Here is a 50,291-nt window from a genome sequence, read left to right on the forward strand (position 1 = left end):
TTCATTACCCGCGCCGCTTCGCTGGGATCTCCCGGCGTCGACGAAGTGCGGTGGTTGTCGCCCTTGAGGCCTGGCGACGACCTCATGCTCGATGTCGACGTCGTGGAGGCCCGCATCTCGAAGAGCCGCCCGGAGCTCGGCATCGTCAAGTTCAAATGCACCGTGCGTAACGCCAGGGGTGATGCGCTGTGCGAGATGACGTCGCCGATCCTGATCAAGCGGCGCGAGGGGGCGGTCTGATGCCGTTTTTCGAGGAGATCGAGATTGGGCATCGCCGCGAGATCGGCGCCTATACGTTCACGGCGGAGTCGATCAAGGCATTCGCCGCAAAGTTCGATCCGCAGCGTTTTCACCTCGACGAGGAGGAGGGCAAGAACTCGCTGTTTGGCGGGCTCGCGGCCTCGGGCTGGCATGTCGGCTCGGCCTGCATGAGCCTGCTTGTCGCCGACGGCCAGCGTCTGGCGCGGGAAGCCGCTTCGCGCGGCGAGGAGGTCGCGGTGTGGGGCCCGTCGCCGGGCTTTCGCGACCTGCGCTGGATCAGGCCGGTGCTCGCCGGCGACATCGTCACCTACGTCAACGTCGTCATCGACAAACGCAGCTCCGCCTCGCGACCCGGCTGGGGCATCCTGACCGCGCGCACCACCGGCACCAACCAGCGAGGCGAGGACGTCTACGCCATCACCGCAACGGCCTTCGTGCCGATGCGTGCGAACGGCGGTTAGATTCGTTCCAGGATGAACGGCGAAAACAGCGTGCGAGTGTTGCTTCCGCGCTATGGACGCGATTCCGGGGGGCTGCCATAAGCCTGCGCAACATGGTTTTCCCGCGAAGCAGTGTGCGGAACCATCGAGTTGCTAACCAATTATGAACCTGTCGCTGTCTATTTGAACGAACTGGGCAGAGTACAGGGGACGAGGACCATGGCAGACCGCGGCGCACTCAAGCTGGTCGGATTCATCTTTGCTACCGCCACGCTGGCCGTGATGCTGGTCGCCGGCATGGTGGTGAAGGGCTATGCCGATGGTGCCTACACCCTGGAAGCTTCGACCGTGGAAGCCGCCCGGTAAGACTTCGTTAACTCTGCGGGGCCGCAACGCGGCCTCCGCCCTCAGCGGCTATAGACGAACGCCAATATCGCGATCGCAATCGCCAGCAATCCGACAAAACGCAGCATGATCGTGCCGAACTGGTTCGGCGCGGGCCGCAGCGGTATCGGGTCGGTGGTGTCGGGCCGAATGCTTTCCATGACATGTCCCCGGGCCCGCCGCGATGGCAGGAGCGCTTGGCGTTAGTCGTCGGGTGGCGGTGGGGCGTTCAAAACCCTCCGCTGTCATGCCCCGCGAAAGCGGGGGCATCCAGTACGCCGCGGCGTCTCGGTAGCACATCACCGCCTCTGGAATACTGGATCATCCGCCTTCGCGGATGATGACGTTACATTGAGGGTGCCCCCCAGAATCAAAACCGCCGCGCCCCTTTCGGAACGCGGCGGCCGGTGATGCGTGATGTCAGCGATCAGCTGTTGCGCAGGCCGTCGGCGGCGCGCTTCCACTGCGAGACGTTGTCGGCGATCATGCGGGTCGACTTCATCGCGGCCTGGCTGAGCTGGGCGTAGCCGGAGATCTCGCGCTGGACGCGCTGGCCTTCGGCGTGGAGCAGGTCGCGCAGGCTCTCAAGCTCGGAGATCAGATTCTCGATCTCGGCGAGCGAGGTGCCGGCGACGCGCTGGATCAGCGAGTTGACGTTGGTGACGGTGGCCTCCGCGCTCGGATCGAGCGGCGGCGCGTCCGTGGCGGTCGCTGCCGGACGGCGCAGATAGGCGATGTCGTTGCGGACGAAGTCACGGATGCCGGCTTCGACTTCCGTCACGGCGGCGAGGTTGGTGTCGATGGTCTCGGTCTCGGTGGTTTCGGTCTTTTCCGGACGCATGGCGTTCATCGTTATTCCCCTGTTCGCGTTGAGCGCAGCGCGAGTGTCCCCCGCACGACGACGTCAGCCTGGGACTAGGGCGTCGGATTTTGGCCGCAACTTGGCCGAGGTGCGGCAAGGGCGGTCCATTCGGGGGCTTTGCCGTGGCGTATGGTTACGGAAGTCTGAACGCGGCCGCACCGGCGAACTTTGTAGCTCCTCATGGTGAGGAGCGCGAAGCGCGTCTCGAACCATGCAGGCCCAACTGTAGCAGCGGGGGCCTCGATCCTTCGAGACGCGCGCAAGAGCGCGCTCCTCAGGATGAGGAGAAAGATTAGCGCCCAACTACCAGCTCTTCTTGAACCCCGCCGTCAGGCTCTTGTTGATCGCCCCTTGCGAGGTTTCGCCGACCGAGCCGGAGACGGTGACGTTGTCGAACAGCTTTTGCTCGGCGCCGACCTTGCGCAGCCATTTGTCGTCGGTGGTCGACAGCGACTGGCCCGCGGTGATGCTGGTGCCGGTGTCGGTGAGAGTGACCTTGGCCGACTGCTCGGTCTCGTAATTCCGCGTGATGTGACCGCCGACTCCGGGGAGCGCCGTGGTGCCCTGCTGGTTGACGCTGTAGCCGTTCTGGAGCGTCAGCGACGTGTCGCCCGATAGCGGCACCGATTTGATCAGCGCCGCCCCGAGTTTGCTCTGTTCGGCGCCGGGATCGACGCGGGCCTCCACCGCGGTCTTGTCCCAGATCGCGCCCGCGCCCGGCGCGGTTGCGGCCGCCCAGGCGCTGCCGGACGATTGAGGCACGCTACCGCCATTGGTGGCTTTCTGCGCCAGGAGCTCGGACATCGTCCGCGGCTCGCTCGTCACCGTCATGTCGGCGCCGATGCGGGCGTCCCAGAATGAGGATACCGACTGCTTCACGGTCACCGCCGAGGTGCCGTTGGCGTTGGCGTTCGACGCCCAGTTCAGCCCGTCCTTGGCGGCGGCCTGCGCGCGTTTCTTGGCGGCGATGATGTCGTTGAGCGTCCCGGCGTCGATCGCGAGCTGGCCCCAGTCGAGCTTGTCGACGTCGATGCCGCGGAGCACGTCGGGATCGTTGACATCAGGGGCCTCCGCCGTCTCGGCCTCGTCGTCGGGCGCTGCGGCCGGGCCGGGGGAGAAGGGCGGAATGATCTGCGCCGACACCGTCAGCACCGATCCCAAGATGAAAGCGGCCGCCAGCATCGGCAGCCTGGTCAAGCCAAACCCTGTCGAGAATTCCATCGTCCTGCCCGTCAGCCCAGTTCTCGCCGAGGATGCGGAACCATCGTCGCGAAATTGTGGCGGCTCCATCAAGCGCGAACCAACGGGCCGCGCGAAAGGCGCGCGCCCGATGACGAGCTTCTCCACGATTGCATCCGGCGGGGCTGGAGGCCAGGACGCGTCGCGGGGAGCATCAGCCATCGGTCCCGAAGTGCGGGGCCCGTTGGTGTTCCGTTCAGCCGACGCCGGTCATCTTCGGCAGATGAATGGCGCGGCCGAGTGCCTGCTCGACCAGATCGAATGTATCGATCAGCACGCGCATGCTGGTGAGTTTGCCCGCCTTGAACTGGGCGAACTGCGCCACCCGCAAGCTGATCGGCTTGTTGGAATCCAGCGCGGTCAGCGAATAGCGCAGCATCGAGGCGGCGGAATCGACGCCGAGCATGATGCTCTCGCGGTCGAAGCGGCGGACCTGGAAATTGTCGGCGAGTTGGTGGATGACATCGAGCACGGCGTCCTTGCCCTGGCGCGCGCCGAGGAACGGAAACATGTCGATCGGGCCGTACAGCGCCCACTCGACGTCCTCGTCGATCAGGGCCTCGATGTCCTCGAAATGCCGGTCGTTGATCGCGCGGTGCAATGCGCGCGAGAAACGCCAGAGGCTGTGCTCTGTCATTTTGGGCAGTCCTGAAGCTGGCTTGCAAAAACAAAAATCAACCCCAGCGCACAGAAATGGTGCCGCGGGGTCGCTCAACTCATTTGTATACGAACAAAATACGCCAATTCGGCCAAAACGCAATTCACGTTTTCGCAATGCACAATTGATCCCGGCGTGTGAGATTTACAATAGGAGCCCGTATTTTCCCGGTCCGGGCCGGTTTGGAGAGAGCTAGCCCCCGTCCACCCGCTCGCCCACGATCAGCGGGCCGATCTCACGTTCCAGCACCTGCTGCACCAGGTCGTAGGAATCGATGATCTCGCGGATCTGCGCCACCTGGCCGTTGCGGAAAGTGTAGAATATGGCCATGTCGACCTGAATGATGCGGTCGTGGCTGCGCTTCCTGAAGAACACGCGCAGATAGGCCGCGACCGTGTCGCCTTCGGCGACGATCTGCGGCACCTCGTAGCGGATTTCGGCGTATCGCTCCTGCACGGTGCGCCAGAATTCGCCGAGCTCCTTCTTGCCGTGGCAGGGGCCCATGTGCGGCAGCACGTCGATCGGCGCGTGGGTGAGAAAATCGACGTCGTCGGTGCAGCACGACAGCGCGGCCTCGAGATCGCTGCGCCCGATGGCGTCGAGCAGGTGCAGCACGCGCTGGCGATTGAGCTTCTCGACCGTCATTCCGCCCGTCCTCATTGGCCGTGTGGAGTTTGCGCAAAGCTAACGCGCGGCTTCGGACACCGGCAATCCGCAAAACCACAGGGGATGTTGCAGACGATTTGACGCGCAAACGCAATGCCAGGTTCATGACTGCAACTGCCGGTTGAGTTACCGCGCGCCTGCACGAATTCGCGTGGCTTTCGGCTGCATGGGCTCGCGCTGCCCAACGCGCGGCAGCGAACACGGGAACCGGGACGGGTCCGTGCCCGTTGAGATTGCGACACCGCATTCGGAGACATCGATCCATGAAATCCCTTGCCGCCATCGCCGCCGCACTTCTCATGCTTGGCGCGACCTCCGCCGCCAACGCCAAGGGCTGCATCAAGGGCGCCGTCGTCGGCGGCGTCGCCGGCCACTACGCCGGCCATCACGGCGTCCTCGGCGCCGCCGCCGGCTGCCTCTACGGCCGCCACCATGCCAAGGAGCAGCAAGAGCAGGAGAGGCAGCGACAACAGCAGAGCCAGGTCAACGGCCAGGGCAAGCTGTAACGGCACGGAAAACTGTGCTCCCGCCGTCTTCTATCCGGCATGCTTCGATGGTAAATTCCATTCGCGAACGCTGGGATTGAACCAGGCGAGGGAACGATGGACGTCGGGAAGTCCTTGTGGGGTTTAGTCCTCGCAATCCTGTTCCTGTATTTCGTCGTCGCTTTCGTGGGGAAGGCTTCCCGTTCTGCGGGCGTCAAGTACAATTGGGTCGGCGTTCTGCTGTCATTCTCGACGATCGGCCTCGCCATCTATCTCGTTTTCTTTCGCCAGCTTTGAGCCGGTCCCGGCTGCCTCACGTCCCGGGCTCTCGGACGGGCGTGAGCCAGCTCACATCGCGCGCCTTCCCCTGTGGCTATCGTCCTCCCCATGTCATCAGGGAGACGCGCCATGGCCGCCATCGCCACAGTCAGAAAGTCCAGCCTGCACAACGCGCTTGAAGGCCTCGCGCTGACTGCGACGCTGCAGAGCTTCCCGACCTTCGCCGCCGCGGCTTTCCTGCTCAAGCTGGTCGGCAATCACGACCTGGTCGGCGATCCCGGCGTCGCCATCTTCGTCGCCATCGCCTCACTCGCCCACGCGCTGCTTGCGGTGACCTTGGGGCCGAACTTCCCGCATTTGTTCAAGACCGTCTACGAGCCGAAGTTCTTCGAGGCCCATCTGTCGCTCACTGAGAAGATCACGGCATGGCGCACCCAGCCGGTCGCCTCGCTCCAGCTCATGACCATCGTGCTGCTGCTGTCGGTGATGGCGGTGGTGACGGCCAGCGTGGGGTGATCGCATCATGCCCTTCATCACCGCGTCGAAATCCGGTCCGCTCAACTGGCTCGAAGGCTTTGCCCTCACCACGATCCTTCAGGGCTTCCCGATCTTCGCCGCGGCGTCGCTGATGGTGAAGCTCCTGGGACATGACCGCGGTGGCAGTCACGTCCTCACCATCGCGATGGCGTCGATCTTCTACAGCTGTCTCGCCATCTGGGCGGGATCGACATTCCCGGGATTTGCAAAGAACGCCTACGAACCGCTGTTCTTCGACGCCAGCCTGTCCTTCTCCGAGAAGATCGCCCGCTGGCGCGCCAAGCCGGCGACGTCGATGCAGCTGGTGGCCTCAGTGCTGCTGCTGTCGCTGCTCGCGGCGAGCGTGGGGTGAGTGCGCGTTCTCATCATTCTCGGATGCCGCCATCAATAACCATGGGCGGCGCCGGCGCTCCGCGCCCCCTATCTCTTCTTCCAACCACCTCTATGCCCCGGCGCCCCTCCGCTCGACCGCGGCGATGGCCCAAACTCCGGGCCTGACTGCCGCGAATCCGTCGGCTGGATGATGCGGCTTTCGCCGCCGAACGGTTTTGAGGGCAGCGCGCGGTCGCCCCGATACGGCAACGACTCCGGGCCGTGCATCTCGTCGAGATGCGGCTTGTGGATTCGCGAGCCCTTGCTGCCGCTCGCCTTGAGTGCCGTGGCAGCGCTCTTGTTCTTCAGCGCGCTGACCGGCAGGTTAGCGGCGTCGCCGTATTTCTTCGCGCCCGCATAGGCGCCGGCTTTACCCTGCACCGTGCGCTGCTTGACGGTGGGATCGTCGACCACCGCGAGTTCGGTGGCGCGCAGGCGCTTGACCTCGTCGCGCAGCCGGGCGGCTTCCTCGAAGTTCAGATCGGCGGCGGCCTCGCGCATCCTTGTTTCGAGATCGCCGAGCACGGCCTCGAAATTGTGGCCGATCGAGATGACGTCGTCGGTCATGTCATGGCCGCCGATCTCGACCAGCACATGATCGCGCTCGTAGACGCTGTTCATGATGTCGCCGATCGACTTCTTGATGCTCTCCGGCGTGATGCCATGCGCCGTGTTGTACTCGACCTGCTTCTCGCGGCGGCGGTCGGTTTCGGCGATGGCGCGCTCCATCGAGCCCGTCATCTGGTCGGCATAGAGGATCACCTTGCCGTCGACGTTGCGCGCGGCGCGGCCGATGGTCTGGATCAGCGAGGTCTCGCTGCGCAAAAAACCTTCCTTGTCGGCGTCGAGGATCGCAACCAGCGCGCATTCGGGAATGTCGAGGCCTTCGCGCAGCAAATTGATGCCGACCAGCGCGTCGAACGCGCCGAGGCGCAGATCGCGGATGATCTCGATGCGCTCGATGGTGTCGATATCGCTGTGCATGTAGCGGACGCGAATGCCCTGCTCATGCAGATATTCGGTGAGGTCCTCCGCCATGCGCTTGGTCAGCACCGTGATCAGCGAGCGATAGCCGGCCTGCGCGGTGGCGCGGACCTCGCCGACGAGGTCGTCGACCTGGGTGCGGGCCGGGCGGATGTTGACGGGAGGATCAATCAGACCGGTGGGGCGGATCACCTGCTCGACGAACACGCCGCCGCTCTCGTTGATCTCCCAGGCGCTGGGCGTGGCCGAGACCGCGATCGTCTGCGGCCGCATCATGTCCCATTCCTCGAAGCGCAGCGGGCGGTTGTCCATGCAGGAGGGCAGCCGGAAACCATATTCGGCGAGCGTCGCCTTGCGGCGGAAGTCGCCGCGGAACATGCCGCCGATCTGGGGCACGGTGACGTGGCTCTCGTCGGCGAACACCAGCGCGTTGTCGGGCACGTATTCGAACAGCGTCGGAGGCGGCTCGCCGGGCAGGCGCCCGGTGAGATAGCGCGAATAGTTCTCGATGCCGGCGCAGCTTCCGGTCGCCTCCATCATCTCGAGGTCGAACGTGGTGCGCTGCTCCAGCCGCTGCGCTTCCAGCAGGCGACCCTGGTCGTGGAGCTGGTCGAGCCGCATCTTCAATTCGGATTTGATCGACTTGATCGCCTGCACCAGCGTCGGGCGCGGCGTCACATAGTGCGAGTTGGCGTAGATCTTGATGAATTCGAGCTCGTCCTGCTTATGCCCGGTGAGCGGGTCGAACTCCTCGATGGTCTCGACGGTGTCGCCGAACAGGTTCACCCGCCAGGCGCGGTCTTCATAGTGCGCCGGGAAGATGTCGATGACGTCGCCGCGCACGCGAAATGTGCCGCGGGTAAAATCGGCCTGGGTGCGCTTGTATTGCAGGGCGACGAGGTCGGCGATCAGCTGGCGCTGGTCGATCCGCTCGCCCTTCTTCAGGGCAAAGGTCATCGCGGTGTAGGTTTCGACTGAGCCGATACCGTAGATGCACGACACCGAGGCAACGATGATGACGTCGTCGCGTTCGAGCAGCGCGCGCGTCGCCGAGTGGCGCATGCGGTCGATCTGCTCGTTGATCGAGGAATCCTTTTCGATGTACGTGTCCGTGCGAGGGACATACGCTTCCGGTTGGTAATAGTCGTAATAGCTGACGAAATACTCGACCGCGTTGTCGGGGAAGAAGCTCTTGAACTCGCCATAGAGCTGGGCGGCGAGCGTCTTGTTCGGCGCCAGGATGATGGCGGGGCGCTGTGTCGCCTCGATCACCTTGGCCATGGTGTAGGTCTTGCCGGAGCCGGTGACGCCGAGCAGCACCTGCGAGCGGTCGTTGCGATTGATGCCCTCGACCAGCTCGGCGATCGCGGTCGGCTGGTCGCCGCGCGGCTCGTAATGCGACTTGATCTCGAAGCGCACGCCGCCTTCGGACTTTTCCGGGCGCGGCGGCCGATGCGGGGTCCACACCCTGGTGGAGCCGTCGTCCTTACGGAACTCCGGCCGGCCCTCGCGGATCAGCGATTCCAGCGCGTCGGCGGTCGCCTTGACGCCGAGCGCCTCCATCTTGCTGCGCGGCGGGCGCGCCAGGGCTTCGGCATCGTCCTCTTCGGTGGGAAGGCCGAGTTGACGCGCCAGTTCAGGATCGAGCGTCGGGATCGTGGCCGCGGTTCCGTAATTGGCCTGCGGCGCCTCGCCAAGACCTTCGGCCTCTCTGCTCCCTCCCCCCTTGTGGGGGAGGGTCGGGGAGAGGGGTAAGCCGCGAGTCGCGCTGCCCGTTGCGGTGTCCTGCGGAAACTCCTTCGGCGTCGAAGCGCGCGCGCGATGCGCGGCAGCCTCGCCCCCGGAGCGGCGGTCGCGCGAATTGTCCGGCGGCGGCTGCAGGCCGGTGCCCGATCCGAGCCCGGCATCGCCGCGATTGATCGCGGGATTGAGCAACTCGGCCAGCGCCGGCCCGATCGGCTGCACGTCCGGGCGTGACGCCTTGGAGTTTGGCGCCTTGGCGTTCGGAGCCTTGGTCTTGGGGGATTTGCCGGATTTTTCGGAGGATGCAGGTTTCTTCGCCATGCTCCGAATATGGGGCGAGTCCGCCTCGCAATAAAGAGCGAATGCCTTTCCCGGATCAGACTGCTGACAGCAGGTTGGCAGCAGGCCTTGGGATCACGGCAGGCCTTGAGATCCCGGATCTCGCGATCAGGCCGCCGGCGACGGTCCCTCATCGTCCCCGGCTGCCTGATGCGGCTCGAGGATGTCGAGATGGATGCCGCCGCAATCCGTGCAGCGCATGGCCCAATACTCGCTTCCGGCACGGCCGCCGATCACGCGGAGCACGGCGAGATCGCCGTCGCATTCCGGGCAGCTGGACAACACATTGCGGGTGTAAATCCTCGGCCGCGGCGTGTCTTCGAATTCGATGACTGACATGATCGATTGCCCCCTTTTGACCCTGCGCCGTTCCTTGGTCGCCTGCAGTCCCGCTCGCTTATTCGTCGTCGCTGTCGTCGGCCCGCCGGCGGAAGCGATCGATGTGATGCTTGGCATGGGCAATCGCGGCATCGGGATCGGGCCAGGCGAAGCCGACTTCCATGGCCGGAAACAGCACGCCGTCGATGGCAACCGGGCTGAAATCGGCACGCCTGATACGGGCGTGCCACAGCCCCTGGCCAGCTTCGAAGGATTCGATGTCAAAGCCGTCGTAGAGGGTCGTCATTGCAGTCCCCAAAATGTTTTGTTCGAGCGCCTTGTTGGAGGGTCAGGGGACCACGTTTGCGGATTTCAGAATGTGAAGCCGTTCACAAGCGGCGGGCTTTTTTGTCTGCGGACCAATGAATTCGGTTCCGCAAACCCGGTGCGCTCCCTCTCCCGCTTGCGGGCGAGGGTTGGGCCGGGGGTGTTTCCACAGAGAGATTCCCCAACGTGGAGGGAACCCTCATCCGGCGTTTCGCGCCGACCTCCCCCGCAAGCAAGCGGAGAGGTGCACCGCATTCCGGGCGCGCGGCTTCAGCAAACCTGTTCGTGTGGATGATCAGTTCCGCGGGCTGGTGCGGCCGGTCCGCCGGATGGGACGGGCGGCCGGTTCCGACGCCGCGCGCATGATCCAGCGGCGGAACGCGGCAAAGTCGCGCTGCTCGGTCTGGAAGCTGCGATAGAGCAAATACCAGCGCATGCCCTTGGGCACCGAGAGATCGAATGGCGCGACCAGCCGGCCGGCGGCGAGATCGTCGTCGATATAGGGCCGAATGCCCATGGCGATGCCGAGCCCGTCGGCGGCAGCCTGAAGCGCCTGACCGTAGAACTGGAACTCCGGTCCCCGCGCGTTGATGCGCGCGAGGTTCGCGGCCTTGAGCCAGATCGGCCAGTCCTCGGGCGAATGCGCGACGCGGATCAGGCTCGGTCCCCTAAGATCGGCCGGGCGCTTCAGCGAGGACGCGAGGCGGGGCACGCAGACCGGTGTGAGGTCGCCGGCGAACAGCGGCTCGGCGACCAGCCCCGGCCAGTCGCCGGTCCCGAGCTGGATGCCGCAGCTCCAGTCCTCGCCGAACGGCACCGACGCGCCGCCGGTGGTGAAGCGCACCTCGATGTCGGGCTCCTCGTTGCGAAACTCCGACAGGCGCGGGATCAGCCAGCGCATCGCAAAGGTGTGGCCGATGCCGATGGTGAGCACGCGGACGCTCGAGGGCGCCGTCACCTGGGCGGTGAGGCTTGCGAGCGCGTCGAAGATCGGCGTCAGCCCGCTCTGGTAGGCGCGGCCCGCCTGCGTGAGAAGCAGCTTGTTGGCCTTGCGCTCGAACAGCGCGACGCCGAGCCGTTCTTCCAGGATGTGCACCATGCGGCTGACCGCCGCCGCCGATACGCTCAGCTCAAGGCCGGCCGCGGCAAAGCTGCCGGCCCGCGCCGCGGCTTCGAATGCCTTGATGCCGTTGAGAAACAGCAAGCGCCGCAAATGACCAACCCTCAGGAAAGCTGATGCCAGGCCAAGATAACTCAGTTTGCGTAGACGGGGCAAGCGGGGCACGTTTCCCTTCGCTTCGCGCCGCGAGCGGGGAGAAGGCCAATCGGAGATTTTTGCGTGACGCCCATCATGATCGCTGCCCTTGGATTGCTGATGGTCGGCACCGCGTTCCTGTCGGGGCTGTTCGGGATGGCGGGAGGGCTGATCCTGATCGGCGTGCTGCTGGCTCTGATGCCGCTGCCGACAGCGATGGTGTTGCATGCGATCACGCAGATGGCCTCGAACGGCTGGCGCGCCTTTCTCTGGCGCGCGCATATCCGCTGGCGGCCGGTCGCGAACTATATGGTCGGCGCGGCCGTCGCGCTTGCGGCGTGGTTGCTCACGCGCTACGTGCCGGACAAGCCGGTCGCGCTGCTGCTGCTCGGAATCACGCCGTTCATGGCGCGGCTGCTGCCGTCGAACATCAAGCCGGATCCGGACCGTCTCTGGCAGGGCACCGTCTACGGCACGATCTGCATGGGCCTCATGCTGATGACCGGCGTGTCGGGGCCGCTGCTCGACACCTTCTTCCTCGGCGGCGATTTCGGCCGGCGCGAGAAGGTGGCGACCAAGGCGATGTGCCAGCTCGTCAGCCATTTCACCAAGCTGATTTATTTCGGCAGCATCATCGACCAGGCGGCGACGCTCGACCCCGTGCTCGCCGGGGTCGCGATCGCGGCATCCATGCTCGGCACCACGCTGGCGCGGCGCATCCTCGAAGCCATGACCGACCAGCAATTCGTGGCCTGGTCGATGAAGCTGATCACCACCATCGCCTGCTACTACATCGCCTATGGCGGTTGGCTGCTGGTCCGCACGCCCGTGCTGGCCGCCTTCGACAAGGGAGGTTTGCAATGAGCGAGACTGCCGACCCGCTGGTGCTGGACTTCGTCGAATGGGTTGCGCGCGAGCCGCGCGCCTATGCCGAGGTGATCGCGACCTGGAAGACCTCGTGTCCGCGCCTCACCATCTGGGAAGACGCCGCCGACCGCGGCTATGTCGCGCGCGAGACGCTGCCCGGAATGGGGCTGGTCATCGCGGTGACGGAGGACGGCGAGAGACTGCTGCGCACGAACGGGCGCTAGCTCCCGCCACATCCGTCATTGCGAGCGCAAGCGAAGCAATCCAGAATGTTTCCGCGGCGGCAGTCCTGGATTGCTTCGCTTCGCTCGCAATGACGGAATACCGGGAGACCCCTTTCATGTCGTTCAAACTGTTCGAACTTGTCGGCACCGATCCCTCGCGACCGTTCAGCCCGTTCTGCTGGCGCACGCGGATGGCGCTGGCGCACAAGGGCCTTTCGGCGGAAACGCTGCCCTGGCGCTTCACCGAGAAGAGCGCGATCGCGCCGCACGGCTCGGAGAAGGTTCCGGTGCTGCTGCATCACGACCAGCCGGTGGTCGATTCCTGGACGATCGCGAATTATCTTGAGGATCATTTTCCGGACCGTCCGTCGCTGTTCGGCGGCGAGGGCGGCCGCGCCATGGCGCGCATGCTCAATGCCTGGGGCGACATCGCCATCGTCGGCGGCATCTTTCCATTGATCATCGCCGACATTCCGAAGAATCTGGACGCGGTGGACGCCGCCTATTTCCGCCAGTCGCGCGAGGCGCGTTTCGGCAAGAGTCTGGAAGAGGTGATGTCGGGCCGCGATGCCGGCGTGGTCGCCTTCCGCAAATCGCTCGAGCCGATGCGGCAGGCCCTGAAGAAGCAGCCCTTCATCGGCGGCGCCGCACCGAACTATGCCGACTACATCGTGTTCGGTGGTTTTCAGTGGGCGCGCGTGACCAGCCCGTTCAAGCTGCTGGAAGCGGACGACCCGGTCTACGCCTGGCGCGAAAAGCTGCTGGATGGGTTTGATGGAATGGCTCGGAGATCGCCGGGGCACGCGGTGTAGTTGTCGCGAGCTGTCTCTCCTCAGCGTCGTCCTGGCGAAAGCCACGACCCATACCGCGGAATCTGTCGACGGCGTTCGGTAGACGTCCCGAACGACGAATCTTCGCCAAACAACTCCGTGGTGTAATGGGTCCTGGCTTTCGCCAGGACGACGCGGAGGATTACGTTGCCTCCGCCGCCTCGCGCAAGCACGCCCGGCACAAACAATCCTCGCCCTTGACCGGCATCGGCAGCCGCGCCGTTTCTTCCGCGCACCAACAGGTGCCCGACAGGTCGCAGCCGAATTCGGCGCCGCAGCGGGAGCAGGCGAGGCGGCGCGGTTCCTGCACTGGAATGTCTTGCGGATTTGTCATGATTTGCGCAAAAGCCGTGCTGTCATTTTCATGTCGGGTTCATCTCCCCCTGCGGTATATTACGCCTCGCGCACGTATCAGGAAAGCGGTTGGCAACGCGCGAAGGACACATCGATGGCCCGCGATTCCCAAGCCGCGCTCGTCGCGCTCAACCGTTTCGGCTTCGGCGCTCGCGGTGGCGCATCCGGCGATCTCATCAACGCCGCCTCCGATCCTCGCGGTTTTGTGAAGGCGGAACTGGCTCGTCCTATCGCTGTGCTGCTGGAGGCGCCGGGCCTGCAATCCACGCCGCAGCTCGGGCAGGCGGTGTTTGCCTATCAGGATCAGGTCAAGCAGGCGCGCGAGGCCGCCGCCAAAGCCGGCGCGCCGACCGAAGCGCCGCCGCAAGCGCCGGCAGATCAGAAACCCGGACTGCGCCGCAACCTCTCGCTGAACGCTGCGGCAACCGAGATCGCCGGCCAGATGGCCGAGGCCAAGCCTACTGACAACAAACCGACCGACAATAAGCCGGCGGACAATATGGCGAAGCCGGACACCATGCAGCCCAACGCGGCCGCGCCGGCTGCCGCAAAACCCGCCCCGCAGCCGCTCAACGTCATCCAAAAGACCTTTCGCGCCGAGGCGTTGGCGCGGTTGCAGCGCGCGACCCTGGTCGAGTGCGGCTTCACGGAACGTCTGGTCGTGTTCTGGTCCAACCATTTCTGCATCTCCGCCAGCAAGGGCGAGCTGGCGCGAATATGGGCCGGCGCGTTCGAGCGCGAGGCGATCAGGCCGCATGTGCTCGGGCGTTTCGCCGACATGCTGAAAGCGGTGGAGCAGCATCCGGCGATGCTGTTCTTCCTCGACAACCAGCAATCGCTCGGACCGGACTCGCGCGCGGGCCAGAACCGCAAGCGCGGGCTCAACGAAAATCTCGCGCGCGAGATCATGGAGCTGCATACGCTCGGCGTCGGCGGCGGCTACACGCAGGACGACGTCACCTCGCTCGCGCGCATCATCACCGGCTGGACCTTCGCCGGCCGGCAGGGACAGCTGGGAGCGCCCGGTTCGTTCGTGTTCAACGTCAATGCGCACCAGCCCGGGTCGCAAATGCTGCTCGGCAAGAGCTACGAGCCAACCGGCCTTGCGCAAGGCGAAGCCGCACTCGCGGACATCGCACGCCATCCCTCGACCGCGAACTTCATCGCCACCAAAATCGTCCGCCACTTCGTCGCTGACGATCCGCCGCCGGCGCTGGTGGCGCGATTGCGTGATGTCTTCATCAAGACCGACGGGGATCTCAAGGCGCTCGCAACGGCACTGGTTGATTCCGACGAGGCGTGGAAGGCTCCGCTGACGAAGATGCGCAGCCCCTATGATTTCCTGATCGCGAGCGGCCGGTTGCTCGCGCGCGTGCCGGAGGATCCCGGCGCCTACCTCAACAACCTCAATCTGCTGGGCCAGCCGCTGTGGTCGCCGGCCGGCCCGAATGGTTTCGCCGACACCAGCGCCGCGTGGGCTGCGCCGGAAGGCATCAAGCTCCGCCTCGACATCGCCGCGCAAATGGGCGCGCGGCTCGGGCCCAACATCGATCCGCTCGATTTGTTGGAATTTGCCGCCGCAGATGCGGCCTCGATCGAAACGCGGCGCACCATCGAACGGGCGGAGTCGCGGCAGCAGGCGCTGGCGCTGCTGTTGATGTCGCCGGAAATGCAGAGGAGATGATGATGATCGACTGCGTCGAGAACCGGCTCCTCACCTCGCGCCGCGGCCTCCTGCTCGGCGGCGCCTCGTTCGCGGCCTGGGCGTACTTGCCGAAATTCGCACGCGCGGCTGACGGCCGCGATCCCAGGCTGATCGTGGTGATCCTGCGCGGCGCGCTCGATGGTCTCTCGACCGTCGCGCCGGTCGGCGATCCCGATTATGCCGGCCTGCACGGGGCGATCGCGCTCACGGCGGACGGCGCCCATCCCGCCATCATGCTCGATGCTTTCTTCGCGCTGCATCCGTCGATGCCTGAGTTCGCACGCATGTATCGCGACAAGCATGCCGCGGTGATCCACGCGGTGGCGACGCCCTATCGCGACCGTTCGCATTTCGACGGCCAGGACGTGCTCGAAAGCGGCTATGCCGGCCCGGGTCGCGTGCAATCCGGCTGGCTCAACCGCGCGCTGGAGGCGCTGCCGCGCGGCGAGCGGGTGTCGAGTGCTCTTGCCGTCGGCCCGACCACGCCGCTGGTGCTGCGCGGCAATGCGCCGACCGTCGGCTGGGCGCCGGTGGCGCTGCCGCAAGCAGACGACGACACCGCGATGCGTCTGGTCGAGCTCTATCGTCACCGCGATCCCGCGCTGGCGGCCGTGCTGTCGCAGGGCCTTCAGCTGGAAAAGGCCGCGAGCGGCGACGACATGAAGCCGAAGCCGGGCAATGCGGTCGCGCAGATGCGCCAGGTCGCGCGTGGCGCCGCAAAACTGATGGCGTCGGACGACGGCCCGCGCATCGCGGCGCTCGCGTTCGATGGCTGGGATACGCACGCCAATGAAGGCGGGCCGATCGGTCGCCTTGCGTTCCTGCTCGGCGGGCTCGACGGCGCGCTCGCCGAATTCGAAAGCGGCTTAGGGGAACGCTGGCGCGACACCGTCGTGGTGGTCGCGACCGAGTTCGGCCGCACCGCGCGCATCAACGGCACCGACGGCACCGATCACGGCACGGGAACGATCGCGCTGCTCGCCGGCGGCGCGGTGAAGGGCGGTCGTGTCGTCGCCGACTGGCCAGGTCTCAAGCCCGCCAATCTCTTCGAGGCCCGCGATCTCAAGCCCACCACCGACCTGCGCTCCGTGATCAAAGGCGTGCTGCAGGGCCAGTTTGGCCTGTCCGATCGCGTGCTGGCCGAGACGGTGTTTCCGGACAGTGCGGGAGCACGGCCGATGAAGGGGCTGGTTGCTTAAACTGCGATTCCGGGCCCGCGCCTTGCGGCGCGTCCCGGAATGACGACATGATGAGCGAACATCAGGAGACCATCATCCATGTACATCGCCATGAACCGCTTCCGCGTCGCCAAGGGCTCCGAGGCCGCTTTCGAGCAGGTCTGGCTTTCGCGCGATACCCATTTGGACAAGGTGCCGGGTTTCGTCGAGTTTCATCTGCTGCGTGGCCCCGAGCTCGAGGACCACACGCTGTACGCCTCGCACACGGTGTGGGCGAACCATGCGGCGTTCGAGGCCTGGACCAAATCGGATGCTTTTCGTGCCGCGCATGCGCGGGCCGGCGATACCAAGCCGACCTATCTCGGCCATCCCCAGTTCGAGGGCTTCGAGGTGATGCAGACGGTGGGGCGCGGCGCCAAGTAGCGCGCCACGCCGTAACGATCAGCCCAGCGTGATCTTGTCGATCTCCGCCATCTCCTCCGGACTGAGCTTCCAGGCAATCGCCTTCACGTTCTCCTCGACCTGCTCGACGCGGGTGGCGCCGGCAATCACGCTCGACACTTGCGGGCGCGCGGCGAGCCAGGAGAAGGCGAGCTCGAGCATGCTGTGCCCGCGCGCTTTCGCGAATGCCGTGAGCTTCTCGACGATGTCCTCATTGCGCGGCGTGACATAGCGGTCGCGTAACGCCGGGACCTTGCCGAATCGCGTATCGGTCGGGGCGGCCGCGCCGCGCTGGTACTTGCCGGTGAGGAGGCCGCTTGCGAGCGGGAAGAACGGCAGGAGACCGAGCTTGTACTCTTGTGCGGCCGGCAGCAGGTCCTTCTCGATGTCGCGCACCAGCAAGCTGTATTCGTCCTGGCAGGAGACGAAGCGGCTGACATTCATCGCGCGCGCGGTGAATTCGGCCTCCGCCATGCGCCAGGCCGGAAAGTTGGAATTGCCGATGTAGCGCACCTTGCCCTGACGGACGAGATCGTCGAGCGCGCGCAGCGTCTCCTCCATCGGCGTCAGCGGGTCGTAATCGTGCTGCTGATAGAGATCGATGTAGTCGGTCTTGAGCCGCGTCAGGCTCGCCTCGACTGCGTTCATGATGTAGCGGCGCGAAGCGCCCTGCTTGGTTCCGTCGGTCGCCATCGGCTTGGAAAATTTGGTGGCGAGCACGATCTCCTTGCGGCGGTCGCCAAGCACGGTGCCGAGCACCGTTTCCGAACCGCCCATGCCGGCATAGATGTCGGCGGTGTCGAACAGCGTGATGCCGAGATCGAGCGCGCGATGGATCACCTTGCGCGAGGTCTCCAAATCCGTGCGCTGGCCGAAATTGTTGCAGCCGAGCCCGACCGCAGACACGCGCAGGCCGGAGGCGCCGAGATTACGAATTTCCATGGGAGATCCCTGTCGGAGATGGGCAGGGGCTTATTGTGACTGCGGTACGCCGCCGCAGCAAGCCGCGCGCCGCGTTGCTGCCATGCTGACAAGGAACTGCGGACAACGACTGCCGACAAAAAAATGCGGCCCCTGTCAGACGCGGCGACTGACGGGGACCGCTTTGGGGCGCTTGATCGGTGACGGGGGGCTGACCAGACGCAGCTGCAGCCTAGTCCCGCTATGTTACGCGCGGGTGACAGGCAGAGTTATCCACAGGCGTCGCGATCGCGAGGATCAGAAGATCTTGCGATAGACGATGAACCCGGAACGCTCGGCGACCTTGTCGTACAGGCGCTGCGCCGTGACGTTGGTCTCGTGCGTTTGCCAGTACACGCGCGGCGATCCCACGAGCTTTGCGCGCTCGTAGACGCCATGGATCAGCGCCGAGCCGACACCCTTGCCGCGTGCGGCCTCGGTCGTGAACAGGTCCTGCAAATAGCAGGACGGCTCGATCGCGGTGGTGCTGCGGTGAAACAGGTAATTCGTCATCCCGAGCAGGCGGCCGTCGCTCTCGGCGACCAATCCGTGCACCGGCTCATAGGCATCGAAAAAGCGCTGCCATGTCGCGCGCGTGATGTCGGGCGAGAGCGCGGTCGGACCGGAGCGGCCGTAGAAGGCGTTGTAGCCGTCCCACAACGGCAGCCATTGTTCGTAGTCCTGCCTCGTGACGGAGCGAATGGTGAGCGACATATGGATTCCCGCGATCGATGAGGTGTCCTTCATACGTGATGAGGGACGTGCTGATCAATCGCGCATCACTCCGCGACGCGCAGATACCGGATCAGCTTGCGGCCTGTGGGATCGCGCAGTGAGCGGTAGTAGTCGGCGCGAGACGGCGCATCGGTGTGGCGCACGAGGTCGGTCACGGGCGTGTAGCTCAGCATGCGCCCGCCATCGGGCAGCGCAGCACAGACGAAGCGCAACACCGCGCCATTGCGCAAGGCGATGTCGATCGGCGTGGCATCGCCGATCCGCACCATCTCCATGCGCTGTGCGATGAAAGTGCCGAGCTCGTCCTCGGGCAATTCGAACGCGCCGGTGTCGCGGCCATGATACATCAGCGCGATGAACGGCGGCTTATCGTCGGCGATGTCGTCCGGCACCGCAAAATAATCGCGGAACGCGCGGTTGATGAATTCGGCGCGCGTCTCGGCATCGAGCAGCACGATGCCGATATCGACCTGGTCGAGCGCGGCCGACAGCCGCGCGGCGGTGGCGTGGCTCCGACGTTCGGCGGCAAACGTGCCGAGCAGCCGCTGGCGCATCAGGCCGGTGATGGCTGCGGTGCCCGCGGCCGTCGCGGCCAGGACGCCGAGCCGGATCATATCCGCGGTGGTAAGACCTGCAACGCCGTGTCGGCTGAGGAGCAGCAGTGCCGCGCCGATGACGGCGATGGCTGCGCTGGCGACGGCGGAAGCGGGACCCGAGAGCGCGCCGGCGAGCGCCACGATGCAGACGAGCAGCGGCGCGGGCGAGGGAGTGCGGACGAAGCGATCGAAAAACATCGCCAGCAGCAAAGTCGCTGCCGTCAGCGCCGGACCGGAGATCGCACGCCATCCCAACCGCATGGGCCTGTCTCGCTCCTCCCTGAACGCGGTAAGGCGGCAACACTGACTGATTATCGCGCCAGTGCGATGCGGTTTCGCGCGGTGTGCTTAAGGTGCGCTTTGATTCATGCGCAAAGCTTTCGGATGATTTTAGACCAAGTGCGCGTGCTTGAGACGTTGTTGCAGCGCGGGCGCATTCAGCGTCGACGTCCCCTGGCCCTTGCGCGTGCCGACGAAGATCAACAGCGACGCCGCGACCAGGATGGCCGCGGTCAGGGTGATTGCAACGATGACCACAGGTGATTTCATCGAAATCCTGTCGCGATGCCGGTCGGCGCGGGCGACGCTTCGCCTTGAAGGCGTGTCCAGGATGAAGCGGGAATCAGACCGGCAGGCCCATCGCCATGGTCGCCTTGGTCGACAGCACCGTCAGGGTGACGATCAGGCACAGCGAGAGCGCGGCGACGGCGAGCGAGGCCGCGACCGCGTTGGTCAGCCGGGAAGACGAAACGGTTGCGGGTTGGCCTTGAAAGCCCGCCGTGCCGGACGCCCGAATCATGGTCTAAATCCTTCAACGCGCGATCGAATCACCCGCGACATCGAACAATTTCACTGTTGCAATCGGCAATATTGCGGCGGCCAATCGGGTGAAAATGGCGAGATTGCGGCAATGGTGACCCTTATGCCCGCTATTCGCCAGAGCGCGATCGCCCCTCAGGCGCCGGCGGCGATGCTGGCGGGGTCCTCGATGTCGGCCGGCCGCCAGTCCATTGCGACGAAGCCGGGGGCCGCTTCCACGCGCTTCAGCCAGTCCCGGATCGCCGGGAAGGTCGAGAGGTCGAAGTCGCAGCGGTCGGCGAGGTGGGTATAGCCGTACAGCGCGATGTCGGCGACCGTGAGCTGGCGGGCGGCGAAATAGGCGTTGGTCTTGAGGTGATTCTCCATCACCTGGAGCGCGCCATAGCCGCGCTCCATCCAGTCCTCCAGCGAATGAGTCTGGAGGTCGCGGCCGCCCCTCACCAGCGACAGCCAGAAATAGGCCGCGCCGATGTTCGGCTCCAGCGCGTGCTGCTCGAAGAACATCCATTGCAGCGCGTCGGCGCGATCGATGCGGTTCTCCGGCGCGAGCGGCGTGCCGACGGCGACATACCAGAGAATGGCGTTGGACTCGGCGAGATAGCGATCGTCGCCGACCTCGAGCAGCGGCACCTGACCGGATGGGTTCTTGGCCAGGAAGTCCGGGGTGCGGCTCTCGCCGCGCAGAATGTCCACCTCGACCGCTTCGTAAGGCAAGTTCAGCAGCGCCAGCGCAAGGCGGACCTTGTAGCTGTTGCCCGAGCGCTGCATCGAATAGAGCTTGTACATTCTAGGGATGATTCCGGAAGACGGGAGGGCGCGGCGCTTGTTGCCCCGCAACGCGGCTAAACAATGATGCCGATGCGAATCCGCCGCAAGACCCGGCCAATAGAAAAACTCGAAAACCCTACCGCATTGCAATGCGGCGGAAGATCATTTCCGTGCGACCATCCAACTCAGTTCACGCTTGCGTCAATGCGGCCGCATTGGTCGGCGCATTTGTGTGAGAGGGTTGAAGGTCGTGATCGCCTCGGCCGCTGGTCTCTCAAGCGCCGGACTGCCGTCAGCTTCATGGGCGTCTTGAAAGCGCGCAAAATTGCTCCGAGGACACGCCTTGTCGGATATGTGGGATTTGCCCGGCAAAGTTGCGGAAAATTGCGGAAAGTCACGCCTTGATGCGCGCCAGACACGTAAACTTTTGCGGGATCGGACCGAAGTTTCTTGCGGCGCAACGGCACTCGTTTTAGGGTGGCTCATTCCCACAATCGGAGTCGTGAAGCCAAAGGGTTCACGACGCTTGTCAGGAGATGACGATGTCCTTCCTTGCCGCTGCGCTCGACCGTGTGAAGCCGTCCGCGACCATCGCGGTCACGGATAAAGCACGTGCGCTGAAAGCGGCGGGCCGCAACGTCATCGGCTTAGGTGCCGGCGAGCCCGACTTCGACACGCCCGCGAACATCAAGCTGGCCGCGATCCACGCCATCGAAGCCGGCAAGACCAAGTACACCGCGGTCGACGGCATTCCCGAGTTGAAGGAAGCCATCATCGCCAAGTTTCAGCGCGAGAACGGCGTCGTCTACAAGGCGAACCAGATCATCGTCGGCACCGGCGGCAAGCAGGTGCTCTACAACGCGCTGATGGCAACCATCAATCCGGGCGACGAGGTGATCATCCCCGCACCGTACTGGGTCAGCTATCCCGAGATGGTGGCGCTCGCCGGCGGCGAGCCGGTGCCGGTGGTCTGCACCGCCGCGACCGGCTTCAAGCTCCAGGCCGAGGCGCTCGAGCGCGCGATCACGCCGAAGACCAAATGGGTGATCCTGTGCTCGCCGTCGAATCCGACGGGAGCTGCCTACACCAGGACCGAGCTGAAGGCGCTCACCGACGTGCTGGTGAAGCATCCTCACGTCTGGGTCATGACCGACGACATGTACGAGCATCTCGTCTATGACGATTTCCAGTTTACCACGGTCGCGCAGGTCGAGCCGAAACTCTACGATCGCACGCTCACCGTGAACGGCGTGTCGAAGGCCTATTGCATGACCGGCTGGCGCATCGGCTATGCCGGCGGTCCGGCGCAGCTGATCAAGGCGATGTCGACGATCCAGTCGCAGTCGACCTCGAACCCGTCGTCCATTGCGCAATGGGCCGCGGTCGAGGCGCTGAACGGTCCGCAGGACTTCATCCCGGCCAACAACAAGGTGTTCAAGGAGCGTCGCGACCTCGTCGTCTCCATGCTCAACCAGGCCAAGGGCATCGAATGCCCGCGGCCCGAGGGCGCCTTCTACGTCTATCCGTCCTGCGCCGGCACCATCGGCAAGACCGCGCCGTCGGGCAAGGTGATCGACAATGACGAGACGTTCGTGACCGAACTGCTGGAGACCGAAGGTGTCGCCGTGGTGCAGGGCTCGGCGTTCGGCCTCGGCCCCGCGTTCCGTATCTCCTACGCGACCAAGACCTCCGACCTCGAAGACGCCTGCAAGCGCATCCAGCGCTTCTGCGGCAATCTGCGGTAAGGCTGTCGCGACAGTGCAAATTGGAAAGGCCCGCTTCGCGCGGGCCTTTTTTATGGGTGCTTCGATGAGTGAAGTTGGATGGACTATTGCTTGGGCCGATGCTGTGCCCTGCCCCTCACCCGGATCGCTTGGCGCGCACTTGCGCGCCAAAGCGATCCGACCTCCCCCCGCAAAGAGCAGGGAGAGGTTAAGGGCGCTCGCGGCGTCCCGTTGAAGTTCGATGGGCCCATGAAGTGAGGGACACACTGCTCGTGCACTCCCTCGCCCCGTTCTTACGGGGAGAGGGTGGGGTGAGGGGCTCTCTCCGCGAACTCGCTTTTAGACGCGTTCGATCTGGCACACGCAAAACTATTGTGGCATAGACCATCGCGCATCACGGGTGGGGCGCTCTCTCTGCTCGCATCACATTCATCGCCGGAGATATTCATGCGCCGTTCACTCCTCCTCGCCGGGCTTGCCGTTGCGAGCTTCGTTGCCTCCGTTGTGGGCGCCAGCGCGCAGTCCCGGATGGTGCAGGTGGGCGTGCTCGAATGCCGCGGCGGCGCCAGCGTAGGCTTCATCGTGGGATCGGTAACCAATCTCGGCTGCGTGCTGCGCGTCGATGGTTTGCCGGACGACCGTTACGTCGCGACGATCCGCAAGGTGGGCCTCGACCTCGGCATCACCCAGGAAACGGCACTCGCCTGGGGCGTGTTCGCGCCGGTGAACCGGCTCGGCCCGGGCGACCTCGCCGGCACCTACGCCGGTGCGCAGGGCAGCGCATCGGTCGGCGTCGGCCTCGGCGGCAACGTGCTGGTCGGCGGCTCCAATAATTCGATCGCGCTCCAGCCACTCAGCGTGCAGGGCCAGGTCGGCCTCAACGTCGCCGCCGGCCTCGAGAGCCTGGAACTCCACCCGGGCCGTTGACAACTCCCGTGTGCGAATCGCGTCGCTCCGACGCGATTCCGGCAACGACGCACCGCAGCGACGTTTGATGCTTGCCAAATCTCGGGGACGGGCAGAGCATCGGCGTTTGCCGACCCAATCATGGGCCGAGCTCCACACCAAGGAGGCGGCGAATGGGACAAGACGTCAGAAGTCCCCGAGGTCCACGGTGCATCGCGCTGGTGGGCCCTTTCCAAAGCGGTAAAACCACACTTCTCGAAGCCATCCTGGCGCGAACCGGCGCAATCCCGCGCGCCGGCAGCGTCGACGCCGGAACCTCCGTCGGCGACGCCGCGCCAGAGGCCCGTCATCACAAGATGACCGTCGGGCTGACTGCCGTCACCACGAGTTTCATGGGCGACAGCTACACCTTCCTCGATTGTCCCGGTTCCGTCGAATTTGCCCACGACATGCGCGCCGCGCTGCCCGCGGTCGATGCCGCAATCGTGGTCTGCGAAGCCGACGAGAAGAAGCTGCCGCAGCTTCAGATCATTCTGCGCGAGCTGGAAGAACTGAAGATCCCGCGTTTCCTGTTCCTCAACAAGATCGACCGCGCCAACAAGCGCATCCGCGAGACGCTCGAGATACTCCAGCCCGCCTCGCGCGTGCCGCTGGTGCTGCGCCAGATCCCGATCTGGAAGGACGAGCTGATCGAGGGCTTCGTCGATCTCGCGCTGGAGCGTGCGTTCATTTACCGCGAGCACAAGGCCTCCGAAGTCGTCGCGCTCCAAGGCGGCGATCTCGATCGCGAGAAGGAGGCCCGCTTCTCGATGCTGGAGAAGCTCGCCGATCATGACGATGCGCTGATGGAGCAGCTGCTCGAGGACATCCAGCCGCCGCGCGACGCCGTGTTCGACGATCTCGCGCGCGAATTGCGCGACGGGCTGATCTGCCCCGTGCTGCTGGGCGCCGCCGCACGCGAAAACGGCGTGCTGCGTTTGATGAAAGCGCTGCGCCACGAGGCGCCCGGTATCGCGGAGACCGCAAAGCGTCTCGGCGTTCCCGAGACCAGAGACGTCCTCGGCTTCGTCTTCAAGACTCTGCATTCGCAGCACGGCGGCAAGCTCTCGCTGACGCGGATGCTCGCGGGCCATCTCGACGACGGTGCTACGCTGCAATCCTCCTCCGGCGGGGTCAGCCGCATCTCCGGCATCCTCGCCGTCACCGGGGCCTACGACACCAAGCGTGCCGCGGCGGAAGCCGGCGACACGGTGGCGCTCGCTAAGCTCGACCCGATCAAGACCGGCGACACGGTTTCGAACGGCAAGACCCCGCCGGCAGCGCTTGCCGCCAGCGAGCCCACTCCGCCGGTGCTCGCGATCTCGGTTGCGGCCACCGACCGCAAGGACGACGTCAAGCTCGGTCAGGCGCTGATGCGGCTGCACGAGGAGGATCCCTCGCTCGTCTTCGTGATGAACGCCCAGACCCACGACACCGTGCTGTGGGGTCAGGGCGAGATGCACTTGCGCGTCGCGAGCGAGCGGCTGCGCGATCGTTTCGGCGTCAAGGTCGCCTCGCATCCGCCTGCGATCGGCTATCAGGAAACCATCCGCAAGCCGATCGTCCAGCGCGGCCGCCACAAGAAACAGTCCGGCGGGCATGGCCAGTTCGGTGACGTCGTGCTCGACATCAGGCCGCTGCCGCGCGGCGAGGGCTTCAAGTTCGCCGAGAAGGTGGTCGGCGGCGCGGTGCCGCGCAACTACATCGGCGCGGTGGAAGAGGGCGTCGTCGACGGGCTCGCCCGCGGCCCGCTCGGTTTCCCGGTCACCGATTTGCAGGTGACGCTGACCGACGGCTCCTATCACAGCGTCGATTCCTCCGACCTCGCCTTCCGCACGGCGGCGCGGGTCGGGCTCACCGAGGGCCTGCCGCAATGCCAGTCGGTGCTGCTGGAGCCGATCCACGTGGTCGAGATCGTCTGCCCGACCGACGCCACCGCCAAGATCAACGCGATCCTATCGGCACGGCGCGGCCAGATCCTCGGCTTCGACACCCGCGACGGCTGGAGCGGATGGGACTGCGTCCGCGCCATGATGCCGGAAGCCGAGATCGGCGAGTTGATCGTCGAACTGCGCTCGGCCACGGCAGGCGCCGGCAGCTTCACCCGCCAGTTCGACCACATGGCCGAAGTCACGGGGCGCGCCGCCGACCAGATCATCGCCGCGCATCAACACGCGGCGTGAGTCTGTCTCTCGCGCAGTAAGGGGAGCACGCTCTCTCACCCCCTCTCCCCGTTCTTTACGGGGAGAGGGTGGGGTGAGGGGCTGCCTCGCCACCCCGTCATTGCGAGCGCAGCGAAGCAATCCAGAATCCCTCCGCGGGGACAGCCTGGATTGCTTCGCTGCGCTCGCAATGACGGTGGAGACAGACGGGAGCGATAAAGTGCTTGCGCACGGCCTTGAATGATGTATTTTACATCATTGTACATGCTTCAGATATTACTTATAAAGGCTGAAACGTGAGGCCAAGGTGATCACGTCGTTCCAGATGCGGGCAGCGCGCGCGCTGCTCGGCATTGACCAGAGGGCCTTGGCGGAGCTCGCAGGCGTTTCGCTGCCGACCATTCAGCGGATGGAGGCGAGCACCGGCAACGTCCGCGGCGTGGTCGAGACCTTGATGAAGGTGGTCGAAGCCTTTGATCGGGCCGGCGTCGAGCTGATCGGCGAACAGGTGCGCAGCGAAGGCGGCGGACGCGGCGTTCGGCTCAAGGAGCCGGGGCCGCCGCGTCGGGTGGGAGCATGATCCCGCAATGATCATGCTCGGAAGCAGTCTTGACTAACGCACCGTCGCGCCCCGATACGCGGCCGCACGATGCATCGGAGCGTTGTGGGCAGCGGAGCATCTTGCTGAAATGAGCATCACAGGCGAACACGCAGGCAAGCTGCACCAGCTTCGTCGGCCGACCTTTACCGAACTCTATTTGCCAAAGCTCGTCACCGTATGGCGCGAGGGCTACGGCCTAGCGGATTTCCGCGCTGATGTGTTCGCGGGCCTCACGGTCGCGATCGTCGCGCTGCCGCTGTCGATGGCCATCGCGATCGCCTCGGGCGTGACGCCGGACCGCGGACTCTACACCGCGGTGGTTGGCGGCTTCATCGCATCGCTGCTCGGCGGCAGCCGGTTCCAGATCGGCGGTCCAGCCGGAGCCTTCATTGTGCTGGTTGCGGCGACCGCCGATCGTCACGGCGTCGACGGGGTCATCCTCGCCACGCTGATGGCGGGGCTGTTCCTGATCGCCGCCGGCTTCCTGCGCGTCGGGACTTACATCAAGTTCATCCCCTATCCGGTCACGGTCGGCTTCACCGCCGGCATCGCCGTCATCATCTTCGCAAGCCAGCTGCGCGACCTCGCAGGGATCACGCTGGCGGGCAAGGAGCCCAGCGAATTCGTGCCAAAACTCGCAGCGCTGGCCGCAGGCTTGCACAGCGTCAATCCGTCAGCGCTGGCGGTTGCGATCGTCAGCATCGCCATCATCGCCGGCCTGCGACGCTGGCGGCCGTCCTGGCCGGGCATCCTGATCGCGGTCGTGCTCGCGGCGGTCGCATGTGCCGTGCTGTCGCTGCCGGTCGAGACCGTCGGATCGCGCTTCGGCGGCATTCCGCGCGAACTGCCCTCGCCGGCCTTGCCTGCGTTCTCGCTCGCGAAGGCGAGTGCCGTGCTGCCGGATGCGATCTCCTTCGCGCTGCTCGCCGCCATCGAATCGCTGCTGTCGGCGGTGGTGGCCGACGGCATGACCGGACGCCGTCACCGCTCCAATTGCGAGCTGGTGGCGCAAGGTGCCGCCAATGTCGGCTCGGCGCTGTTCGGCGGCATTTGTGTCACGGGGCTGATCGCGCGTACCGCGACCAACATCCGTGCCGGCGCGCGCGGGCCGCTCGCGGGCATGCTGCATTCGGTCTTCCTGCTGCTGTTCATGCTGATCGCAGCGCCGCTCGCGAGCTACATCCCGCTGGCCGCGCTCGCCGCTGTGCTCGTCGTGGTGGCCTGGACCATGGCGGAGAAGCACGAATTCGCGACGCTGCTGCGCTCGTCATGGGGCGATGCCGTCGTGCTGCTCGCAACCTTCCTGCTCACCATCTTCCGCGATCTGACCGAAGGCATTTTGGTCGGCTTCGCGCTTGGCGCGGTCCTGTTCATCCATCGCATGGCGGAAATGACCGGCATCGAGGAACGTTCGCCGCTGGTGGCCGCCGATCGTCCCGACGACGATAATGGCGGGCGCGTGCCCTACGACCCCGCCCTCGCGGTCGATCGCGACGTGCTGGTCTATCGCATCACCGGCGCATTCTTTTTCGGTGCAGCCTCGGCGATCGGCGGCGTGCTCGACGGCATCGCCGACAAGCGCAAGGGATTCGTGGTCGATTTCGCCGCGGTGCCGTTCCTGGATTCGACCGCGGCCAACGTGCTCGGCCGCGTCGCCGCCAAGGCCCACCGCCAGGGCATCCGGCTGTTCATCACGGGGGCATCGCCAACGGTTCGCCGCGCGCTGCTCACCCATGGCGTCACGCCGCCACGCGCCCGCTATCGCGAGACCATCGCGCGTGCGGTCGCCGACATCAAGGGCGGTGCGGCGCATCCCGCGGCCGGTCAGGCGGGCACGACCTGACGTCGAGCCTCTCCCGAGACGCCCGCGCGCTTGACAGGGCCTGCGGGACGCGAAATGGATCGCCTCCGAAACGACCCTAGGGGAGGACGACCGTGACCAAGGCTCCCGCAGCCTGTCTGATCGGATGGCCGGCTGCGCATTCGCGCTCGCCGCTGATCCATCGTTACTGGCTGCGCACGCTCGGGATCGAGGGTGGCTATGTCATCGAGGCGGTTCCACCCGACAATTTGCGCGACTTCGTGCTGCGGCTGTCGCTGCGCGGCTTCGTCGGCGCCAACGTCACCATCCCGCACAAGGAGGGCGTGCTCGAGCTCTCGACGCCCGATGCCCGCGCGCGGGCGGTCGGTGCGGCCAACACGCTGTGGTTTGCGGACGGCGAGCTGCGCTCGACCAACACCGACGTCGAGGGCTTTATCGGCAATCTCGATGCCAGCGCGCCCGGCTGGGACGCAGCCGAAGAGGCGCTGGTGCTGGGCGCCGGCGGCTCCTCGCGCGCCATCGTGTTCGGGTTGCTCGAACGCGGCATCAGCTGCGTGCATCTCGCCAATCGCACCATCGCCCGGGCCGAGATGCTTGCACGCGAGTTCGGGCCGAAGGTGCATCCTGTTGCCTGGGACGGGATCGACGACATCCTGTCGCGTGCAAGACTTCTCGTGAACACGACCTCGCTCGGCATGCACGGCCAGCCTTCACTCGACCTTGACGTGGCGCGCCTGCCGGATGGCGCCGTGGTCGCCGATCTCGTCTATGTCCCGCTGGCGACGCCGCTGCTCGCGGCCGCAAAGGCGCGCGGGCTGAAGACCGCCGACGGGCTCGGCATGCTGCTGCATCAGGCGGTCCGCGGCTTCGAGCTGTGGTTCGGCCAGCGGCCGCAGGTCACGGCCGAGCTGCGTGCGCTGGTCGAGGCCGATCTCACAAAGACTTGAGAGAATAGCGCGTAACCTCCGGAGTTCTATGTCCGTAAGGGGACAATAGGGACAATCGGAGACCATCATGTCTGTTCAACGTGCAACTTTCACACGTCCGCTCATTGCCGTCGCGATGGTGGCCGTCTCGACCCTCTCGGCACTTGCGCAAAGGGCGCCGGTGCCGACGCGCGTCCGCGGCACGATCGAAAGCGTCAATGGCGACACGATGCAGGTCAAGGCGCGCAGCGGCGAGGATGTCAAGCTGCACATCGCCTCCGACGTGAACGTGTCGGGCATTACCAGGATTTCACTTGCCGACATCAAGCCCGGCTCCTTCGTCGGCGCCACCACCGTGCCGGGACCGGACGGTGGCGCGAACGCGGTCGAGGTCCACGTGTTTCCGGAGAGCATGCGCGGCACCGGCGAGGGCTCGCGACCTTATGACCTCAAGCCCAACTCCAGCATGACCAATGCAACCGTGTCGGAGAGCGTCGTCGGCAATGACGGCCATACGCTGCTGGTCAAGTACAAGGACGGCGAGAAGAAGGTGTTCGTCGCCGACAATACGCCGGTGGTGACCTTCGTGCCCGGCGACAAATCCGATCTGAAGGCCGGCGCCAAGGTGATCGCCTTCATGAAGCAGCTGCCGGACGGCTCGTTCGAAACCAACCGCGTCAGCGTCGGCCGCGACGGCCTGACGCCGCCAATGTAAATGGAGACTAACAACATGTCGAAGAGAAGCTGGATATCACGCATTGGCATGGCCGCATTCGCGGCCTGCATCGTCACGTCATCCGCCCTGGCGCAGCAGACGCCGACGGTGCGCATCCGCGGCACCATCGAGAGCGTCGACGGCAACACGCTCGGCATCAAGACCCGCGAAGGCAGCGACGTGAAGGTGCGCATGACCGACAACGTCGCCGTCTTCGCGGTGGTGAAGACGTCGTTGTCGGAGATCAAGGACGGCTCCTATATCGGCGTCACCGGCCTGCCGGAGCCCGACGGCACTCAGAAGGCGATCGCGGTGCACATCTTCCCCGAAAACCAGCGCGGCGCGGCCGAAGGCTTTCGTCCCTGGGACGCGCGCGCCAACTCGACCATGACCAACGCCACCGTGGCGCAGACGGTGAAGGGCACCGACGGCCAGAACATCACGGTCAAGTACAAGGACGGCGAGAAGAAAGTCGTGGTGCCTCCGGACACGCCGATCGTCACCTTCGTCGCCAGCGACAAATCCGAGCTCAAGCCCGGCGCCAAGCTGATCATTTTCGGCGCGGTGAAGAAGGACGATGGTTCGCTGGAAGCCAACCGCGTCAACGTCGGCCGCGATGGGGTGACGCCGCCGATGTGAGGAGCGCGCCAAGCGGAGATTTGTAGGGTGGGTTAGGCGAAGCCGTAACCCACCATGCTTCCGCAAATGCGGACCGAAGTTGGTGGGTTACGCTCAGCGACCGCGCTTCGCGCAGCCGCAGAGCTAACCCACCCTACAGCACTGCCGCTGCGGTTCACATCGCAATGATATGTTCGTCGATCTCGTCAATCCTGTTGACGCCGCACAGGCCCATGGTGGTGAGCAGCTCCTTCTGGATGATGTCGATCGCCTTGGCGACGCCGGCCTGGCCGCCGGCGCCCAGGCCATAGGCGTAAGCGCGGCCGATCATGCAGGACTTTGCGCCGAGCGCGAGCGCGCGCATCACGTCTTGACCGGAGCGGATGCCGCCGTCGAACATGATCTCCATCCTGTCACCGACCGCCTCGGCGATCTCGGGCAGCACCTCGATCGATGACGGCGCGCCGTCGAGCTGACGGCCGCCGTGGTTCGATACGACGAGAGCCTGCGCGCCGGTCTTGGCGGCTTCCTCCGCGTCCTCGACGTCCAGAATGCCCTTGATGATCAGCTTGCCCGGCCAGATGCTGCGGACCCACTCGACGTCCTTCCAGTTCAACGACGTGTCGAACTGCGACGCCGTCCACTCGGCGAGGCGATTGAGATCCCCGGTGTTCTTCACATGTCCGGCGATGTTACCGAAGGTGCGGCGCTTGCCCCGGAGCACGCCCGACACCCAGGTCGGCTTGGTGGCAAAGTCGATCAGCTTCGAGAGCGACCATTCCGGCGGAACCGTCATGCCGTTCTTGATGTCGGCGTGGCGCTGGCCGATGACCTGGAGATCGACTGTCAGCACCAGCGCGGAGCATTTCGCCGCGATCGCGCGCTGGATCAGTTCCTTGATGAAGCCGCGGTCCTTCATCACGTAGAGCTGGAACCAGAACGGCTTCTCGACACTGGCCGCGATGTCTTCGATCGAGCAGATCGACATCGTCGACTGCGTGAACGGGATACCGGCGGCTTGCGCGGCGCGGCAGGCATGGATCTCGCCATCGCCATGCTGCATGCCGAGCAGGCCTACCGGCGCGAGTATCAGCGGCATGGTCGAGGGCTCGCCGAGGATCGTGGTCGCGGTGTCGCGTTTGGAGACGTCGACCAGGATGCGCTGGCGGAACTTGATGGCCTGCATGTCATCGCGGTTGGCGCGCAGCGTTTCCTCGGCGTAGGAGCCGCGGTCGCAATAATCGAAAAACGCCTTCGGCACGCGGCGCTGATGCAGTGTGCGAAGATCGTCGATACAGGTGATGTGCTTCATGAACGTTTCCCCGGCCCGTCTTCTATCAAGAGTCTTGTACTGGAAGACTCTTGCATCGGAAGATCGAGGGGTCATCTAGCATGGTTGGATGCACAGCCAAATCGTTTGAAAATCTTTTGGAGGAGGGCGCCATGACCAGGCCGCACACCGGACCGACGCCGGAGGAGATCAAGGAGAAGCATGATCTCGAGGAGGCGCTGGAAGAAGGTCTGGAAGAGACCTTTCCGGGCTCCGATCCCGTCAATGTCACCCAGCCGGCGCCGAGCCGCGGGGACGGCCATGTGAAGCGCTCGGACTAGGCGCGGTTCCGCCCTGTTCCGGCGTCCTCACCGGAAATATAACGTTAACAAGGCGTTATCGGGGCCGGGGTACGTCCGGTTCCGTAATGATTCATCATATTTTTTGAAGCCAAGTTAGCCGCGATGGCTTTATAAGACCTCAGCAAATCAGGGATGCGGGTCCCGCCAGGGCACCCGCAGGTTGTCTTGGGATCCCTGGTTGTCGCGTGGGGGACGATATGAGCCGCAAATATTTCGGGACGGACGGGATCCGGGGCCGCGCCAACGGGCTGATCACGCCGGAGCTCGCGCTCAAGGTCGGCCAAGCCGCAGGCCTGGCGTTTCAGCGCGGTGACCACCGCCACAGGGTCGTGATCGGCAAGGACACCCGCTTGTCCGGCTACATGATCGAATACGCCATGGTTGCGGGCTTCACCTCGGTCGGCATGGATGTGCTGCTGGTCGGCCCGATGCCGACACCGGCGGTCGCGATGCTGACCAAGTCGATGCGCGCCGATCTCGGCGTGATGATCTCCGCGTCGCACAACCTGTTCGAGGACAACGGCATCAAGCTGTTCGGCCCGCAGGGCTTCAAGCTCTCCGACGACGTCGAGAAGCAGATCGAGCAGCTGCTCGACGAGCCCATCGACAAGCGTCTTGCCCAGAGCGCCAGCCTCGGCCGCGCCCGCCGCATCGATGGCGTGCATGATCGCTACATCGAATTCGCCAAGCGCACGCTGCCGCGCGATCTGTCGCTCGACGGCCTGCGCGTCGTGGTCGATTGCGCCAACGGCGCCGCCTACAAGGTGGTACCGGAAGCGCTGTGGGAGCTGGGCGCCGACGTGATTGCGATCGGAGTCGAGCCCGACGGCTTCAACATCAACAAGGAATGCGGCTCCACCTCGCCGGAAGCGCTGTCGAAGAAGGTGCGCGAGATGCGCGCCGACATCGGCATCGCGCTCGACGGTGACGCCGATCGCGTCATCCTGGTCGACGAGCGCGGCCACATCGTCGATGGCGACCAGCTGCTCGCGGTGATCGCGCAGAGCTGGAAGGAAGACGGCCGGCTGTCGCGATCGGGCATCGTCGCCACCGTGATGTCGAACCTCGGGCTCGAGCGCTTCCTCAATGCGCAGGGGCTCGATCTCGTGCGCACGCCGGTCGGCGATCGCTACGTGCTCGAGCAGATGCTGAACGGCGGCTACAATCTCGGGGGCGAGCAGTCCGGCCACATCATCCTGTCCGACTACGCCACCACCGGCGACGGCTTCGTGGCCGCATTGCAGGTGCTTGCCGTGGTGCAGAAGCTGCGCCGGCCGGTGTCGGAAGTCTGCCACCGCTTCGATCCGCTGCCGCAGATTCTGAAGAACGTCCGTCACAAGGGCGGCAAGCCGCTCGACAATTCCGACGTCAAATCGGCGATCTCCGACGGCGAGCAGCGGCTCAACGGCCACGGCCGCCTGCTGATCCGCTCCTCCGGCACCGAGCCGGTGATCCGCGTCATGGGCGAGGGCGAGGATCGCATCCTGGTCGAGGACGTCGTCGACACCATCGTTTCCGCACTCGGGCAGGCCGCGGCCTGAGGCGCATCGCGAAGCACGATCGTAGCCCGGATGGAGCGCAGCGAAATCCGGGATTCGTGCAACGGGCGAACGGCCCCGGATTGCGCTGCGCTCCATCCGGGCTACGAACTCCCTCAGGCGGGAAGAGCGAAGCGCATCCCAGCCATCGACGATTGGCGGTGGATCGCTCGCCGCGCGCAGCGTAACTAGCTTGTCGCGGCAATCTGCCGCGCCGGCCGGGATGCTCCATTGAACAAGCCAGTCGTCGTCTCAGAGGAAACGCTGACCGAGCCCGTCATCGTCAGCGACGTGGCATCCGCCGCCAAGGCCGCAGGGCCGGCCTATGTCGTGCTTGCCGGCATCAGCTTCTCGCACTTTCTCAACGACACCATGCAGTCGCTGATCGCTTCCGTGTATCCGATCCTGAAGGACACCTACGCACTCGACTTCGCGCAGATCGGCATGATCACGCTGGCCTTCCAGTTCACGGCCTCGCTGCTCCAGCCGGTGGTCGGCCACTACACCGACAAGAAGGCGCAGCCCTATTCGCTGTCGATCGGCATGGCCTCGACCTTCTTCGGTCTGCTGCTGCTCAGTGCCGCCCACCAATATCTGGTCATCCTCGTCGCCGCCGCGCTGGTCGGCCTCGGCTCGGCGGTGTTTCACCCGGAATCGGCGCGCATCGCGCGGCTCGCCTCCGGCGGCCGCTACGGTTTTGCGCAATCGGTGTTCCAGCTCGGCGGCAGTTTTGGCACCTCGATGGGACCGGTGCTCGCCGCGCTCATCGTCGTGCCGTTCGGGCAGGGCAGCATCGCCTGGTTCTCCTCGATCGCCTTCCTCGCGATCCTCATCCTCTGGCGCATCGGCCGCTGGTACGAACCGCAGATCAAGGCGAAGAAGACCGCGGTCGCTCAAGCCCATCCCGACGCGCCGAGCTCGCGTCGCGTCGTCGTTGCGCTCCTCGTGCTGGTCGCGCTGCTGTTCTCGAAACAGCTCTACGTCTCGAGCCTGTCGAGCTACTACATCTTTTATCTGATCGACCGCTTCGGCGTGTCGACGCAAGCCGCGCAGATGTATCTCTTCATTTTCCTCGCCGCGAACGCGGTCGGCGCTTTTCTCGGTGGTCCCCTGGGCGATCGCTTCGGCCGCAAGATCGTGATCTGGATCTCGATCCTGGGGGCGCTGCCGTTCACGCTGGCGCTGCCCTATGCCGGGCTCTATGCGAGCGCGGTGCTATCAGTGATCATCGGCCTGATCATCTCCTCGACGACGTCATCGATCATCGTGTTCGCGCAGGAGCTGGTGCCGCATCGCTTCGGCATGATCTCCGGCGTGTTCTTCGGTGTCGCCTTCGGCATCGGCGGCTTGGGCGCCGCCGTGCTCGGCAAGCTCGCCGACCACACCTCGATCGCGTTCGTCTACCAGGTCTGCGCTTACCTCCCGGCGATCGGCCTGCTTGCGGTGTTCCTGCCCAAGCTGCCGCGGCACGCGCGTTAACATATCCTGTCTTGCTGCAACGCGGCTTCATACATCGTTAGGAAATGCGGCGACGGCGTCGTATTTGCGCTGCATTTTTGCAACGCTCGCGCCGCACGCGCGTGTGCAGTTAGAAAAAATCAACCTTAAAAATTAGGGTTAAGTGGCGCTTAAACATTTGCTGGCATCGTCCGGGCCGTGAGTTTCCAGAACGTGAGGCGCCGTATTTGCCTCACCGGCCAAAAGGACGAAGCCAATGCGTAGCGTTAAGTCTCTCCTTGCCGCGGGTGCGGCAACCCTGATCTCATCGATGGCGTTCGCCGCCGACATGCCGATCGCGGCGCCCCCTCCGATGTACGCGCCCCCGGCTCCGCCCGCCGATTTCGGTGGCTGGTATCTGCGCGGCGACGTCGGCTTCAGCAATCAGAAGACAAGCGATCTCCACTACGGTCGCGAGTCCGCCTATTCGCAGCTCACCTCGTTCAATCAGCAGGCGTCGTTCGACACGGCCGGCATCTTTGGGCTCGGCGCGGGTTACCGGTTCAACAATTGGTTCCGCGCGGACGTGACCGGGCAGTATCGCGGCAATTCGAATTTCAAGGGAACGGATCGTTTCACCGGAACCGCGGGCGGCGTGCCCTACAGCGGGATCGACAATTACAGTGCATCCAAGTCCGAATGGCTGGTGTTGGCGAACGCGTATGTCGACCTGGGCACCTGGTGGTGCATCACGCCGTTCATCGGCGCGGGCGTTGGCGGCGCACGCGTCTCCATCTCGAACTTCACCGACACCGGCATCAACGATCTTGCGTTCTCGACCGCGAGCTTCTCGAGCGCACCGACCGGTTCGAAGTGGAACTTGGCGTGGGCTGCCCACGCGGGTCTCGCATACAAGGTCAATCCCAACCTCGTCCTCGAACTTGCCTATAGCTATGTCGATATGGGTGAGGGGCAAACCGGTGTTTTGTCGACCTACACCGGGGGAACCACGGGCAACGTCTTCAAGTTCAAGGACATCACCTCGCACGACCTGAAGCTCGGCGTGCGCTGGAATCTCGACAGCCCGCCGGCCTACATGCCGCCGCTCGTCACCAAGGGCTGATCGTCAGCCTGATCGGTTAGGACTTCTTAACGGCGCGGGATCATCCCGCGCCGTTTTGCTTTGCGTATTTTTCATGGCGGGCGGCGACGAAAGGCTCCGACGCAACCATTGGTTAAGGTTAACGAGCCATGATCACGAGCGAAAGTTCGAGTTCGATGGAGCGTTCGATGCGTAGGCTTTTGTTGGCGGCGGCGATGTTGGGGACGATCTCTGCGGCGCACGCGGCTGATCTCTCTGACCTGCCGATCCTGCGCGGCGGCTTCACAGACGGCTTGAGCAACTCCAACGTCAACTGGCAAGGAAGCTATATCGGCGCCCAGGGAAGCTACGGGACATCCGATATGAATTTCACCGGTTCTACTAGAACTGTTGCGGCTGCCTTGCTTGCCAATACTTCGATCGAAGCCGGCGGACAGGTATCGAGCTGGCCAGTGGGCGGCGGCAAGGTGTCATCACATGGTCATGGCTATGGCGCCTTCGCCGGTTACAACGGGCAATGGGACGATGTCGTGCTCGGCGTCGAGGTCAATTACATACATGGCAAGTTCGGCGGCTCGGCGACCGGCACCATGGGGCGCTCCTTTGTCGATCCTCTGAGTTTTCTGGACGACATCACGTACAAAAGCACGAGCTCGATAGCGATCTCCGATATGGGAACGCTCCGCATTCGCGGCGGCTACGCCGTCGGCTCTTTCTTGCCTTATCTGTTCGGAGGCATTGCACTTGGGCAAGCCAACATCACCAAGACTGCCGAGATCACCGGGACTCAGTTCAACCAGTCGGCGCCCTTTCAAACAATCAATGTCAATCTGTCCGCCACAGATGGTCTCTATAGTCACCTGATCTATGGCTACTCCACCGGTATTGGTGTCGATGCGATGCTGTGTGCAGGCCTGTTTCTGCGGGCGGAGTGGGAATACGTTCGCTTTACGTCATCAGTCGACACCAGCATCAATACCGTCCGCGCCGGTCTCGGCTACAAGTTCTGACGCGCGTGCGCGCCGCGATTGACAGGCCGCCTCCGTCCTGATGCTCTGTCGCCGAACGCGGGGGCAGCGATGCGGATCTACGGCGATACCAATTCCGGCAATTGTCTGAAGGTGAAGTGGGTCTGCGATAAGCTCGCGCTGCCCTATCAGTGGATCGAGATCGACACTCGCAAGGGCGAAAGCCGCACGCCGCAATTCCTGAGGATGAACGGCGCCGGCCAGGTGCCGACGGTGGCCTTCGACGAAGGTCGCACGCTGGCGCAATCCAATGCCATCATCCGCTATCTCGCGCGCGACAGTGCGCTCATTCCGCGCGATGCCTTCACTGCCGCGAAGATGGACGAATGGCTGTTCTGGGAACAATACAGCCACGAGCCCTATATCGCGGTGTGCCGCTTCCAGCTCGTCTATCTCGGCAGGGACGCCTCCGAGCTCGACCCTGAAAAGGTCAAGCGCGGCTATGCGGCGCTCGATCGCATGGAGCAGCATCTGGCGGCAAGCCGCTTCTTCGCCGGCGATGCAGTTTCGCTCGCCGACGTCTCGCTGCTTGCCTATACGCGCGTCGCGCATGAAGGCGGCTTCGATCTCGGTCGTTATGCCGCCATCCGCCGCTGGATCGGCGAAGCCGAGACCTTTCTCGGGCTTCCCAAGGTGCGTTAGGCGCGCTGAGGCAGGAGTAACTCAATGAACACCGAATCCGTTTCCATTCGTCCCGCGCGCCGTGAGGATGTTGCTGCGATCGTGGCGATGCTCGCCGACGATCATCTCGGGAGCGCACGCGAGCGCGTGGAAGATCCGTTGCCTGCGTCCTATTACGAGGCATTCGCGCGGGTCGAGCGCGATCAAAATATCCAGCTCGTGGTTGCCGAGAGCGAGGGCAGGGTGGTCGGCTGCCTGCAGCTCGCGATCCTGCCGGGTCTCAGCTCGCAAGGCGGCTTGCGCGGTTTGCTCGAAGACGTCCGCGTTGCTTCCGATTGGCGCAGCCGCGGCATCGGCGAGCAATTGGTGCAATGGGCGGTGACGGAAGCGAAAGCGCGCGGCTGCAATTTGGTCGAACTGCTGACGCATCAGACGCGAACAGATGCGCAGCGCTTCTACAAGCGGCTTGGGTTCACGGCGAGTCACGTCGGCATGACTGTCCGCTTTTGACGCAGCACGCCAATGAGCGTTGCGCGATCAGTGAAATCGGATCGCGCATACGTTCATGTTAAGAGCTGATAAACTACCCGTTCGACGTTCACGTGGAACCAGGAACGAACGGTGCTACGCGAGCGTCTGAAACCGGGCTCGGTCGGTTCGGGGATTTCGATGACAAGCTATTCGATGATCAAGGTCGGCAACGACTACGTCGTGCAGGCCAATGACAAATGCATTTTGAAAGTCGGCAGCCGGCGCCGCGCCGCGCAATTGATCAACGATGCCACGGACTTGTTGAACGCGCTGGCCGTGGTCGAATCCCCTAAAATCGCACCGGAGGCGCCATCATTCGCGCGTGAGGTCCCGGAACTTCCTTGACTGGTCTTCCCGATTCCCGTATCAGCCGCGGCGGGACACCTCCCCCCAACGGGAGGCTTACTATCTGGAAGGGTAGACGATGACTGTAGCGAAGCCCGCTTCGCGGCCGAACGTGCCGCATTTTTCCTCCGGCCCCTGCGCCAAGCGCCCCGGATGGAATGCCCAAAACCTCAAGGACGCAGCGCTCGGCCGTTCGCATCGCGCGAAGGTCGGCAAGACCAAGCTCAAGCTCGCGATCGATTTGACGCGCGAGGTGCTCGAAGTGCCCGCCGATTATCGCATCGGCATCGTGCCGGCGTCCGATACCGGCGCGGTCGAGATGGCACTGTGGTCGATGCTGGGTGCGCGGCCCGTCACCACGCTCGCTTGGGAATCCTTCGGCGAGGGCTGGGTCAGCGACATCGTCAAGGAATTGAAGCTCAAGGACGTCACCAAGCTCAACGCGGCTTACGGTGAACTCCCGGATCTCTCCAAGGTCGATCCGAAGTCCGACGTCGTCTTCACCTGGAACGGCACCACCTCGGGCGTGCGCGTGCCGAACGCCGACTGGATCAGCGCGAGCCGCGAAGGCCTGACCATTTGCGACGCCACCTCGGCCGCGTTCGCACAACCCCTCGACTGGGCCAAGCTCGACGTCGTCACCTTCTCCTGGCAGAAGGCGCTCGGCGGCGAAGCCGCGCACGGCATGCTGATCCTGTCGCCCCGCGCGGTGGAGCGGCTCGAAACCTACAAGCCGGCCTGGCCGTTGCCGAAGATTTTCCGCATGACCAAGGGCGGCAAGATCAACGAAGGCATTTTCGTCGGCGAGACCATCAACACGCCGTCGATGCTCTGCGTCGAGGATTATCTCGACGCGCTGACCTGGGCCAAGTCGATCGGCGGCCTGAAGGCGCTGATCGCGCGCGCCGACGCCAACACCAAGGTACTCGCCGACTGGAAGGCGAAGACGCCCTGGATCGACTTCCTCGCCAAGGACGCCGCGATCCGCTCCAACACTTCGGTGTGCCTGAAGTTCACCGATCCCGCGATCACCTCGCTCTCCGAGGACGCGCAGGCCGACTTCTCCAAGAAGCTGGTGGCGCTGGTCGAGAAGGAGGGCGCGGGCTACGACTTCGCCTACTACCGCGATGCGCCCGCCGGCCTGCGGATCTGGTGCGGCGCCACCGTCGAGGCCAGCGATGTCGCGCTGCTGACACAGTGGATCGACTGGGCCTTCGCCGAGACCAAGGCCACGCTCGCCAAGGCGGCGTAAGTTTCTTTCTTCGCCTCTCCCCGTTCTTGCGGGGAGAGGGAGAAAAGTGCTCCGAGACATTCATCCAATCCGGTCTAAGGCCCTTCCCTTGAGGAAGGCAGAGGACACATTCCCATGACCAAACCCAAAGTTCTCATTTCCGACGCGCTCTCTCCCGCCGCCGTACAGATCTTCAAAGACCGCGGTGTCGAGGTCGACTTCCAGCCCAACCTCGGCAAGGACAAGGACAAGCTCGCCGAGATCATCGGCAATTACGACGGCCTCGCGATCCGCTCGGCGACCAAGGCGACCGCGAAGATCCTCGAGAAGGCGACCAACCTCAAGGTGATCGGCCGCGCCGGCATCGGCGTCGACAACGTCGAGATTCCCGCCGCCACGGCCAAGGGCATCATCGTGATGAACACGCCGTTCGGCAATTCGATCACGACCGCCGAGCACGCCATCACCCTGATGCTGGCGCTGGCGCGCGAGATTCCGCAGGCGGACGCTTCGACCCAGGCCGGCAAATGGGAAAAGAACCGCTTCATGGGCGTCGAGATCACCGGCAAGATGCTCGGCGTCGTCGGCTGCGGCAACATCGGCTCGATCGTCGCCGACCGCGCGCTCGGCCTGCGCATGAAGGTGATCGCGTTCGATCCGTTCCTGTCGCCGGAACGCGCCAGGGACATCGGCGTTGAGAAGGTCGAGCTCGACGATCTCTTGAAGCGTGCCGACTTCATCACGCTGCACACCCCGCTGACCGAGAAGACCAAGAACATCATCGACGCATCCGCGATCGCCAAGATGAAGAAGGGCGTGCGCCTGATCAACTGCGCCCGCGGCGGCCTCGTCGACGAGCAGGCCGTGGTCGACGCTTTGAATTCCAAGCACATCGCAGGTGCCGCCTTCGACGTCTTTGTCGAGGAGCCCGCCACCGCGAACGTGCTGTTCGGTCATCCCAACGTGATCTGCACGCCGCATCTCGGCGCGTCCACCACCGAGGCGCAGGAGAACGTCGCACTTCAGGTCGCCGAGCAGATGTCGGATTACCTGCTCACCGGCGCGATCTCGAATGCCGTCAACTTCCCCTCGATCACGGCGGAAGAGGCCCCGAAGCTGAAGCCGTTCATCGCGCTCGCCGAAAAGCTCGGCTCGTTCGCCGGACAGCTGACCGAGAGCGGCATCCTCAAGGTGGAGATCACCTATGAGGGCCACGTCGCCGAGATGAAGATCAAGGCGATCACCTCCGCCGTGCTGTCCGGCCTGCTGCGGCCGATGCTGGGCGAGGTCAACGTCGTCTCCGCGCCCGTCGTCGCCAAGGAGCGCGGCATGGTGGTGGACGAGATCGTCCGCGCCGCCCAGAGCGACTATGAAAGCCTGATCACCGTCACGGTCACCACCGAGCGGCAGGAGCGGTCGGTCTCGGGCACGGTCTATGCCGACGGCAAGCCGCGCCTGGTCGACATCAAGGGCATCCGCGTCGACGCTGAATTTGGCAAGTCGATGATCTACGTGACCAACGAGGACAAGCCGGGCTTCATCGGCAAGTTCGCAAGCCTCTTGGGCGATGCCAAGATCAACATCGCGACCTTCCATCTCGGCCGAGTTGCGCCGGGCTCCGATGCCATCGCACTGATCGAGGTCGACGGTGCCGTGCCGGCGGATCTGCTCGCCAAGGTGCAGGCCCTGCCGCAGGTCAAGCAGGTCAAGGCGCTGACGTTCTGATACGCCGACATATTCCGACCCGCGGAACAACGCCGCCCTCTCGCGAGGGCGGCGTTTTTATTTCTCCCGCGACCGCTGGACATTGTGTACCAATGGCGCCGAGAAGACGTCGACCGACGCTCCGTTCAAAATCGTTCGAAAAGGGAGAAAACAATGCGTGAAGCCGTCATCGTTTCCTATGCACGCACGGGCCTCGCGAAATCCGGCCGCGGCGGGTTCAACATCACCCCGCCGATGTCGCTCGCGGCCCACGCCATCCACCACGCGGTCGATCGCGCCGGCGTCGAGAAGGACTATGTCGAGGATTGCTATCTCGGCAATTGCGCCCATGGCGCGCCGAACATCGGCCGCCAGGCCGCGCTGCTGGCAGGAATGCCGAAATCGACCGGGGGCGTCTCGGTGAACCGGTTCTGCTCGTCCGGTCTCCAGACCATCGCGATGGCCGCCAACTCGATCCGTTCGGACGGTTCCGACTGCATCGTCGCAGGCGGCGTCGAGAGCATCTCGATGCCGGGCGGCGGGACTCCGAAAGAATCGATCGATCCCGAGCTGCTCAAGACGGCGCCGGCGATCTTCATGGCGATGATCGACACCGCCGACATCGTCGCCGAGCGCTACAATCTCAGCCGTGAATATCAGGACGAGTATTCGCTGGAATCGCAGCGCCGCATGGCCGCCGCGCAGCAGGCGGGCAAGTTCAAGGACGAGATCGTTCCGATGAAGACCAAGATGAAAGTGGTCGACAAGGCGACCAAAGCGGAGTCGATCGTCGATTACGTCGTCGACCGCGACGAGTGCAATCGGCCCGAGACCACGCTGGAAGGTCTCGCCAAGCTCGAGCCGGTCAGGGGCCCCGGCAAGTTCGTCACGGCGGGCAACGCCAGCCAGCTGTCGGACGGTGCCGCGGCCGTGGTGCTGATGGAAGCCAAGGACGCGGAGAAGCGCGGCCTCAATCCCATGGGCCGCTTCGTCGCCTGGGCGGCGGCGGGTTGCGAGCCGGACGAGATGGGCATCGGCCCGATCTTTGCCGTGCCGAAGCTGTTGAAGCGTCATGGCCTGAAGATCGACGACATCGATCTGTGGGAGCTCAACGAAGCCTTCGCCAGCCAGTGTCTCTATTCGCGCGACAAGCTCGGCATCGATCCCGCCAAGTACAACGTCAACGGCGGCTCGATCGCGATCGGCCATCCCTTCGGCATGACCGGCGCACGTCTCACCGGCCACATCCTCCAGGAAGGCAAGCGCCGCAAGGCCAAATGGGGCGTCGTGACGATGTGCATCGGCGGCGGCCAGGGCGGCGCGGGCTTGTTCGAGATTTATAGCTGAGGCGAAGACTCATTGAATGCGAAGGGCACGGCGCCGCAAACGCCGTGCCCTTTTGTTTGGGCGATTTGTGCTTGTGGGCTCTCTCAACGCGGGTCGTCCCCGGCCTTCGCCGGGACGACGATGTGGCGAAGGCTAAGCCTGCGCCAGCGCCGGTGCGAACACCACCTCGATCAGCGAGCCGGAGTTCGCCGCGCTCTTGATGTTGAACCGGGCGCGGTTGGCTTCGACCAGGGCCTTGGTCAGCGACAGGCTCAGCGCCGAATTGTCTTCGGCGTCGCCGGGCGGTGGCGTCCGGAACGGCTCCATCGCGGCGGCGACTTCGCGCTCGGTAAGGCCATGGCCGGTGTCGCGGATCCGAAGTGCGACCTCGCCGCGGTCGGTGAGGGCGGTCGAGACGATGACCTGGCCGCCGGCGCTGGCGAGCCGGATCGAGTTGGAGATCAGGTTCATGGTGATCTGCCGCATCGCGCGCGCATCCGCGCTCACCTGCGGCAGCGCATGGCCGAGCGAGGTGCGGATGATGATGCGCTCGCGATTGGCCTGCGGCTGCATCACGACCACGCAGGCCTCGACCAGATCGTTGAGGTTGAGGTTGGCGAAGTTGAGGTCGAGCTTGCCGGTCTCGATCCGCGACAGCTCGAGCAGGTCGTCGATGATGGCGATGACGCGCTCGCCGGAGGCGCGGATGTCCTTCATGTACTCGCCGTAGCGCTCGTTGCCGAGCGTGCCGAAGCGTTCCGAAATCATCACCTCCGAGAAGCCGATGATGGCGTTGAGCGGCGTGCGGATCTCGTGGCTGATCCGCGCCAGCATGTCGGCCTTGGCATTGGCCGCGCCGTCGACCAGGCGTCGCGCCTGCGTCAGCTCGCTCTCGCCCTGCTTGCTGTGCGAGAGGTCGCGGAACACGGCGAAGAAGTTCGGGCCGTCGGGCCTGGTGCGGCCCATGATCATGGCGAGCGGAATGACGCCGCCCTTCTTCTCGCGCCCCAGCACCTCGCGGCCGTGGTCGAGCAGGCTCGCGATGTCCTGGCTCTTGAGGTTTTCGAGATAGTCGATCACGACATGCTGGCTCTCCGGCGCGAACAGCGTCACCAGATTCTGCTGCATCAGCGTCTCGCCGTCATAGCCGAACAGCGCCTCGGCGCTGCGGTTGCAGGCGTGGATGTTGCCTTCGGCATCGAACATCACGATGCCCTCGGCCGTGGTGTCGAGGATCGCGGCGAGATCTTCCGCGTCCGCCTCGCCGACGTCGGGCTCGGGCGGGAAGGTCTCGGGGACAATGGTCTCTGCGATCACGGTCTCCGCAACGACGGGCGCAGCGGGTGCTGCTTGCGGCAGCGCGCAGATCAGCGCGTGCGCGCTCTCGCCGTCCCAGTCGATCGCGTGCAGATGCGCTTCGGTGGTCGGCAGCGGCGCTTCGCCATTGGCGAGCGTCGCGCTGATCGTGACAGGCGTGCCTGCTTGCGATGTGCTGCTGGCCGCGGACACGCCCGGCTCGACATAGAGCGCATCCAGCCCGCCGGCGTTCTCCAGGGCGCTCAGGCTGGCATAGCCCATGCGCGCGAGAAACGCGGGGTTGGCGTAGAGCAGGCGGTCGAGCCGGTAGATCAGGATGCCTGATGGCAGCAGGTCGAGCAGCGCGCGGTCGCGCGGGCTGTGGCCGTGCGCCGGCGGCGCGGGCGCGCTCAGCCATTCGGCTGGCGTGTGCGGCGTCTCAGACTTGGGCTCGGGCTCCGGCGTCGGCGCTTCGGGCGTGATCTCGGCATCCGGCGGTTCGGCCGATGCCGCGATGGTTTCCTTGTCGCGCTCGAGGCGCTCGGACAATTGCCGGGCGAGCTCGTTGAATGCGCTGTTCTCGACCGGCGTCAGCGTCGGCGATCGCGTGTCGCCGGGCGCGCGGAACGGCAGGACATTGGGAGGCGTTTCCACTGGCGTTTCCGGATCGGTTGGATGTGAATTCGCGTCGGTTGGGGGGGCGGGCAGTTTAGCTTCAGGCTCAGGCTCAGGCTCAGGTGCGGGCGGTTCGATCGGCGGAGGCGGCGCCTCTGGCTCGGGTTCGACCATATCGGCGGACAGGCTTTGCGGCGCCTGCGGTTCGGCCAGCAGCTCAAAACGCCTGAGCGCATCGAGCCGGTTGAGGCCATCGAGATCGCGGCAGACGCCAAATCCCCTGAAGCCCGCGAAATTGCGGTCGCCGTCATAAACCGGAAGTCCGGCAAGCTCGACCGGCAGATGCTCGCCGCCGTCGACCGGCCAGTTCACGGTGATCCCGGCCCAGGTGTCCTTGCTCGCAAGCGCCTGCGCCACGCGGCTTTCAGGGTCGAGCGCGAATACGTCGGCGATCTCGTGCCAGGGGCGGTCGAAGCCGGCGGCCGTGCGCGGGCCGATCAGGCGGATGAATTCGTCGGACAGAAGCACAAAGCGGCCCTCTGCATCCACCTTCCAGAGGAAGCGCAGCGGATGCTGACGCGGTGCGGGCGGCTCTTCGTGGCCCGACGGCGGCTCGACCATGCCGGTCACGGTCGGCGCGGCCTGCGGCGACACCATGGCTTCGGCCGAGTTTTCAACCGGAGTTTCTGGCGCGGCCTCGGCCGCTTGCTCGACGGCTTGCTGGATCGAGACGATCTCAGTGGCCGGCTCGCGCGCGGGCGGTTCGTGCGCGATCGTTGCGTCCGGCGCGTCGACCGGCTCGGCAAAGGCGTCGAACAGCGCGATTTCGGATGGCGCATCGTGCGACGGCGCAGCTTGAACATGCTCCGGCACGGCGGCGGGAGCAGGAGGCGGCGCAGCCTCACGCTGGACAATGTCTTCGCGCGCGACCTCTTCAGCGGCCTCGGCTTTAACGTCATCAGTCGCAGCCGCCGCCTGCTGCACGGCAGGCTCGATCAGCGCGACCAGCCCGACATCGGCCCCGCTGCCGACCCGCTGCAGCACCATCTGGCCGATGCCGATCGGCGTCTCGGCGCGGCCCTGGCGAAGCGCATCGCTGCGCGCCCGGTCGAGGCCTGCTTCGCCGAGATCGCGGAAGCCGAGCAGGGTGCGGGCCGTTTCGCTGGCGCCGACGAACAGGCCATCGGGCGCGAACGCCGCCATCGGCGTCTTGGCGCCGTCGACGAGACGAAGCAGGCGCTCGACCAGCGGCATGGTGCGCAAGCCCGGGTCCATCGCGGTAACGAGCACAGCGCGGCCGCCATCGGCGAAGTCCAGCCGGGCGCAGGCGCAAGTCATCAGCGTGCCGAGCCGCGCGCCGAAGCCGCGCATCCGTTCGAGCCGGATCGCCCCGTTCGGAGGCAGCCGGCCGGCAAGCCGGATGATCTGGCGGCGATGGCTGTCGGTGGGGCCGAAAACCCTGTCCGCCAGCGCCGTGGCATTGGCCGCGCCGAACAGTCTTGCCCCGACCGGATTGGCCCAGAGCACGCGCGTGCCGTCGATCGACCAGAGCCAGGCGGGCAGCGGCGAAGTCGCGTGCACGGCCAGCCGGGGATCGCCCACGCCTCGCAACTGGAAATCCGAACTCGTCATCCGACTGGCTTCGCGTCTCGCTTGTGCGCATCAGGCTGCCGGGAATGGCAGCCTTAAGAAAGGGTTAGTATCGCCCGCAGCCGCGGGCAGGTCCACGTCCCAAGCCTAGGCGGCAAGGCCTAAAGCCGCGATAACCTTAATGTCCCCAGGCCCGCAAGGCGTGCCGGCGCTGCATCCGCAGGATTCGCGCGTGCGGATGGTCGATCGCATCAAGCCGAGCTAGCGCCCCACCCCAACTGCGTTCCCTCCCCCCTTGTGGGGGAGGGCTAGGGAGAGGGGTAAGCCCAGCAAAAGGTCTCAGTCGTTGCCCCGAGGCCCAGAGCGCGACGGACAGAATCCCCGTGTGGCACCCCCCTCCCTGACCCTCCCCCACAAGGGGGGAGGGAACGGAGAGAGCGCTGCTGGCCGTCGCAAACCCCCTCAACCACCGGTTCCCCTGCCCGGGAACCTCATCCTCCCCGAGATTAAATTTTGCAACGCACCCTCCAAACCCATTGCGTTGCACAATGTTGACATTTTAGGCAGCCATGGTCCCCCGCGCTGGGCGAGCCATCATTCGTTTCGTGTTTCCAGTCTTCGCACCCGTCACCCAGTTGGCCGGCGGGCGCGCCTGAAGGCTCACTCCGTTTTTTCATTAGTGTGAGGGACAAACCATGACAGGTGCGACTGATCCGTTTTCTGCCTCGATCATTCCGTTCGAGGTCCCCGAGCAGATGCGTGCGTTCGCCGAAAAGGGCGTGTCGCAGGCCCGCGAGAACTACGCCAAGTTCAAGGACGCCGCCGAGACCCACAACGGCACCGTCGAGGCCGTGTTCTCGTCCGCCCACAAGGGCGTGAGCGAATACACCGCCAAGCTGATGGAGTTCGCGAAGGCCAACACCAAGGCTCATCTCGACTTCACCCAGGAGCTGTTCAGCGTGAAGGCGCCGCAGGATGCGTTCGCGCTGTGGACCAACCATTCCAAGGCGCAGCTCGAGACCTTCCAGGCCCAGGCCAGGGAGCTCGCCGAGATCGCCCAGCGCGCTGCCACTGCCGCCGCCGAGCCGATCAAGGCCTCTGCCGCGAAGCTCTACCCCGCCGCCTGATCTGGCCGGGACGTCTGAATTAAGAAACCCGGGCCTAAAGCCCGGGTTTTTTCTTCACCTCTCCCGCTTGCGGGAGAGGCCGGGAGAGGGCTCTTTCCTCAGGGGGACTGTCGCGACCAAGCGGGCGAGGGGAGCGCAACCTCGCTACGGTCGCCATCAAGCCTGATTTCATTGCGCTGAGGGTGATTTACCCCGGTTTTTCGTCTGTTTGCGGCCTTGCCAAAAACGCCCGTTGCACCTAGTTTCCGCCCCGTCCAGCCCCCCTTAGGTACCGGCCCTATCAAGGGCGCCCCTCGGGCGGCTCGCAAGGATGCAGTTGTAGCTCAGTTGGTTAGAGCGCCTGTCTGTGGAACAGGAGGTCGGTGGTTCGAGCCCACCCAACTGTACCAACGGTGCGGCAGGGCTTAAGCAGACATCACGGATTGGCGCCTCCCGCCTGCGGCAGGCGCGTTATCATCATTTCGCGATCTGCGTATAAAACCGGTCGGGAGCGCGGTGAGAGTGTCGAAACTCCACATGAACCATAGCTGGTCAGTCGCAAGGGGCAGTGGAAGAAGCGCTCGTTGCCCAACGCGCGGCCTGCGCTATCTGCGACATGGCATCTGCGACATCCGGCAACATAAAGAGTGCACTATCACCGTAATCAAATGTGTATAGAGAATTATCGTTGCGTCCCTGTCTACAGCATTCGAGCCAACAGGAAACAGCTGAGCGGCTTCGCTACGTCGTCGAGAATATGACGACGATAACGGCCATCGCGGTTTAACCAAAAGCGCCGCTCTCAGCCCGGGCTTTTATTCGTTGAGCAAGCCGGTATGCCTAAAATTATAGTCCGGTTGAGTCGCCTAATTGTTTTGAGGCCCCGCCCTCTGAAATTCTCTGACAAAACCCGACATGCCTCTCGATCATTACGTTTCACAGGTTCATCTGCGGCAGTTCTATTCGCCTGAACTTGATGGAAAGCAGATGCACGGCTTTCGCAAGCGCGACGGCCATGTTTTCCCATGCAGTTCAAAAGATGTCTGCCGCGTGCAAAACGGTAGCACGAACGAATATCTGCTGAACGATCGAGCCATCGAAGAATTCTTGAAAACAGTCGAACCCAACTACAATCCCGCAATCGCAGAACTGCGAACTGGAAAACCGAGTCGTGATACTGTCCATGTGGTTGCCGGCTTCGCCGCCTACGTAACGATCTGCTCGCCGGCAGCAATGCGGCTACATTCGGGACCTTTGAGGAGCACGGTTGAAGCCACCGGCAAGATCCTCGACGCATCGGGAGAGATTCCGAGAGCGCCGGAAGCTCTCGGAGGCAAGAGCTATACCGAGTTGATCGAGAGTGCGGTCATCAAAACAACCATCAACGAGAAGTACCCTCAAGCCCTCGGCATCAATGGAATCATGGAGCGGGTGAACATCTGGGGGAATTCCGCCTGGGATATTGTTGTTAACGAATACGCCAAGGATAGCCCCTTCTTTACTAGCGATTTCGCAAACGGAATTGAGACGTCTAACGATCCAAGAATCATCAACAGGCTGGTGCCGCTAGCTCCCGACCTTGCTTTGCGTATTCGCCCCGATCTTGATGCGCGGGATCAAAATATGGACACGACATTCAAGGCTTTTCGTTGTCGCCTGCTGACGCCTTCCCGGAACGAAGTCCGCGCTATAAATCAAGCCATTGCCAGGTGCGGAGAAGAACTTATCTTTTTTCGCGACCATCACGAGTGGGTCGAACCCTTCCTCAATAAGCATCGGTCCTTTCGCGTTGAACCGGTAACCACCGAACTCAAGACGCCCACGGGATACGCGTTGATCTCAACCATTCGAGTCAAATCCACCAGAGGCGGCGATTAAGCCCGCGGCAGCCTTCCAATGGGGGCCACGCTTTCTCTATCACGGTAGCCCGACGGCATAGGATTCCACCAAGTGGTCGACGAAACGCCGCAGCTTCACCGGCATGTAGCGTGCTGCCGGAAAAACAGCATGAAGCTCCAATTCACCGAGGCGGTAGGTCGACAGCAGTTGAACCAGCCGGCCATCACGCAAGGCCTCATCAACGATGAACAGCGGCTGCAAAATGATGCCTTCTCCCGCCAAGGCCGCCATCATGAGGGCCGTCCCATTATTGGCAGCCAAGTTGCCGCCCACCGTCACCACTTCCTTGGTTCCGTCAGGAGCTGTCATCGCCCAACTTTGCGACTGTCCGGCCTGAGTGTAGCGCAGGCAGTTGTGAGCAAGCAGGTCGGCCGGATGCTTTGGAATGCCGTGTCGCGCCAGATATGCGGGCGAAGCGCAGATTGCTCTTCGACACAGCGCGAGCCGCCGCGACATCAAGCTGGAGTCTGCCAAACGACCGATGCGCAGCGTCAGATCGAATCCCTCCTCCACCAGATCGACGATCCGATCATTGAGCACCAGGTCGATCTCCACCCCGGGGTGTTGTTCGCTGAAACGGCTGAGCACCGACGGTAAATACCGCACACCAAAAGACACGGGCGCGCTCAGGCGCAGCCTGCCGTGAAGGCTGGTTCGCGATTCCGATGCTCGGTCGGAGGCGTCGTGCAGTTGCCTCAATGGTTCGCGCGTTAGCTCGTAGAATGCCGCACCGGCCTCGGTCAGCGCTTGTCGCCGGGTCGTGCGTTGCAACAGGCGTACCCCCAATCTCTGCGGATTCCGATCGATGTCGCCCAGGATTCCGAGATGATCTCGCCCACCATTCCGATTTGAAGTCGCCCACCCGTTCCGAAATGATGTCGCCCACCATTCCGGGATGATGTCGCCCGGGTGACGAGGCCTCTTCTGGCTCCCATAGGGTCAACTCTTTCGGCTTTGCGAAGGGGACCCTGGATGCCGACGGAGAGGCTTGCGATGCGCCGTGTGCGCGATGTGATCAGAATGAAGGCGGCCGGGCTGCCGAGCCGCGAGATTGCGCGACGGGTGGGCGCGGCGCCCTCGACGGTGCGCCTGGCGCTCCGGCGGTTCGAGGCCGCGGGCTTGAGCTGGCCGTTGCCAGACGACGTCACCGA

The 50,291-nt window shown here is 64.5% G+C and carries 54 protein-coding genes and 1 tRNA gene (1 of these 55 running past the window's edge); 36 read left to right on the forward strand and 19 right to left on the reverse strand.

Annotated elements, in window-relative coordinates:
- The 3 genes from ABIB80_RS31110 to ABIB80_RS31120 all read left to right on the forward strand — a co-directional run.
- Positions 1–240, forward strand: the 3' portion of a protein-coding gene (locus tag ABIB80_RS31110) for a MaoC family dehydratase (protein WP_007596801.1). 213 nt of this gene lie to the left of the window's left edge; the window shows 240 of its 453 coding nt (coding positions 214–453); the start codon falls outside the window, past its left edge; it ends in the stop codon at positions 238–240.
- Complete coding sequence (locus tag ABIB80_RS31115; protein WP_007596799.1) at positions 240–722, forward strand: MaoC family dehydratase; 483 nt, start codon at positions 240–242, stop codon at positions 720–722. The genes ABIB80_RS31110 and ABIB80_RS31115 overlap by 1 nt, the downstream gene beginning before the upstream one ends.
- 198 nt (positions 723–920) lie before the next feature.
- Complete coding sequence (locus tag ABIB80_RS31120) at positions 921–1,067, forward strand: hypothetical protein (protein WP_007596790.1); 147 nt, start codon at positions 921–923, stop codon at positions 1,065–1,067.
- Positions 1,068–1,108: 41 nt separating this feature from the next.
- Here the strand turns inward: ABIB80_RS31120 and ABIB80_RS31125 are convergent, their stop codons facing one another.
- The 5 genes from ABIB80_RS31125 to ABIB80_RS31145 all read right to left on the reverse strand — a co-directional run bounded on the left by ABIB80_RS31125 (position 1,109) and on the right by ABIB80_RS31145 (position 4,489).
- Positions 1,109–1,246, reverse strand: a complete 138-nt coding sequence (locus ABIB80_RS31125; RefSeq protein WP_007596789.1) for a hypothetical protein — start codon at positions 1,244–1,246, stop codon at positions 1,109–1,111.
- Positions 1,247–1,512: 266 nt separating this feature from the next.
- The gene (locus ABIB80_RS31130) at positions 1,513–1,935 is read right to left on the reverse strand and encodes a hypothetical protein (protein ID WP_007596788.1); all 423 of its coding nucleotides are present in this window, start codon (positions 1,933–1,935) and stop codon (positions 1,513–1,515) included.
- 315 nt (positions 1,936–2,250) lie between these two features.
- Positions 2,251–3,168: a hypothetical protein gene (locus ABIB80_RS31135; RefSeq protein ID WP_198288255.1), complete on the reverse strand. Its 918-nt coding sequence runs from the start codon at positions 3,166–3,168 to the stop codon at positions 2,251–2,253.
- Between the two features lie 214 nt (positions 3,169–3,382).
- Complete coding sequence (locus ABIB80_RS31140; RefSeq protein ID WP_007596786.1) at positions 3,383–3,823, reverse strand: nuclear transport factor 2 family protein; 441 nt, start codon at positions 3,821–3,823, stop codon at positions 3,383–3,385.
- A 213-nt stretch (positions 3,824–4,036) separates the two neighbouring features.
- Positions 4,037–4,489, reverse strand: a complete 453-nt coding sequence (locus tag ABIB80_RS31145) for a nuclear transport factor 2 family protein (RefSeq protein WP_007596785.1) — start codon at positions 4,487–4,489, stop codon at positions 4,037–4,039.
- A gap of 284 nt (positions 4,490–4,773) precedes the next feature.
- On the opposite strand from ABIB80_RS31145, the gene ABIB80_RS31150 reads away from it, so the two are divergent.
- From ABIB80_RS31150 to ABIB80_RS31165, 4 genes are all read left to right on the forward strand, one after another.
- Positions 4,774–5,016 carry a hypothetical protein gene (locus tag ABIB80_RS31150; RefSeq protein ID WP_007596784.1) on the forward strand — a complete coding sequence of 81 codons (243 nt, stop codon included), beginning with the start codon at positions 4,774–4,776 and terminating at the stop codon, positions 5,014–5,016.
- Positions 5,017–5,112: 96 nt separating this feature from the next.
- Positions 5,113–5,292, forward strand: coding sequence for a hypothetical protein (locus ABIB80_RS31155; RefSeq protein WP_007596783.1), 180 nt, complete (start codon positions 5,113–5,115; stop codon positions 5,290–5,292).
- Between the two features lie 111 nt (positions 5,293–5,403).
- The gene (locus tag ABIB80_RS31160) at positions 5,404–5,790 is read left to right on the forward strand and encodes a hypothetical protein (RefSeq protein ID WP_007596782.1); all 387 of its coding nucleotides are present in this window, start codon (positions 5,404–5,406) and stop codon (positions 5,788–5,790) included.
- A gap of 7 nt (positions 5,791–5,797) precedes the next feature.
- Positions 5,798–6,163: a hypothetical protein gene (locus ABIB80_RS31165; protein ID WP_007596781.1), complete on the forward strand. Its 366-nt coding sequence runs from the start codon at positions 5,798–5,800 to the stop codon at positions 6,161–6,163.
- Between the two features lie 68 nt (positions 6,164–6,231).
- On the opposite strand, the gene uvrB is transcribed toward ABIB80_RS31165, so the two are convergent.
- From uvrB to ABIB80_RS31185, 4 genes are all read right to left on the reverse strand, one after another.
- A complete protein-coding gene (uvrB, locus tag ABIB80_RS31170; protein ID WP_354128949.1) occupies positions 6,232–9,231 on the reverse strand; it encodes an excinuclease ABC subunit UvrB in 3,000 nt (999 codons plus the stop codon).
- 126 nt (positions 9,232–9,357) lie between these two features.
- Positions 9,358–9,588 carry a hypothetical protein gene (locus ABIB80_RS31175; protein ID WP_007596779.1) on the reverse strand — a complete coding sequence of 77 codons (231 nt, stop codon included), beginning with the start codon at positions 9,586–9,588 and terminating at the stop codon, positions 9,358–9,360.
- Positions 9,589–9,646: 58 nt separating this feature from the next.
- On the reverse strand, positions 9,647–9,874 hold the full coding sequence (locus tag ABIB80_RS31180) for a hypothetical protein (protein ID WP_007596778.1): 228 nt from the start codon (positions 9,872–9,874) through the stop codon (positions 9,647–9,649).
- A 315-nt stretch (positions 9,875–10,189) separates the two neighbouring features.
- Positions 10,190–11,107, reverse strand: coding sequence for a LysR substrate-binding domain-containing protein (locus ABIB80_RS31185; protein ID WP_354128950.1), 918 nt, complete (start codon positions 11,105–11,107; stop codon positions 10,190–10,192).
- Between the two features lie 126 nt (positions 11,108–11,233).
- On the opposite strand from ABIB80_RS31185, the gene ABIB80_RS31190 reads away from it, so the two are divergent.
- The 3 genes from ABIB80_RS31190 (at position 11,234) to ABIB80_RS31200 (ending at position 13,052) form a co-directional block, all read left to right on the forward strand.
- The gene (locus ABIB80_RS31190) at positions 11,234–12,013 is read left to right on the forward strand and encodes a TSUP family transporter (protein ID WP_354128951.1); all 780 of its coding nucleotides are present in this window, start codon (positions 11,234–11,236) and stop codon (positions 12,011–12,013) included.
- Positions 12,010–12,240, forward strand: a complete 231-nt coding sequence (locus tag ABIB80_RS31195) for a hypothetical protein (protein ID WP_018453537.1) — start codon at positions 12,010–12,012, stop codon at positions 12,238–12,240. Before ABIB80_RS31190 ends, ABIB80_RS31195 begins: the two co-directional genes overlap by 4 nt.
- A 116-nt stretch (positions 12,241–12,356) precedes the next feature.
- The gene (locus ABIB80_RS31200) at positions 12,357–13,052 is read left to right on the forward strand and encodes a glutathione S-transferase family protein (protein ID WP_219683661.1); all 696 of its coding nucleotides are present in this window, start codon (positions 12,357–12,359) and stop codon (positions 13,050–13,052) included.
- 160 nt (positions 13,053–13,212) lie between these two features.
- Here the strand turns inward: ABIB80_RS31200 and ABIB80_RS31205 are convergent, their stop codons facing one another.
- Positions 13,213–13,404 (reverse strand): cysteine-rich CWC family protein, encoded by a 192-nt coding sequence (locus tag ABIB80_RS31205; RefSeq protein WP_007596767.1) that lies wholly within the window; start codon positions 13,402–13,404, stop codon positions 13,213–13,215.
- A 114-nt stretch (positions 13,405–13,518) separates the two neighbouring features.
- On the opposite strand from ABIB80_RS31205, the gene ABIB80_RS31210 reads away from it, so the two are divergent.
- The 3 genes from ABIB80_RS31210 (at position 13,519) to hmuQ (ending at position 16,730) form a co-directional block, all read left to right on the forward strand.
- Positions 13,519–15,108, forward strand: coding sequence for a DUF1800 domain-containing protein (locus ABIB80_RS31210; protein ID WP_007596766.1), 1,590 nt, complete (start codon positions 13,519–13,521; stop codon positions 15,106–15,108).
- A gap of 2 nt (positions 15,109–15,110) precedes the next feature.
- Positions 15,111–16,328, forward strand: a complete 1,218-nt coding sequence (locus ABIB80_RS31215; protein WP_007596765.1) for a DUF1501 domain-containing protein — start codon at positions 15,111–15,113, stop codon at positions 16,326–16,328.
- Positions 16,329–16,406: 78 nt separating this feature from the next.
- Positions 16,407–16,730, forward strand: coding sequence for a heme-degrading protein HmuQ (gene hmuQ / locus ABIB80_RS31220; protein ID WP_007596764.1), 324 nt, complete (start codon positions 16,407–16,409; stop codon positions 16,728–16,730).
- A gap of 18 nt (positions 16,731–16,748) precedes the next feature.
- Here the strand turns inward: hmuQ and ABIB80_RS31225 are convergent, their stop codons facing one another.
- From ABIB80_RS31225 to ABIB80_RS31250, 6 genes are all read right to left on the reverse strand, one after another.
- A complete protein-coding gene (locus tag ABIB80_RS31225) occupies positions 16,749–17,690 on the reverse strand; it encodes an aldo/keto reductase (RefSeq protein ID WP_007596763.1) in 942 nt (313 codons plus the stop codon).
- 276 nt (positions 17,691–17,966) lie between these two features.
- Complete coding sequence (locus ABIB80_RS31230) at positions 17,967–18,422, reverse strand: GNAT family N-acetyltransferase (protein ID WP_007596758.1); 456 nt, start codon at positions 18,420–18,422, stop codon at positions 17,967–17,969.
- Between the two features lie 65 nt (positions 18,423–18,487).
- On the reverse strand, positions 18,488–19,300 hold the full coding sequence (locus ABIB80_RS31235; protein WP_007596749.1) for a PAS-domain containing protein: 813 nt from the start codon (positions 19,298–19,300) through the stop codon (positions 18,488–18,490).
- Between the two features lie 129 nt (positions 19,301–19,429).
- Entirely contained in the window at positions 19,430–19,588 is a 159-nt protein-coding gene (locus ABIB80_RS31240) for a hypothetical protein (protein WP_007596748.1), read from the reverse strand.
- A 73-nt stretch (positions 19,589–19,661) separates the two neighbouring features.
- Positions 19,662–19,838, reverse strand: coding sequence for a hypothetical protein (locus ABIB80_RS31245; protein WP_007596747.1), 177 nt, complete (start codon positions 19,836–19,838; stop codon positions 19,662–19,664).
- Between the two features lie 155 nt (positions 19,839–19,993).
- Positions 19,994–20,644: a glutathione S-transferase family protein gene (locus ABIB80_RS31250; protein WP_007596746.1), complete on the reverse strand. Its 651-nt coding sequence runs from the start codon at positions 20,642–20,644 to the stop codon at positions 19,994–19,996.
- 524 nt (positions 20,645–21,168) lie between these two features.
- Here ABIB80_RS31250 and ABIB80_RS31255 point away from each other — a divergent pair.
- The 8 genes from ABIB80_RS31255 to ABIB80_RS31290 all read left to right on the forward strand — a co-directional run bounded on the left by ABIB80_RS31255 (position 21,169) and on the right by ABIB80_RS31290 (position 30,160).
- The gene (locus ABIB80_RS31255; RefSeq protein WP_007596745.1) at positions 21,169–22,371 is read left to right on the forward strand and encodes a pyridoxal phosphate-dependent aminotransferase; all 1,203 of its coding nucleotides are present in this window, start codon (positions 21,169–21,171) and stop codon (positions 22,369–22,371) included.
- Positions 22,372–22,797: 426 nt separating this feature from the next.
- The gene (locus ABIB80_RS31260; RefSeq protein WP_007596744.1) at positions 22,798–23,277 is read left to right on the forward strand and encodes a DUF992 domain-containing protein; all 480 of its coding nucleotides are present in this window, start codon (positions 22,798–22,800) and stop codon (positions 23,275–23,277) included.
- A gap of 152 nt (positions 23,278–23,429) precedes the next feature.
- Positions 23,430–25,478 carry an elongation factor G gene (locus tag ABIB80_RS31265; RefSeq protein WP_007596743.1) on the forward strand — a complete coding sequence of 683 codons (2,049 nt, stop codon included), beginning with the start codon at positions 23,430–23,432 and terminating at the stop codon, positions 25,476–25,478.
- Positions 25,479–25,764: 286 nt separating this feature from the next.
- Positions 25,765–26,037 (forward strand): helix-turn-helix domain-containing protein, encoded by a 273-nt coding sequence (locus ABIB80_RS31270; protein ID WP_007596742.1) that lies wholly within the window; start codon positions 25,765–25,767, stop codon positions 26,035–26,037.
- A 109-nt stretch (positions 26,038–26,146) separates the two neighbouring features.
- Positions 26,147–27,901, forward strand: a complete 1,755-nt coding sequence (locus ABIB80_RS31275) for a SulP family inorganic anion transporter (RefSeq protein WP_354128952.1) — start codon at positions 26,147–26,149, stop codon at positions 27,899–27,901.
- A 92-nt stretch (positions 27,902–27,993) separates the two neighbouring features.
- Positions 27,994–28,827, forward strand: a complete 834-nt coding sequence (locus tag ABIB80_RS31280; protein WP_007596732.1) for a shikimate dehydrogenase — start codon at positions 27,994–27,996, stop codon at positions 28,825–28,827.
- 67 nt (positions 28,828–28,894) lie between these two features.
- Positions 28,895–29,521 (forward strand): hypothetical protein, encoded by a 627-nt coding sequence (locus tag ABIB80_RS31285; RefSeq protein WP_007596731.1) that lies wholly within the window; start codon positions 28,895–28,897, stop codon positions 29,519–29,521.
- A 15-nt stretch (positions 29,522–29,536) separates the two neighbouring features.
- Positions 29,537–30,160, forward strand: coding sequence for a single stranded DNA-binding domain-containing protein (locus ABIB80_RS31290; protein ID WP_354128953.1), 624 nt, complete (start codon positions 29,537–29,539; stop codon positions 30,158–30,160).
- A 154-nt stretch (positions 30,161–30,314) separates the two neighbouring features.
- On the opposite strand, the gene ABIB80_RS31295 is transcribed toward ABIB80_RS31290, so the two are convergent.
- Positions 30,315–31,451 carry an alpha-hydroxy acid oxidase gene (locus tag ABIB80_RS31295; RefSeq protein ID WP_007596727.1) on the reverse strand — a complete coding sequence of 379 codons (1,137 nt, stop codon included), beginning with the start codon at positions 31,449–31,451 and terminating at the stop codon, positions 30,315–30,317.
- Positions 31,452–31,582: 131 nt separating this feature from the next.
- On the opposite strand from ABIB80_RS31295, the gene ABIB80_RS31300 reads away from it, so the two are divergent.
- The 11 genes from ABIB80_RS31300 (at position 31,583) to ABIB80_RS31350 (ending at position 42,655) form a co-directional block, all read left to right on the forward strand.
- Entirely contained in the window at positions 31,583–31,750 is a 168-nt protein-coding gene (locus ABIB80_RS31300) for a hypothetical protein (protein WP_007596725.1), read from the forward strand.
- Positions 31,751–31,968: 218 nt separating this feature from the next.
- Positions 31,969–33,312, forward strand: coding sequence for a phosphoglucosamine mutase (gene glmM / locus ABIB80_RS31305; protein ID WP_007596723.1), 1,344 nt, complete (start codon positions 31,969–31,971; stop codon positions 33,310–33,312).
- A gap of 228 nt (positions 33,313–33,540) precedes the next feature.
- Positions 33,541–34,788, forward strand: coding sequence for an MFS transporter (locus ABIB80_RS31310; protein WP_007596721.1), 1,248 nt, complete (start codon positions 33,541–33,543; stop codon positions 34,786–34,788).
- A 235-nt stretch (positions 34,789–35,023) separates the two neighbouring features.
- On the forward strand, positions 35,024–35,869 hold the full coding sequence (locus tag ABIB80_RS31315) for an outer membrane protein (protein WP_007596720.1): 846 nt from the start codon (positions 35,024–35,026) through the stop codon (positions 35,867–35,869).
- Positions 35,870–36,036: 167 nt separating this feature from the next.
- Positions 36,037–36,858, forward strand: coding sequence for an outer membrane protein (locus ABIB80_RS31320; RefSeq protein ID WP_007596719.1), 822 nt, complete (start codon positions 36,037–36,039; stop codon positions 36,856–36,858).
- Positions 36,859–36,927: 69 nt separating this feature from the next.
- Entirely contained in the window at positions 36,928–37,518 is a 591-nt protein-coding gene (locus tag ABIB80_RS31325; protein ID WP_007596718.1) for a glutathione S-transferase family protein, read from the forward strand.
- A 24-nt stretch (positions 37,519–37,542) separates the two neighbouring features.
- Positions 37,543–38,007: a GNAT family N-acetyltransferase gene (locus tag ABIB80_RS31330; protein WP_007596717.1), complete on the forward strand. Its 465-nt coding sequence runs from the start codon at positions 37,543–37,545 to the stop codon at positions 38,005–38,007.
- Positions 38,008–38,118: 111 nt separating this feature from the next.
- Positions 38,119–38,373 (forward strand): hypothetical protein, encoded by a 255-nt coding sequence (locus ABIB80_RS31335; RefSeq protein WP_354128954.1) that lies wholly within the window; start codon positions 38,119–38,121, stop codon positions 38,371–38,373.
- A 79-nt stretch (positions 38,374–38,452) separates the two neighbouring features.
- Positions 38,453–39,625: a phosphoserine transaminase gene (locus ABIB80_RS31340; protein WP_007596715.1), complete on the forward strand. Its 1,173-nt coding sequence runs from the start codon at positions 38,453–38,455 to the stop codon at positions 39,623–39,625.
- Between the two features lie 114 nt (positions 39,626–39,739).
- Positions 39,740–41,329: a phosphoglycerate dehydrogenase gene (gene serA / locus ABIB80_RS31345; protein WP_007596714.1), complete on the forward strand. Its 1,590-nt coding sequence runs from the start codon at positions 39,740–39,742 to the stop codon at positions 41,327–41,329.
- 153 nt (positions 41,330–41,482) lie between these two features.
- Positions 41,483–42,655, forward strand: a complete 1,173-nt coding sequence (locus ABIB80_RS31350; RefSeq protein ID WP_007596708.1) for a thiolase family protein — start codon at positions 41,483–41,485, stop codon at positions 42,653–42,655.
- Positions 42,656–42,787: 132 nt separating this feature from the next.
- Here ABIB80_RS31350 and ABIB80_RS31355 read toward each other — a convergent pair whose 3' ends face one another.
- A complete protein-coding gene (locus ABIB80_RS31355) occupies positions 42,788–46,177 on the reverse strand; it encodes a PAS domain-containing protein (protein ID WP_354128955.1) in 3,390 nt (1,129 codons plus the stop codon).
- A 653-nt stretch (positions 46,178–46,830) separates the two neighbouring features.
- Between ABIB80_RS31355 and ABIB80_RS31360 the strand changes: the two genes are divergently transcribed.
- From ABIB80_RS31360 to ABIB80_RS31370, 3 genes are all read left to right on the forward strand, one after another.
- Positions 46,831–47,262 (forward strand): phasin, encoded by a 432-nt coding sequence (locus tag ABIB80_RS31360; protein ID WP_007596705.1) that lies wholly within the window; start codon positions 46,831–46,833, stop codon positions 47,260–47,262.
- Between the two features lie 312 nt (positions 47,263–47,574).
- A tRNA-His gene (locus ABIB80_RS31365) sits at positions 47,575–47,651 on the forward strand.
- Positions 47,652–48,156: 505 nt separating this feature from the next.
- Positions 48,157–49,119: a DUF4238 domain-containing protein gene (locus ABIB80_RS31370; protein ID WP_083869872.1), complete on the forward strand. Its 963-nt coding sequence runs from the start codon at positions 48,157–48,159 to the stop codon at positions 49,117–49,119.
- A 39-nt stretch (positions 49,120–49,158) separates the two neighbouring features.
- On the opposite strand, the gene ABIB80_RS31375 is transcribed toward ABIB80_RS31370, so the two are convergent.
- On the reverse strand, positions 49,159–49,911 hold the full coding sequence (locus ABIB80_RS31375) for a LysR family transcriptional regulator (protein WP_354128956.1): 753 nt from the start codon (positions 49,909–49,911) through the stop codon (positions 49,159–49,161).
- 222 nt (positions 49,912–50,133) lie between these two features.
- On the opposite strand from ABIB80_RS31375, the gene ABIB80_RS31380 reads away from it, so the two are divergent.
- A partial coding sequence (locus tag ABIB80_RS31380) for a helix-turn-helix domain-containing protein (RefSeq protein ID WP_354128957.1) occupies positions 50,134–50,291 on the forward strand: 158 nt, incomplete at its 3' end.

This window comes from Bradyrhizobium sp. i1.15.2, assembly GCF_040548425.1.
Classification (GTDB): Bacteria; Pseudomonadota; Alphaproteobacteria; order Rhizobiales; family Xanthobacteraceae; genus Bradyrhizobium; species Bradyrhizobium canariense.

What these genes read in the sequence shown, in the direction of transcription:
- ABIB80_RS31325 (WP_007596718.1), top strand. Translation starts at nt 36,928, where the DNA reads ATGCGGATCTACGGCGATACCAATTCCGGCAATTGTCTGAAGGTGAAG.
- ABIB80_RS31130 (WP_007596788.1), bottom strand. Translation starts at nt 1,935, where the DNA reads ATGAACGCCATGCGTCCGGAAAAGACCGAAACCACCGAGACCGAGACC.
- ABIB80_RS31230 (WP_007596758.1), bottom strand. Translation starts at nt 18,422, where the DNA reads ATGTCGCTCACCATTCGCTCCGTCACGAGGCAGGACTACGAACAATGG.
- ABIB80_RS31180 (WP_007596778.1), bottom strand. Translation starts at nt 9,874, where the DNA reads ATGACGACCCTCTACGACGGCTTTGACATCGAATCCTTCGAAGCTGGC.
- ABIB80_RS31140 (WP_007596786.1), bottom strand. Translation starts at nt 3,823, where the DNA reads ATGACAGAGCACAGCCTCTGGCGTTTCTCGCGCGCATTGCACCGCGCG.
- ABIB80_RS31215 (WP_007596765.1), top strand. Translation starts at nt 15,111, where the DNA reads ATGATCGACTGCGTCGAGAACCGGCTCCTCACCTCGCGCCGCGGCCTC.
- ABIB80_RS31205 (WP_007596767.1), bottom strand. Translation starts at nt 13,404, where the DNA reads ATGACAAATCCGCAAGACATTCCAGTGCAGGAACCGCGCCGCCTCGCC.
- ABIB80_RS31355 (WP_354128955.1), bottom strand. Translation starts at nt 46,177, where the DNA reads ATGACGAGTTCGGATTTCCAGTTGCGAGGCGTGGGCGATCCCCGGCTG.
- ABIB80_RS31340 (WP_007596715.1), top strand. Translation starts at nt 38,453, where the DNA reads ATGACTGTAGCGAAGCCCGCTTCGCGGCCGAACGTGCCGCATTTTTCC.
- serA (WP_007596714.1), top strand. Translation starts at nt 39,740, where the DNA reads ATGACCAAACCCAAAGTTCTCATTTCCGACGCGCTCTCTCCCGCCGCC.
- ABIB80_RS31210 (WP_007596766.1), top strand. Translation starts at nt 13,519, where the DNA reads ATGGCCCGCGATTCCCAAGCCGCGCTCGTCGCGCTCAACCGTTTCGGC.
- ABIB80_RS31115 (WP_007596799.1), top strand. Translation starts at nt 240, where the DNA reads ATGCCGTTTTTCGAGGAGATCGAGATTGGGCATCGCCGCGAGATCGGC.
- ABIB80_RS31200 (WP_219683661.1), top strand. Translation starts at nt 12,357, where the DNA reads ATGTCGTTCAAACTGTTCGAACTTGTCGGCACCGATCCCTCGCGACCG.
- ABIB80_RS31160 (WP_007596782.1), top strand. Translation starts at nt 5,404, where the DNA reads ATGGCCGCCATCGCCACAGTCAGAAAGTCCAGCCTGCACAACGCGCTT.
- ABIB80_RS31175 (WP_007596779.1), bottom strand. Translation starts at nt 9,588, where the DNA reads ATGTCAGTCATCGAATTCGAAGACACGCCGCGGCCGAGGATTTACACC.
- ABIB80_RS31240 (WP_007596748.1), bottom strand. Translation starts at nt 19,588, where the DNA reads ATGAAATCACCTGTGGTCATCGTTGCAATCACCCTGACCGCGGCCATC.
- glmM (WP_007596723.1), top strand. Translation starts at nt 31,969, where the DNA reads ATGAGCCGCAAATATTTCGGGACGGACGGGATCCGGGGCCGCGCCAAC.
- ABIB80_RS31125 (WP_007596789.1), bottom strand. Translation starts at nt 1,246, where the DNA reads ATGGAAAGCATTCGGCCCGACACCACCGACCCGATACCGCTGCGGCCC.
- ABIB80_RS31235 (WP_007596749.1), bottom strand. Translation starts at nt 19,300, where the DNA reads ATGCGGTTGGGATGGCGTGCGATCTCCGGTCCGGCGCTGACGGCAGCG.
- ABIB80_RS31165 (WP_007596781.1), top strand. Translation starts at nt 5,798, where the DNA reads ATGCCCTTCATCACCGCGTCGAAATCCGGTCCGCTCAACTGGCTCGAA.
- uvrB (WP_354128949.1), bottom strand. Translation starts at nt 9,231, where the DNA reads ATGGCGAAGAAACCTGCATCCTCCGAAAAATCCGGCAAATCCCCCAAG.
- ABIB80_RS31360 (WP_007596705.1), top strand. Translation starts at nt 46,831, where the DNA reads ATGACAGGTGCGACTGATCCGTTTTCTGCCTCGATCATTCCGTTCGAG.
- hmuQ (WP_007596764.1), top strand. Translation starts at nt 16,407, where the DNA reads ATGTACATCGCCATGAACCGCTTCCGCGTCGCCAAGGGCTCCGAGGCC.
- ABIB80_RS31260 (WP_007596744.1), top strand. Translation starts at nt 22,798, where the DNA reads ATGCGCCGTTCACTCCTCCTCGCCGGGCTTGCCGTTGCGAGCTTCGTT.
- ABIB80_RS31275 (WP_354128952.1), top strand. Translation starts at nt 26,147, where the DNA reads ATGAGCATCACAGGCGAACACGCAGGCAAGCTGCACCAGCTTCGTCGG.
- ABIB80_RS31285 (WP_007596731.1), top strand. Translation starts at nt 28,895, where the DNA reads ATGTCTGTTCAACGTGCAACTTTCACACGTCCGCTCATTGCCGTCGCG.
- ABIB80_RS31330 (WP_007596717.1), top strand. Translation starts at nt 37,543, where the DNA reads ATGAACACCGAATCCGTTTCCATTCGTCCCGCGCGCCGTGAGGATGTT.
- ABIB80_RS31315 (WP_007596720.1), top strand. Translation starts at nt 35,024, where the DNA reads ATGCGTAGCGTTAAGTCTCTCCTTGCCGCGGGTGCGGCAACCCTGATC.
- ABIB80_RS31265 (WP_007596743.1), top strand. Translation starts at nt 23,430, where the DNA reads ATGGGACAAGACGTCAGAAGTCCCCGAGGTCCACGGTGCATCGCGCTG.
- ABIB80_RS31155 (WP_007596783.1), top strand. Translation starts at nt 5,113, where the DNA reads ATGGACGTCGGGAAGTCCTTGTGGGGTTTAGTCCTCGCAATCCTGTTC.
- ABIB80_RS31295 (WP_007596727.1), bottom strand. Translation starts at nt 31,451, where the DNA reads ATGAAGCACATCACCTGTATCGACGATCTTCGCACACTGCATCAGCGC.
- ABIB80_RS31350 (WP_007596708.1), top strand. Translation starts at nt 41,483, where the DNA reads ATGCGTGAAGCCGTCATCGTTTCCTATGCACGCACGGGCCTCGCGAAA.
- ABIB80_RS31245 (WP_007596747.1), bottom strand. Translation starts at nt 19,838, where the DNA reads ATGATTCGGGCGTCCGGCACGGCGGGCTTTCAAGGCCAACCCGCAACC.
- ABIB80_RS31135 (WP_198288255.1), bottom strand. Translation starts at nt 3,168, where the DNA reads ATGGAATTCTCGACAGGGTTTGGCTTGACCAGGCTGCCGATGCTGGCG.
- ABIB80_RS31300 (WP_007596725.1), top strand. Translation starts at nt 31,583, where the DNA reads ATGACCAGGCCGCACACCGGACCGACGCCGGAGGAGATCAAGGAGAAG.
- ABIB80_RS31120 (WP_007596790.1), top strand. Translation starts at nt 921, where the DNA reads ATGGCAGACCGCGGCGCACTCAAGCTGGTCGGATTCATCTTTGCTACC.
- ABIB80_RS31320 (WP_007596719.1), top strand. Translation starts at nt 36,037, where the DNA reads ATGCGTAGGCTTTTGTTGGCGGCGGCGATGTTGGGGACGATCTCTGCG.
- ABIB80_RS31255 (WP_007596745.1), top strand. Translation starts at nt 21,169, where the DNA reads ATGTCCTTCCTTGCCGCTGCGCTCGACCGTGTGAAGCCGTCCGCGACC.
- ABIB80_RS31145 (WP_007596785.1), bottom strand. Translation starts at nt 4,489, where the DNA reads ATGACGGTCGAGAAGCTCAATCGCCAGCGCGTGCTGCACCTGCTCGAC.
- ABIB80_RS31150 (WP_007596784.1), top strand. Translation starts at nt 4,774, where the DNA reads ATGAAATCCCTTGCCGCCATCGCCGCCGCACTTCTCATGCTTGGCGCG.
- ABIB80_RS31370 (WP_083869872.1), top strand. Translation starts at nt 48,157, where the DNA reads ATGCCTCTCGATCATTACGTTTCACAGGTTCATCTGCGGCAGTTCTAT.
- ABIB80_RS31225 (WP_007596763.1), bottom strand. Translation starts at nt 17,690, where the DNA reads ATGGAAATTCGTAATCTCGGCGCCTCCGGCCTGCGCGTGTCTGCGGTC.
- ABIB80_RS31250 (WP_007596746.1), bottom strand. Translation starts at nt 20,644, where the DNA reads ATGTACAAGCTCTATTCGATGCAGCGCTCGGGCAACAGCTACAAGGTC.
- ABIB80_RS31195 (WP_018453537.1), top strand. Translation starts at nt 12,010, where the DNA reads ATGAGCGAGACTGCCGACCCGCTGGTGCTGGACTTCGTCGAATGGGTT.
- ABIB80_RS31290 (WP_354128953.1), top strand. Translation starts at nt 29,537, where the DNA reads ATGTCGAAGAGAAGCTGGATATCACGCATTGGCATGGCCGCATTCGCG.